The sequence below is a fragment of the Caldisphaera lagunensis DSM 15908 genome, assembly GCF_000317795.1.
GTDB lineage: Archaea > Thermoproteota > Thermoprotei_A > Sulfolobales > Acidilobaceae > Caldisphaera > Caldisphaera lagunensis.
Genome location: NC_019791.1, coordinates 288,358 through 346,028, shown reverse-complemented (window position 1 = coordinate 346,028; position 57,671 = coordinate 288,358). Strand labels below are relative to the sequence as shown.

Below are 57,671 nucleotides of genomic sequence, written 5' to 3'. Positions count from 1 at the left end.
AGGATACATTATAAATAAATTTATTTTGAAATATACAGGGCGTCCAATTTATAGGATGGAATTGGTAAAGGCCATAAGGAATATTTTAGATAATAAATCAGATAAGGAGGTGTTGGTTTATGGCGAGTGAAGCAAAATATAAAACTGATCTCTGGGTAGATTGGTGCCCAGCATGTGGTAACTTCGGTATATTGCTAGCATTACAGAAGGCTTTAGCAGAGCTTGAGTTACCACCTGAAAAAGTAGTTGATGTAAGTGGAATTGGATGCAGTGGAAAAACTTCACACTTTTTAAATGCTAATGGAGTTCATGGACTCCATGGAAGAGGCATACCATTTGCTGAAGGAATTAAAATTGCAAATCCAGAATTAACAGTTATTGTAAATGCTGGAGACGGAGATCTCTTAGGTATAGGTGCAGGTCATTTTGTTGCATTTGGGAGAAGGAATTTAGATATAAAGGTATTCCTTCATGATAATCAAGTATACGGTTTAACTAAAGGCCAGGCTTCTCCTACATTAAGAAAAGGAGAAAAAGTTAAGGCGATGCCAATTCCAAATATGCAAGATTGGGTTAATCCAATATCAATTGCTCTCGCAAGTGGATTTACTTTTGTTGCAAGAGGATACGCATTATGGATCGATGATCTAAAGGAATTAATGAAGGCAGCTATAAAACACAAGGGGGCGGCATTATTAGATATATTACAGCCATGTCCAACATATAATAATTTGTATACCCCAGATACTTATAAAGATAAGTTATATAAATTAGAAGCTGATAAAAGTTGGGATCCCATTGTTAAAGAAGGAACAAAAGAAGAAATAGAAGAAAAATTATCAAAGGCTTATATAAAGTCTCAGGAATGGGGAGATAAAATACCAGTTGGAATATTCTATGTTAATCCTTATGTAGAAACATATACAGACACAATTTCAAAGCTAAATCCATTATATGCAACGATACCGCCTGCTAAACAAAGTATAGCAAAAGATGATGGTACACCAATTATTGGTATAGATGATTTCAGGAAGGCATTTGATAATTATATAATAAAAGTTAAAAATAAGAAGTAAGGTTTTTATTTTTTCTATAATTATAATTTTTGGTGCTATAAAGTGAATACAGAAATCGAACTTTATTTTCATCCAACCTGTGCAACAAGTCATGAAATTATTATGAGTCTTTATGAAAAGGGGTACTTAGATAACATAAAACTTCATAATACTCTTGCACCTTTAGAAAACAATTTCATATGGAGTGTGCCATGGTTAATTGTGAATAAAGAGCCAGTAGGTACAGATCCAATAACTTCTGAAGAAATAATTGAAATAATTGAAAATAAGAAAATAGATATAAATGATCCAAAAGAATCATTTATGATGAGTATATTGCACAGCTCTTATGCTTCATCAATTTCAATTTTGCATAAAGATTTGCAGCCAGTTATTAATAATTCGTTCATTAAAGCATCAATTAGATATGGTTTTTCTAATATAGAATTAAATGAATTTAAAAGCCAAATTATAAAAATTAAAGAGAATTTATTTGAAGAATATAGAGATAAGATAAGAAGGGCATTAGCTGTTAGCTTTGTAAGAGAACTTTATTGGTCAAAATCTGGAAAAATAGATTATAATGAGATCGTAAATTATTCCAATGAAATCATCGTTGGTCTTTGGTTATTATCTAAGGCAAGCATAGGTAGAGTTGGTTTGATATCAAAGCCATATATTTATGGAGATATTGATATTAAAGAAATATCGGAATTTGTTTCTAAAAGGGGTAAGGGGTTACTAGAAAAGATAAAAGAAGAACAAGATGCTATATATAATGATAAAAAATATTGGGAAATAATTAAAAATTATTAAACTTAAGGCAGGGCTTTAGAAAACTTAAGTCCAATAGAATTTAACTCATTTATTACTTCATCAATAACGCTTGGATCAGGGGTTTCAACTATAACTTCTACCAAAGCCGTTCCTGGATCAATTAATGGTGTCATTCTATCATGTCTTATATCGATTACATTAAGCTTTGCAAGGGCAAATTTTTCCAATACCTTATCAAGCCAACCTGGCATATCAGGTATAATACCGGTTAATTTTATTATTCTACCACTTTTGGCCAATTCATAATTTAATATATTAGAAATTCTAGTCATATCTACATTTCCTCCACTTATTAATGCAACAACATTTTTGTTTTCTACATCTATTTTATTCTCTAAAATAGCTGCTAGGGAAGCAGCGCCAGCTCCTTCGGCAAGTGTTTTACCTCTTTCTAGAAGCATAAACATAGCTCTTGCTACTTCAGAGTCATTAACCTTTACTATATCGTCAACATATTCTTTAATGAATTCAAATGTATAATTTCCTGAACCTTTAACTATAAGTCCATCCATTAAACCAGGAGGGGCCTCTTTTAAATTAACTGGTTTTCCTTCTTTAATCCCTCTGGAATATTTAGCAATATAACTTGGTTCTACACCAATTATTTTAACTTTATTACCTAATTTTTTCTTTAATACTATAGCATTTCCTGATATTAGTCCACCACCTCCAATTGGTATAACAACTATATCAGGAATAACTGGAGATTGTTGAAGGATTTCATGGGCGATTGTTCCCTGGCCTGCAATAATTTTTAGATCATCATAGGCATGAATTAAGTTAAATCCTTTCTCTTTACTTAATTCTATTGCTTTAGACATAGCATCATCAAATGTCTTACCATGTAAAACTACTTCTGCTCCATAACCCTTAGTTGCATTTATCTTAGCTATTGGCGCCGTTTCTGGCATTACTATTGTAGATTTTGTTCTTTGTAAGGTTGCAGCCAATGCAACTCCTTGAGCATGATTTCCGGCGCTTGCTGCAACAACACCCTTAAATTTTTCATCACCTAATGACCATATTTTATAATATGCACCCCTTATTTTAAACGAGCCTGTTTTTTGTAGATTCTCAAGTTTTAAAAATATTTTACCTTTTGTCATTTCTGAAAATGTTCTGCTATAATCTAAAGGTGTAATATGAATAACATCTTTTAATATTTCTAAAGCTTTTAAGGAATCTAAGTAAACCTGTTCTGAATAATTCATTATTTTCACCTCTTATGTATTTGGAATTAAGAATATATAAGATTTATTAAAAAAATTATGTGGAATTAAATCGCAAATAACTGTTAAAACACTGAAACAAATATTAAACTTTTAAATTTTTTAAGAATTTTTAGGAACATCTCAACGTCTAATTCTTCAATTCCATCGAAGCTATACTGTCCGGTTATAAGAATTTCTACAAATCTTTTTTGCCATGTATCTCCTAAAACATTATACCATGATCTACCTTCTGAATCTTTATTATATCTTAATAAGATGGGTAATTTAATAAATTTCCAAAAATATTGGGGTACAATTTCAAGAACTGTTTTAATTTCCTCTTTATCAAATTCATGATATTCATTGCTCTCTAATAATACAGATGTTTTTCCATTATATACTTCAATTAAATTTAATGTTTCTTTAGGCCATAATTTTTGGGTTTCATTTATCTTATCTAAAATCTTTTTTTGTAAGGATTTAATGGATTTATCATTTGATTCCAAAATTAATTTACACCCTATGGTAAATACCATAGATCATTGCATGATCCTTATCGAATGGATCTAAATGAATTATATCCTTTATTTCGAATCCATTTCTAACCAATTCCTCTGTTTCCATTTTATATATTTCATTAGGTTCTTTTGTAACATCAATGCTCCTTGCTTTTATTGCTAGTAAAAGATATCCTCCATCTTTGAGGAAAAATTTTGCATTTCTTGATACAATTTGAGCCTGTTCTGGTTGAGCTACATCAGCATATAACCCATTTACTGTTTCTATCATATGGCGATAATTTTCTGGGAACCTCGCATCGGCAAGGATAGGAAATATATTCTTTCTATCATTAACTATTAAAAGTAAATCTCTAATAACTCTTGGAGAAAATTCTATTCCAAAAATTAAACCTTCATTTCCTATTATATCACTAATATGGCTAGCTGTTGTACCACTAGCAATTCCTAAATACAAAATTCTATCTTTTTCTTTAATTGGTAGTTCCTCAAGTCCTTTTAACAAAGCAGCAGCTAACTTGCTTCTATATGCATTCCATTCTCTGTATTCTACGTCATTATATTGATAGAGTTTTTCTCCATAAACCCTTTGACCCTTAACAAGGTTTTTTGTTGCAAGCTTGTACGTTCCATCCTCTTGCTCTATTATATATACATTCTTCCAATTCTCATGTTCTCTAATTTCCATTATTCATTACCTCCTATTTCTACCATGTTTATACTTTGAGGGTTTCCCTCTTCCTTGGGGTCTCTGAAAGCTTTGTTTCTGAGTTTCTTTTTTCTTTGGTGAAGCATATATTTTTTTGATTTCTTCTATCCTTTTTTCTAGTTCTTCTTTTAATTTATCCCCTATGAATCTTCCACTAAATGCATCTACCTTAGCAGCTATAGCTAGTTTTGCTGCTAGTGCCCTTGCAATTTTTCCTCTCTGCCATTTAGGACTTTTGTATATTTCAGGATATTGGAATATAATCCCATGTTTTGGAGGTCTGCCTCCTGTTTTTAATGCTCTGAAAAGGGCCTTTTCTGCACCTAAAACTTGTATAGTGCTTGCTGGCATTGTAGCTAATCTTTCAAGTCCTCCTGCTATACTTATTAGTCTAGCCCCCAATAAAGGACCAACAAGTTCCGTTATGTTAGGAGCCACTTCCTTCATAACGCTAGTAGCGTATTGATCCAAGTCCTTTCTCAAATTGTACATTTGATTTGTTATTTTAGCAAGAGTTAGCATAGCCTCTAGATCCTTATCTGAAACATCAGCACCTATACTTTTCTTTGCAGCCTCTTCTATTTTTTTGCTTTTACTTTCGCTTAATCCTAGATTCATTATGTTTTCCACTGTAAAATTACTCCTAGGGCCTAATTCACTTACTAACATTGAATATAGTTCATGGTCTTCAATCAAATCATTTAACTCAGGAAAATGGACGCTGTACCATTCTCTAAGCCTCGTTGCATATAAGTTAACACTCTTATCTAAATCATCGATAGCTCTAATTGCTTGAGCGACCAATAGATCACGTTTTTGTGCTGCGCCTCTTAGCATTCTTCTCGTAAATTCATATACTATATTGAAATACCAATTATAAAATTCCGGCTCATCCTTAGAGAACTCATAATTAACAGCTTTTTTTCCTATTTCATGTCTAAAGTTAATAGCTATAGGATTTGACTCTTCTACAATTGCTTTTATTCCCTTCTGGTTAATGTATTTAGCCTCACTTTCTGATTCTACAACGATCTCTTCTGGTTTTTTCTCAATAATTTTATCCAATAATTTTATAAATGTTTGAGATACATCACCTTTGTAAATTTTTATTATTTGTTCAATAGCCTCATCATAATTTTTTGGTAGGAACTCATATGCAACAATTTCACCTTTTTCATTTAATCCATAGCTACCATTGATTGTATCAACTATATAGATCTTCAAACTTTCATACCCCTATTTTCTTCACTATTATTTTTATTGGTTCATCCTAATAAATTCATAACCTACAACAAAATTATTAGACTAATCCCGCAATTTTCTTTTTATAATAAAAAATTTTTTAGAATTTTTGCTACATAAACGATATTTAGATGGCATAATATAAAATATATCCCTAAAGCTTTTAAATTTTTTAAGTTACAATAAACTGGGTGAAAAAATGCCTACACATGGATCAATGACTAAAGCAGGTAAAGTAAGAAAGGCTACTCCGAAGATTGAACCTAAAGGAAAGAAAAATTTATCTCCTAGGGTAAAAAATAGGAAAGAGTTTACAAAAAGAATAGAAAAAGCATCTAAACCTTCAAGCTAAATTTTATTACATCCCGGTGCTTGAATTGAAAATAAACGAGTTTTACTTTGGTTATTATGGAATGATAGCTGATAAACTCAAGGAAATAAATGCGGCTCCTGGAGATTATATATCTATAAAAAATGGAAATAAACAATTTAATGGAACTCTAATGCCAAAAAATGAATTTTCCAAAGAAGATATAATAGTTCTTAAGTTAGATAATGGTTATAACATTGGAGTAAAAATTAATGAAAAAAGCGAAATACAATTATTAAAAAAAGGCCAATTAACGACTCATGCTGGTGAACCAGTTAAACTAGTTGAAAAAGAAATAACACCTCCTGAAAATAAAAGGATTTTGGTTTTAGGAACTGGAGGGACGATAGCTAGTAGGGTGGATTATGAAACAGGAGCTGTAAAACCATATTTGGACCCTAATGAATTGGTAGCTGCGGTACCAGAAGTATTAAATTATACCAATATTGAGGCAGAAGAAATATTATCAATATTTAGCGAAGATATGAACCCTAAATATTGGGATTTAATAACATATAATATTTTTAAAAAATTTAATGATTATGATGGTTTGATAATAGCTCATGGAACTGATACCATGGCATACACCGCTTCAGCTGTTGCCTTCGTTTTTAATAAAGGATTGAAAGGTCCCATTGTATTTACAGGTTCCCAAAGAAGTAGTGATAGACCTAGCAGCGACTCTGCATTCAATATTATATCATCAGCAATTGTGGCATCTAAAGCCCCTTTCGGTGAAGTTTGCGTCGTAATGCACGGTGAAACGTCAGACTCTTATGCATTGGCTCATAGAGCAACGAAAGTTAGGAAAATGCATACAAGTAGGAGAGACGCATTTCAATCGATAAATGATATTCCATTAGCTAAAATTTATCCATTTGAAGGGAAATTAGAAATTATAAATAAATCATATAAAGAAAAAAAAGATATTAACCCAGAATTCGGATTTGACGATAGAGTAGCATTGATAAAATACTATCCAGGTATGAGCAATGATATAATAGATTTTTTAGTCGATAATAAGTATCATGGGATCGTTATAGAGGGGACTGGTTTTGGTCATATATCTAATAGACTTATTGATTCGTTGGAGAGAGCTTATGAATCAGAAATACCAGTTGTTATAACTAGTCAAACGTTGTTTGGTAGGGTCAATTTAAACGTATATAGTACTGGAAGAAAAATGCTTCAAGCAGGAGTTATTCCAGGAGAAGATATGCTACCTGAAACGGCATATGTAAAGCTTTCATGGGTTTTATCTAGAACAAGAAACATGAATGAAATTAAAAATTACATGTTAACTAACTTAGCAGGCGAAATTAACCTAAGGCATGAATTAAGATTATATCCAAGGTGGTATCATGGATGAACTTGATATAGACTATGAGAAAATTGGACTTAAGGTTGGCTTAGAAATTCATCAGCAGTTAAACACAGAAAAAAAGCTCTTTTGTAATTGTCCAACAAATTTAATTGATGAAACTGGAGATGAATTTAAAAGAAAATTGAGGCCCACAAGAAGTGAAACAGGAGAAGTTGATATAGCTGCTTTATTTGAATGGAGAAAGGGAAGAATTTATAAATATGAGGCACCTCATAATCATTATTGTTTAGTTGAGACAGATGAAGAACCACCACATGAAATTAATACAGAAGCAGTAATAATTGCTACTTCTTTAGCTTTGGCATTAAACTCTGATATAGTTGGAGAAGTACATACTATGAGAAAAATTGTTATTGATGGGAGTAATACATCAGGATTTCAAAGAACTGCAATTGTTGCAATGAATGGATCTATTGGGATTCATGGCAAAGAATATGGGATTGAAACTATAGCTGTTGAAGAGGATGCGGCAAGAAAAATATCTGAATCAGGTAAGGAAATAACGTATAGATTAGATAGGTTAGGTATACCATTAATAGAAATATCAACTTCTCCTGATATACATGATCCTCAAGAGGCTAGAGAGGTTGCATTGGCTATCGGAAGGCTTTTAAGATTAACTGGTAAGGTGAAAAGGGGTCTAGGAACTATTAGACAAGACTTAAATGTAAGTATTAAAGGTGGAGCAAAAACAGAGATAAAGGGAGTTCAAAAATTAGATTTAATAGAAAAAATTATTAAGTATGAGGCCTTACGCCAACTAAATCTACTAAATTTGAAGGATGAATTAATTAAAAGGAACTTAAATAAAGAAGATTTTAATAATGTAAACATTGTGGACTTAACAGAAATATTTTCTAATACAAAAAGTAAAATAATAAAGAATAAATTAAATGCAGGAGGTAAAGTATTTGGAATTAAGCTGAAAAACATGAAAGGTTTGATAGGATTTCAATTGACTCCCAATAGAAGGTTTGGGACAGAATTAGCAGATTATGCAAGGTTTTATGCAGGGATAGAGGGTCTTTTCCATAGCGATGAATTACCAAATTATGGAATAACTAATGAGGAAGTTGAAAAGATATATGAAATACTCAATGCAAACAAAGATGATGCGTTTATAATAATTGCTGATGAAGAAGAAAAAAGCAAGAAGGCAATAAGTGTCATATTAGAAAGAATTAAGCAGGCATTTGATGGAGTACCTGAAGAAACAAGGGGAGCTAATGAAGATGGTACAACTAAATACTTAAGACCTAGACCTGGAAAAGAAAGAATGTATCCTGAAACTGATATAAAACCATTGTATATAAATTCTTATATAATAAATGAAGCTGAAAAATTAAAGCCAGAACCTGTTGAAAAGAAATTAAAGACGTTTATGGAGAAATATAATTTTAGCAATGAATTAGCAGAAAAGGTTATTAATGATATAAATTTAGGTTTTATAGAAGAATTAATAAATAAATATGGGAATAAAGTGCAGCCAACATTTATAGCTTCTTTGTTTGTAAGTATACTTAAAGGTCTTAAGTCAAAAGGTATCGATGTTGATTTATTAGATGAAAATAAAATAGAAAGTATTATAAGGTTATTGGCTGAAGGAAAAATTGCAAAAGAGGGAATTGAAGATATAATTGACAGAGCGGTTAAGCAACAAGATAAAACTATTGAAGATATCGTTAATGAAATGGGAATTAAAAAGATTAGTGTTGAGGAGGCTATAAAAATTATAGACGAGATAATTGAATCTAATAAGGATATAATAGTATCAAAAAAAGAAAAAGCTATGAGCATTTTAATGGGAAGGGCTATGGATAAACTAAGAGGCAAAATCGATGGAAAGATTGTTTCTGAAATAATAAAAGAGAAATTAGAGAGTATTTTAAAAAATATATAAAATAATTTTAAAAATACATAACATATTTTAAACTCTGCTTATTTAAATTTAAAATAGAAGGGCCCGTAGCTCAGCTAGGTTAGAGCGGCGGACCAGTTTAATACTGGGTCGATGCTCCAGACCCGTAGGTCGGGGGTTCAAGTCCCCTCGGGCCCACCACATCTTCTGGTTTTTAATGATTTTGCATCTATACATCATTTATGTAATTCATATATTTTTAAAGAGGTTTTCTTTAATAGCTTTAAATTTTTATTGTTTTAATCTAAATAGGGATTTAAAATGGGAAGAACATATCCAAATAATCCTTTGGTAGGAGTTGGCACATTGTTAATAAGGGATAATAAAATATTGCTGATTAAAAGACTAAATGACCCTGAAAGGGGGAAGTGGGCAATTCCTGGAGGTCATGTAGAATTAGGTGAAAAATTGATGGATGCTGCGAAAAGAGAATTCCTTGAGGAAACAAATATAGATACCGAGCCATTAGGAGTTGTTAATGTTGATGAAATTATTACAAAACAAGAAAACAAAGTTTTATTCCATTATGTGTTAATAACAGTTTTAATGAAGGATAACGGAAAAACACCTAAAGCAGGGAGTGATGCTGAAGATGTAAAATTTGTAGATTTAAAAGATACAAAAAAATTGAATGATATTTCCATAACAACCCAAAGGTTGATTACTAAAATCCTAACAAATGAAGTAAACCTTGAAAGACCAATACCTGTTATTACTTCTAGTCCTTATTAATATGGATTCTCACAATGAGAAAAAAGCTCAGCTATGTAATATACTATCTTTCCATAATTTGATTCATTAACATTTATATAAAAATGATCTTTATCCATTGACACGACTGTATATGAACTATTCTCATCTTTAATAATAAGTAAAGGTATTCCTTTGTTTTGGTTTTTATTAATATTTAATTCCGACACAATGCCATTTAAAACAAGAAATGGACTTTTTGTTTCAAGGCTAATTAATAATCCTTTTATTGGTTCAAAATAATCGTTAGCATAGATAACTTCTTTTATTCTTTTGTCCTGAATTTTACATGCATCAATCCATTCGGATCCAAATATTTTCAAATAATTTATTGGTGGTTCTGAATCAACAACTATTGAACCAATGCCTAAAGCATATCTAATTTTCTTTACCTTATCAACAACAACAATTGATGGTTGTACTACAAAATATGAATTTTTATCTAAAATCCAATTAATAATTTTTTTTATTTCTTCATTTGTTAACTCAAATATTTGCGAAATATCAATAACATAATAGTCGTTATCAATTCTTGGCATCCTTATCCCCCAGAGTTAAGTTAATCCTAAGTCCCTAATTTGGTTAGAGAGATTTCATGCTTTCTTTTCATCCTAAAAGGCAAGGATTCCTCTAATTGGTTAGGAGTTACATCTCCTTTTATAATCTCTTTTAATTCCTCAGATATGATAACAGTAGTACCTTGTTTTTTTAGCTTCATTAGCACCTTGCATACCTATTTTTCTAGCAAAATTCTGCATTATATTTTTAGCTTTTTTATTTTTTATCTTATGAATTTTTATCTTTCCATCTCTTTCATATTTTTCTGCAATTCATAAATTAAGGACTTATAATGATGAATATCATCTAATCTAATTGCAATTTTATCATAATTTGATATCATCTTTTCCTAAAACAATATTATTTATGTTAATATCAATTACCATTATACTTTCTAGTTGTATATTATTTTTAAGAGAGTTACCTTCAAATTTGCTCTACCATCTCTTATTACTTTTAGATTTCTTTAAATCCAAATCTTTATAGAGATCAGGATTATTAGTGATAGCCTTCAATTTGTAATTCCCAAATATTCCATGTTAATACTTTTCGTATTAATAGTTCGACTTTCATCTTATTATTATATGATAGAATTTGCAATTTTATAATAAATTGTTATATAATACATTTATTAATATAATTTTCCGTTCATATTGTATGGTTTATATTTCAATTAATACTAGGTAAAGGATAGATGATAATAAAGCCATAAAAGAAACATTGCCCCACTCTATGTTTTTTGAAAAAGATAACTCTGTGCTTAAAGACTGACCTAAAGTTCTACCTATACCAACAGTTAATCCAAATAAACCCATATATTTTCCTCTATCACCGCTTTCAACCATTGCATTTGCTACAGCGTTATTTATTGGAGATACTATCATTTCTGCTATTGTTAATAAAACAATATCTAAGGCCAATTCAATAATTTTGTTAATAAATATTAAATTAAGATATGAAATGGAGTAAATGAACATACCTAAGGCTAAAGAATATTTATAGTTAAATTTTGCAAATTTTCTTCCGAAAAAATCTTGAAAGAAAACTACCATTAATCCATTTATGGTAAACATATATCCTGCAGTTGATATGGAAAAAATTTTTGATACATACAGTACAAAAGGTAGTCCTAGCTGGCCCATAATTATTGAAGTTAATGTTGATGGAATTAAAAATTTGCTGAATTTCTTAGATGGTTTGATTAATATTTTCCTAGATCCTTTAATATTAGGTATTTTAATAAGAAATGGAACAGCTATTATAGAGAATATGCTTGCTAATAAAATAATTTTATTAAAGCCGTATTTTTCATATAAAAAACCACCAATAGCAGGTCCAATAGCCCAACCTGCATTTGCTCCTATTCTTACCCTGCTGAAAGATTTCACAAGGCCTTTAAGATTGTCAGACGTGTCACCAACAGCTGTTGTATTAGCTGAACCATATGCATTATTAAAGAAGAACATAAATGCCACAAAAAGTGATAAATTAAACAAAGATAAAGCTAAAAATATAGATGCCATAATTGTAGATATAATCATTGCATTTCTTCTTCCAATAAAATCTGCAAGATAACCCCCAAATATGTATCCTAATGCAGTTGCTAATGTATATCCTAAATAATATAATCCAACAAGATAAATTGGTAATTTATAGTTTTGATTAAGCGCTAAACCAATATATGGGTTTATTATTGAAATGGAAAAGGTTCTTATGAAGCTTATTATTGTCAATTTATTTATATCTTCCAATGAACTCCCTAGAAAATTATAAGTGTATCAACATAAAATGTTTTTAATTTGTAATTATTTCTTACTTACTTTTATTCCTTTTGTCAATCTAGTACCTTTCCATTCATGAGCTCTACCAATAACTAATTTTGCTAAGGCAATCCACGATGTTATTCCATATATTGCAAGAATTATTGGCAAAGGTCTTATCGTTTTTCCAACTCTCTTATATATTGTATAATATGAGGCAAATCCAATTAAAAATTCTATGAAGAAGGCTATGATTGCATATTTTAATGCATATGGTGCCATAATAGGCCATAAAATTGTTGCATATTCTGCTATAGGCATCAAATAAATAGATAATAATGGCCAGCTTTTTCTTGGATGTCTAAGTACTTTAGGAACTAATAATAACATTCCTCTTACCCATCTTTCTTTTTGTGTTATTAGTTGAGAGTAATTTCTTACAGGTTCTGTATAAACTGGACTTTCTGAGATAACTTTTATTTTATATCCTGATGCTATCATCCTTATACTTAAGTCAAGATCTTCTGTTGCTGCTTTTTCTTCCCAACCGCCTAGTTTATTTAAAACATCTTTTTTGACGAAGTATCCTGAGCCCATAACCCATGAAATTCCAGATAATTTTTCCATTACTGGAGCTAGTAATTTGGTATAAAGGAACATCTCAGCCTCTTGTGCTCTTATATGAGCCCCTTTAAAGGTCTTTTTTGATTCTTTGTCTAGAATCACTTCTCTTGGCAATTGAATAGCATCTATATCTTGATTAACCAAATATGAAACTGCTGTTATAATAGCATTTTTTGTTAATATATCATCGGCATCTAAAACCCCAATTATTTCACCTTCAACACATTTTAGTGCTTCATTTAATGCTGAAGGCTTACCATTTCCTTTACCATATACGATCTTAGTTTTTATATCTCCCATAGACGAACTACAACAATTTTCTTTACAGTTTGATAAACCAACGATATCTAATGCCTTATCTATCGTATTATCATCCTTTTCCACTGCTAAAATAACTTCTATTTTATTATGAGGATATGTTTGTTCATTAATAGATTTTAAAGCCCTTTTTAATAAATCACCTTCTTTATAGGAAGGTAATATTATAGATACTAATGGATAATAACTTAATTTTTTCTTTAGATCATCAACATTATATTTATTTGTTGAGTTCATTGGAGATACAAATATAGCTAGTTCAACTGCTGCTAGTAGGCTTGCAATGGTACCAGTTGCTGCTATATATATCATGGCCCATTTTGGCAAATACGATTGGTATTCAACATTAATTACCTTTAGCAATGTTTGGATTTGGTTTAAATCAATATATTGTACTTGCATAATTTTCACGCTATACTATAAGTTGATATTACTACCTTATAAACTTAATAAAAAAATTATATAATAATTTTATAAAATAAAAAAATAAAAGTTTTTTATTATAATTATTTTATAAAATAAATTATCATTATATAATGATTTAGCAAATATTAATTTTTTAAACTAAATTTTTATAACTTTTTTTCTTTAATTATATAATGGATGTGATTCTTAATGCCAGCAGAATTAATTAAACATGATATATTAATTATAGGAAGTGGGATAGCAGGATTAAGGGCTGCTGCAGAAATAAAGAGAAAATATGGGGATAAATTAGATGTGGGTATTATTAGTAAAGTGCATTTAATGAGAAGTCATAGCATAGCTGCAGAAGGAGGAACTGCAGCCGTTTTATATCCTGAAGAAGGGGATAGCTTAGCATTACATGCATGGGATACAATAAAGGGTAGTGATTTCTTAGCAGATCAAGATGCAGTATGGACCTTTGTTAAACTTATGCCGGAAGAAATTCTTTTATTAGATCATTGGGGTATGCCTTGGAGTAGAAGAGAAGATGGTAGAATTGCTCAAAGACCATTTGGAGGACACTCGTATCCAAGAGCAACTATGTCTACAGATAAAGTAGGTCATAATGAGATGAGAACTTTATATAATAAATTGTTGCAATATGATAAATGGGAAAGATATGATGAATGGTTTGCAACAAACTTTGTTGTTGAAGATGGAGTTTATAAAGGGTTATATGCGATAAACATGAAAGATGGTAAATTGTATTTATTTAAGAGCAAAGCAGCAATAATTGCAACAGGAGGAGTAGGAAGGCTTTACGCCTTTACTACATATTCTCATACTGCAACTGGAGATGGCTTAGCTATGTCTTTTAGAGCAGGTGTGCCTGTAAAGGATCCTGAATTCGTTCAATTCCATCCAACAGGAATTGTCCCTCAAGGTATCTTGATTACAGAAGGTGCTAGAGGGGAAGGAGGTGTTTTATTAAACAATAAAGGAGAAAGGTTTATGTTAAGAAATGATTGTGCTCCAAAAATGAAAGAACTAGCACCAAGGGATGTTGTTAGCAGATGTATGGTAAAGGAGTATTTAGAAGGGAGAGCTTTTATAGATGAAGCCTCTGGAATGCCATATTTATTATTGGATTTAACTCATTTAGGTGAAGAAAAAATAAATGATAAATTACCATCTATAAGAGAAATAGCTATAAGATATGATGGTATTGATCCTGTTGAACAACCAATTCCTGTATTTCCTTCTGCACATTATCATATGGGTGGTATTAATGCAGATCCATATTATAGGGTTTTAGATGAGCATGGAAATTGGATTAGAGGTCTATTTACAGCTGGAGAGGCAAGTGCAGCATCAATACATGGTGCAAATAGATTGGGAAGCAATAGTACTGCAGAATGTTTAACAAGCGGTAGAATAACAGGGGAGCTTGCTGCTCAATATGCATTAAATTCAGATTTCCCAGATGGTCCAGATCCTAAGAGGACAAAACAAGAAGAGGACTGGGTATGGGGGTTGTTAAAGAGGGAAAGAGGGGAACCTTCATATGGAATAAAACATGAATTGCAAGAAACGATGTCTAAAGATTTCTATGTTTTTAGAGATGGTAAAGGTATGAAAGAAGGTCTATCAAAGATATTAGAATTAAGGAAGAGGTTTATTAATAATGCATACATTGAAGATAAGGGTTATATTTATAATACTGACTTAGTTGCTGCAATTGAAACAATGAACTTATTAGATAATGCGCTGATAGTGTCTAAATCAGCAATTAATAGAGAAGAAAGTAGGGGTGCTCATTTCAGAACAGATTTCCCGAAGAGAGATGATAACAATTGGCTTAAACATACATTAGTTATAAGAAATGGGAATGATGATGTCTCAATATTATATTGTCCTGTTACAATAAATACTTGGAAGCCCGTTGAAAGGAAATATTAAAATTTAATAAAATCATTTCATTTTAAAATTTATTCAACTCTTTTTTATTTCTTAAAAATAATTTATTGTCTTCTCGGTAAATACTTGTATATAGATAACGCAACATCCCTTCTTGATGAGCTCTTAACCCAAACTTTTCCAGTTCCGCTTAGGTTTACGAAAAATAGACCTTCATCACCGAAGAGCATAGTTTTTAGATTTCCAACTCTAGTTATTCCATAATTTAATCCTTCTTCAAATGCTAATAGATGTGCTGCTTCAACCTGTAACTCTTGATTGTTTAAATATAATTCATTTACTTGCCCAACAGCATGGAGAAATACTGATCCCTTTCCTTCTAATTTAGCTAAAAATATACCTTCTCCTCCAAATAATCCTGCTGTTAGGCTTCCAAGCTTTGATTCATATTTAACAGTATTTTCGCTTGCTAAGAATGATGTATGTTCTACAAGTATTCCTCTGTTTCCTAGATCTATTTTAACGACTTTACCTGCTAGAGGTGAAGATAATGCGATTTTACCAGGACCTATAGCTTCTAATAAGAAAAATGTTGTTCCGGTTATTTCTCTTTTTAATGCTGATAAAAATCCACCAACCATTTTAGCATTTAGTGTAACACTCTTATCTTTATATATTACGTGGCTACCGTCAACATATATTTCTTCACCGGGTTGCAAGTCTACTAAAAGATATTGAAACTCGCTACCTATAGTTTCATATTTCATTTATATTCCCATTTAAATATTATGATTTTAAAATTAAAAATACATATGAAATCAAAAATTATGATTTACCTCCTTTTACTGGGGGCAATAATGATATAAAATCTCCTTCATTTAATTTAATTTTATCTATATATTTTATATTTCTTCCATTAACTAAAATTAATGCCTGTCCCTTTTCTATGTCATTTTTTATATCAATTTTGAAATTTTCTTTTATTATATAGATTAATTTCTCCATATCTATGTAATTTGTATCTATCTCTATGGTAGCCTTATCAAATTTAGCCATCTGAGAATAAATACCCCCAAATAATATGTTTATCTTCATTTTATCCCCATAGAATAATAATCCTTGAAAATTTTTAAAGTTGTATTGATAAAGACTTCTATCCAAATTAGGATAATTTTTACTGTTCATTGCATCAATCAATTTACATGCTATTAAAATAATTATTTCTAAATTAAATTTATAAATTTAAATATAAATTATAAATTTTCAATATTTAATAGATACCTTAACTTTTTCAAAAAGAACTTGTTTGTCTTTTATTCCTAATCATTTGACTAATAAGCTAAAAATGTCACGATTAGACAATAGCTTGAATTTTTTTATCATCATCTAATATTTCAGATAGTTCTTTCAAAAATATCGCAGCACTTGCTCCATCTAGAACTCTATGATCAAAGGTTAGGCTCAGCCATGTTAAATAAGAAGGTATAACATTATTGTTTTCATCAAATTCTGGTCTTTTATATATTCTTCCTACCCCCAAAATACCAGTTTGAGGAGGATTAATTATAGGAGTAAATGAATCTATTCCAAACATGCCCAAATTTGTTAAAGTAAAGGTTCCTCCTTCTATATCTTCTAATGTAAGCTGCATGTTCTTTGCTTTATTGCTCAGTTCTCTTAATTCTTTTACTATTTGAACTAAATCCTTATTATTTGCATTTTTTATAACTGGAACCACCAATCCATAATTGGTAGCTACTGCAACGCCTAGATTTACAGTTGAAACTACCTTAATTTTGTTATCTTCAATAAAAGAATTTAGTAGTTTGTTTTCTTCATTTGTTAATAATTTTGCAACAATTTTTACCAAAATTTCTGTATATGTTGGTTTATATTCGCTGTCTTGAAGGCTTTCTCTAAATTTAACCAAACCATTTACCTTTGCTTCTCTCATAAGAGTTAATTGTGCTGAGTTTTGTAGGCTACTCATCATTCTTTCTGCTATAGTTTGCCTTATTGGATCAAATTCTATTATTTCTTTAATAGGTAGGCTGTTATTTTTTTCCATTTTTATTCACTCAACGATTAGCTTTTCTTTAATTTCTGCTCCAGAGTTTTTTACTGTAACATAAACAGGGCATGTATTCTTTGTCATTTCAAAAATTATGTTAGCATCTTCTTCTTTTAAGCCCTTGACTTTCATTAATATGTTTACAGAACGTAAACCTTTTCCCCATTCAAAATTTCCGTCTATTTCTGTTGATACTTCGGGAATAACATTTAACATGTTTTTTGCTATGGCTTTAAATGTGATTGTTTCACATGCAGCTAGGCTTGATACAAAAACTTCAAGAGGTGTTGGAAAACCTCTATCTTTATCATTTCTTTCCCCTACCTTAATGCTGAATTCAGGATTAGAAATAAAGACTATCATACCTTCAGAACTTTTACTTAAAATCTTTGCAGGAGGTAATGGAGGTAATTCACTCAAGTTTTCCACCTTTTCATTTAATAAATAAACGAGTTTATAAGTATTAAGCATATTTAATAAATAATGTATTTTTAATTATAAGCATTTATTAATATTAGATTGTATACATATAAAGAGGTGAGCAAATGGTAGAGCTAAATAGAGATGTAGCTTTGAAGATGTATAAGGATATGATTAAAATCAGATATTTTGAAGATACTATAAGAAAATATTATTATGAGGATAAACAACCATTATTTAATATTGCAGCCGGTCCAATACCAGGAGAAATGCATTTAGCAGCAGGGCAAGAGCCCGCAGCTGTTGGTTTGGCAATACATTTAAAAAATGATGATTTTGTAGCAGCTACTCATAGACCACATCACATAGCCATTGCAAAGGGTGTAGATTTGAAAAAAATGGCAGCAGAGATTTTCGGCAAGGAAACAGGTTTGGGTAAAGGCAAAGGAGGTCATATGCATTTGTTTGATAAAAATGCTAGCTTTGGCTGCAGCGGCATTGTTGGAGCAGCATTTCCTCAAGCAGTTGGTGCTGGATTAGCTTTTAAATATTTAAATAAAGATAACGTTGCAGTTGCTTATGGTGGTGATGGTGCAGCAAATCAAGGAACTTTTCATGAATCTTTGAATTTAGCAGCCCTTTGGAAGCTCCCTGTTATATTTGTAATTGAAGATAATAAATATGCAATAAGTGTTCCTAAGTCTAAATCAACAGCTATATCTAGGAATGCTGATAGAGCTGTATCATATGGAATTCCCGGAGTATTTATACCTGATAATGATGTGTTTGCAATGTTTGAAGCATCAAAAGAGGCCGTAGAGAGAGCTAGATCAGGTAAAGGGCCAACTCTAATAGAAATAGAGACTTATAGGCTTTATGGCCATTTTGAAGGAGATCCTGAAGTATATAGACCTAAAGATGAGGTAGAAAAGCTAAAACAGAAAGATCCTATAAATAGAATGAGAGAAGATTTAATGAAAAGAAAATGGCTTGATGAAGATTTAGATGGGACTATTAGAAGTGAAGCTCAAAAAGAGGTAGACGAGGCAATAAAGTTTGCTTTGGAAAGCCCATATCCTAAACCTGAAGAAGCTTTGGAAGATGTCTATGCATACACCCCAGAAATTAAGGAGCCTGAGGTTAAAGGGAACAGAAGGTTACCCATGTATTTGGCTATTTCTGAAGCAATTTCTCAAGAAATGGAAAGAGATAAAAGAGTTATTGTAATGGGTGAAGATGTTGGTGTTTATGGAGGGATATTTGGTGCAACATATGGTTTATATGATAAATTTGGTCCAGAAAGAGTTATTGATACTCCAATATCTGAGGCAGCTTTTATTGGAGGAGCTTTAGGTGCTGCAATGAGTGGACTAAGGCCAATTGTTGAATTAATGTTCGTTGATTTTCTTGGTGTAGCATTTGATCAAATGTTTAATCATATAGCTAAAGATCATTACATGAGTGGAGGAAATATTAACGTTCCATTAGTCCTTCAGACAGCTATTGGAGGAGGATATAATGATGCTGCTCAACATTCGCAAGTCTTATATGCTTTGTTTGCTCATGTTCCAGGATTTAAAGTAGTTGTTCCATCAAATTCTTTTGATGCAAAGGGGCTTATGATAAGTTCAATAAGAGATGAAAATCCTGTGGTTTATATGTTTCATAAAGGTTTAATGGGATTACCATGGATGCCTTATCCAGAAACTTCAATAGCAGAAGTACCTGAAGAAGAATATGAAGTCCCAATAGGTAAAGCTAAGATTGTTAGGAAAGGTAAAGACATAACTATTGTTTCCGCCGCTTTAACTGTTCATAGAGCATTAGAGGCTGCAAATAGCTTATCTAAAGATGGAATAGAAGCAGAAGTTATAGATCTTAGAACGATTAAACCCTTAGATAGGAAAACTATAATAGAAAGCGTTAAGGATACGAAGAATTTATTGGTTGTTGATGAAGATTACATGAGCTTTGGTCTAACTGGGGAAGTTATAGCATCAGTAGCAGAAGAATCTTTAACATATGTAAAATCATATAGAAGAATAGCGGTACCTGATGTACCTATACCATATAGTAGACCTCTTGAACAGTTTGTGCAGCCTTCAGCTAAGAAAATAATAGAGACTGTTCATAACATGTTAGGTAAATAAATTTAATATTTTAGAAATTATTTTTTATGTGGTGGTAGCGATGATAATACAAGTACCTAATTCATGGGATTTTAATAAATTTGGTTATGGTATTGTTGCAGACTGGTATAAAAAAGAAGGTGAAAGTGTAAAAGAAGGAGAAATTATATGCTTGATAATGGTATCAAAGGTTAGAGTTGAAGTTAAATCAAATCAAAGTGGAAAATTGGTAAAAATAATTGCTAATAAGGGTACCAAGGTTAAGCCTGGAGACGCTTTAGCAGAAATTGAGTGAATATAATGCCAGGACCAGTTGGAATTATAATAAATCCTAATTCAGGAACCGATGCTAGAAGGCTAACTTCTAATGCTCAATTTATGGATAGTATACAAAAACTCAGAATAATAAAAAGTGTAATTATGGGTTTAATATCAACAGGTATTAATGATATAGCTGTGATGCCGGATTATTTAGGTATAGCGTACAATTTGATAAGGGATTTGAAGATCGAAGGTGTAGATTTATCAATCATAGATATTGATCCTGAAGGAGATTTTAATGACACAAAAAATTCTATTAAGATTTTTAGAAAAGAAAATTCACCGTTGATAATACTGCTTGGTGGAGACGGGACTATTAGGGCAGCAGCTGAGGAGTCAATAGATATACCTTATCTTCCATTATCAACTGGAACGAATAATACAATTCCATATTTAGTTGAGGGCACTGTTGCAGGTTTAGCAGCAGGCTATTTTATTAATTATAACATTAAAGAAGGACTATGTAATTTAAATAAGATTGATATTTATATTAATAAAGAATTCAAATCAATAGCATTAGTCGATGTTTCTACAACTAACTATAAATATAAAGGGACAGGTATAATAGACTTATCAATGATAATAGATTCTGTAGTTATTTATGGGAAACCAACATCTATAGGTCTTGCTTCTATTGGTGGATTAATATACGATATGGGATGTAATTCTAGCAAATTTGTTTACATAAATTTCAATGGGAATAAATACAAAATTAAAGCAATTGCATCGCCTGGAGTTGTAAAAAATATAGATATAAATTATTATAAAATTGTTGATGTTGGAAATAAAATTTTAATGGAGAAATCGTTTTTTATAGAAGCTGATGGAGAAAGACTATATCCAGTAGATTATGAAGATGAGGTCATTTCCTATGTAAACCCAAACGGGCCAAAAATTTTAGATATAAATAAAATAATGGAATTTATTTCCAAGAATCAGTTATTTAAAGAAAGTCTATAGAAAAATTTATTTAATAGTAGTTTTTTATAAATTATGTGATACAAATGGAAAAAATAATGCTTTCAACAATGAGATTAAGTGATGATATGGTTTCGTTGCTTAAATCGAAAGAGATTAAACCAATACTTCCTGAAGAAAGGATTGCTAATAGAGAATGGATAGAAAAAAATATAGATAATGCTACATCCATTCTTTTAACTTTTATTAACTTTGATAAGGAATTAATAGATAAAGCAAAAAATTTAAAGGTAATAATTGCAACTAGCAGCGGCTATGATCATATAGATGTAGAATATGCAGAGAAAAAGGGGATATGTGTCGCTAATCAACCAGAAGCAATAGCTCATTCAGTTGCAGAGCATGCCATTGGAATGACAATTTCATTATTAAAAAAGATAGTTCAAGGAGATAGGTATGTATGGGATAGACAATGGAAAGAATTCCCTTATTTCTTAACTGGGAATTTGCTTAGGAATAAGGATGTTGCAGTAATTGGTATGGGAAGGATAGGGGTTTTAATATTGTCTTATTTGCGTAATTTTAAGATAGGTAAAATACTTTATTATTCTAGGAAAAGGAAGCCAGAAATTGAGATACTATTAAAGGCTGAACCTGCAAGCCTTGAAAGAATTTTTAAGCAATCAGATATAATTTATTTGACATTGCCATATAATAAAGAAACACAAAATTTAATTAACCAAGATTTGTTAATGAGCATGAAAAAAGGAAGCATTCTTATAAGTTTAGGTAGAGGAAAGGTATTAAAAACAGATGATATAGTTTCAACCCTTAATAAAAGGAATGACATAATGTTTGGACTTGACGTATTTGATTCAGAACCTTTACCGCCAGATTCACCTTTATTTAATAATAAATTCAGGGATAATTTATTATTAACCCCGCATATGTCAGGGCCTAGCAAAGAAACAAGCCATATTACTATATATATGGCATTAAAACAATTAATTCATTATTATGAAAAAGGAAGTGTTTGGAATCCTGTAAATAATGTATGCAAAGAGAGCCATGATATAGAAAACTATTGGGAATACTTATATTAGTCTTTAATAAAGGAATTAAATTTTAATAAATAATTAATCTTATATAGATTAAAAGAACAATTATACGTTATAACATAATGAAAGCAAAATCGTTTATAATGAGAAAGTCAACTTAAAAAAGAGGGTCTTTTAACTATATGGCAAAATCTTATTTTTTAATTTAAATGTATTGTAAAAATAAAAAATTTCCTAATAATATTAATCTTGTTTTGATATTAAACTAATTTCGTCTAAATATAAAAAGATAATTTTTGATGTTTGCTATTTTTATTTATGATATACAGTAAATTCTAGCATTTCACTAATAGTCGCATGATTTATTCAGCTTAAAAATAAATGATATAATTAAATTTTCTTAATCATTGTATGAATAAAAGATTTTCTATTAATATAAAAAGGATAATGACGGTTTAAGTTTGCGAATTTAGGCATATAATAGACATCAAAAATTTGTAAAATTTATGAATCATGAAACCTTTGTTATAGTTTGACAACAAGTAAAAATATAGAACATAATCCTTAAACTTTCGAAAATTTATCCTTTAATGGGGAGATATATGGAGACAGAAACAATTAAAGTAATATTAAACCATAGATCAATTAGGAAATTTAAGACTGGTGTTAGTATACCTGATGAAGATTTAAAGCTGATTATGGAATCAGCTCAAAGGGCTCCTACAGATGCATCATTGCATTTATGGTCTGCAATTAGGATAACAGATAGAGAAAAAAGAAAAGAAATAGCAGAATTAATAAGGCAAAAGCATGTAGAAGAAGCACAGGAATTCTTTATATTTTTGGCAGATTTATATAGGAATACTGCATTAATGAAACACTTAAAAATCAATAGGGCTAAAGATGATTTTGTCCCATTAATTTTTGCTGCAATAGATGCAGCTTTAGCAGCTGATAGAATGGCTATTGCTGCAGAATCTTTAGGATATGGTATTTGTTTTATTGGCGGCGTTCAAGATAATCCAAAAGAGATTATAGAAATTTTAGACCTTCCCGAAAGGACATATCCTCTATTTGGTTTGATAATAGGAATTCCTGACGAATCGCCTTCTTTAAGGAAAAGATTACCAATAAATTATCTAATCCATGAAAACAGGTATAATGATTATAGTGAAAAAGATCTGAATTTCTTATTAGATTATATGGCTGATATAGGTAAAAATGGTTTTCAAGGACTTTTAGCTAAATATATGAGTGATAAAGGGAAATTTAGCTTAAGGAATGAAGAATTTCTAAATATAATAAAGCAACTAGGATTTGACCTAGAATTAACTTCTAAATAAAATAAAACTTATATATTTAAAATTGTAGATATATTTTATAATAACATGGTGCAAACTAATGCAAGAATATCAAGGCAATTCAACAACTAGTTTAAGCAACTTCATTGGTCCAATTAAAAAAGGGAATGTAATATTAATTGTTGGTAATCCAGGAGCAGGTAAAACAATTATTGCATCAAAGCTTTCATTAGATGAAATAGTCAATAATGGAGGTTCAGTTTTATATTTAAATATGAGCGAAGTAAAAAAGGATTACTTTAAAAACTTAAAGATTTTAGGTGTTGATTTCGAAAAATTAGAAAATGAAAATAAATTTTATTATATAGAAGGAATAACATTAGTTAACAAGGATTCTGTATATGAATTGCTAAATCAAATATTATCTTATTCAGAAAAATATAATGTGAGTATGGTTGTTATAGACAGTGTTACGCCAATATTCCAGGCATTTGGGAACGAAGTTGAAGTAAGAGAATTAATACATAACTTCTTTTACAGGCTTTCAAAGTTAAGCAATAAAACATTAATATTAACAGAAGAAATTCCATATGGTGAAGAAAAGTTTGGATATGGAGTAGAAGAATTCATAGTTGATGTAATAATTCAATTAAAGGTATTAAATGTTAAAGGTAGAATTGTTAGGGTAATGGAAATTAAGAAGTTTAGGGGATCGGATATATCTATTGGTGATATACCTTTTCGGATTAAATCTGGAGAATTAATATCCTTGCTATATTTTAAAACTCATAATCAAAAATCATCTGATACAATATATAAAGTTGGTCTTGGTGACGCCACTTTTGCTTTTTATAAAGGAACACAAAATTTAATAATGGTAGATCCTAAAATTGATAGAGAAGGATTAATATTTTTAGGAATTTATGGTGCTTTGTTAGGAAATCCTTTTTTACAAAGTGGAAAAGAAAAAACAATTATAAGGGTTATATCTAGTGATATTGATAAGTTTAAGAAGAAACTAAATGAATGCTTAAATAGTATGTCATTAGGGAAGGATGTTATTGAAAACATAATGAATAACATCTATGTTTTAGGTATGGATTTGGATATATTTTCATTGAATGATTATTTTGATGTCATAAATGAGCAAGAAGAAAATATTAAACCAGCGATTATTATTGATTTAACTCTTGATTTAGCATATAATTTATTGGGAGATCAGCAACTTTTCAATATGCTTCAACTAAATTTAATAAATAAAAGATCATCCAATAGCATAACAGGACTTTATATTGTTAATGGAAAATACAAAGATATATATAGTTTTCCATTGGTTTCATTGTATGATAACATTGCGTATGTGAAACATTATAAAAATAGTGGAATTCTAGTTAAGCCAGTGAAGATGGAGTATAGACTTTTTACATTAGAAAGTTTTGTTATAAATAAAGAAATGGTAGGCAAATGTGAATTATAGTTATACATTTATTTTATAATTAAAAAATAAGAATATTATGAAAATCATATGAATATCAATGGCTTACGATCAAAGTTATAAGATAGGTTTATTATAAAAAAGATTAAGAAATCCTTAAACTCAACAATAAATTTCTGACATACCATTAAAACTACTTAATATTTTATCCCAAATAAACTTTTGAAAAGTAAATCATATAAGAAAACTTTTAAATTTTGTTTTATTTATTTTATAATTAGATGAGTTATAAATACTTAAAGACTATGATTTAGTGATATAAAATGCGTTTATGGTCTATTCATCCCAAATATTTAGATACAAAAGGTCTTCTTGCCCTTTGGAGAGAAGGTCTTCTTGCAAAAAGTGTATTAGAAGGAAAAACTAAAGGATATATAAATCATCCCCAGCTTGATAGGTTTAAAAAATCTGAAAACCCGATTGCATATATTAATGCTTATCTCTATGAAATTTATTTAGAAGCCCAAAGGAGAGGATATAATTTCAATAAAAATAAAGTAAAATCAGAAAAAATAGAAAAGAAATTATTAGTAACAAATAAACAAGTCGAATACGAATTTGATCACCTTCTAAAAAAACTTAAATCGAGAGATATAAACAAATATGAGGAAATAAAAGACATTAAAATGATTGAAGTTCATCCTATATTTCAAATTGTAGAAGGTGAAATAGAATCTTGGGAGAGAGTAAAGAAATAAAATAAAAGTTTTCATAATTATTGAGTTAAAAAAGAATAAATTAAAATGAGTAATTCTTGATAATGAATCAAATGCCGATATAGCATAAGAATAATTTAATATTAATTATTATAGGCTAATTATTTAATTGATTGAATTTTCATAATTCTTAATAACAAATATCTTAATTCTAATAAATTTGATTTAATAAGAATAGAAAACCTTTTTTATCTTTTGATATACTAATATTAAGGGATATATTTATGAGATTTGTTGATATGCATGAAGATTTTGGTTATTCTGTATCATTAGGAAAAGATTTGATTAATGGAAATTATCAATCAGATTTGACCCAATTAAAAAATTTTGATGATGTCATGATATTCTCTGTTGTCTTTCCTGCTATGGAGTCTATATTTGGATATTCGAAAATGTATTTTCAATCTCTCATAAATCAAGTTAAAATATATTATAGATTAGAAAAGGAAGGTATGGTAAAAATTATAAGAAATAAGGAAGATTTAAATAAAAAAGGTATAAAGTTTCTTATTAGCTTAGAAGGAACTGATGTGTTAAATGATCCTTATGATATACTTTTATTAAAAGAGCTTAACTTTAAATCCTTAGGTTTAACATGGAATTATGATACTAAATTCGCAGCATCTTGCATGTCTAAAAAAGATTATGGTTTAACAGGAGAAGGAGAAGAATTAGTAAAACTAGCCAATGATTTAGGCATAATAATAGATCTTGCTCACGCATCTAAGCAAACAGTTTTAGATGTTACGCAAATAACTAAGAAGCCAGTTATAGTTTCACATACTGCATATAGAAAAATGAAGGATCATCCAAGAAATGTAGATGATGAAGAAATAGAAGCAGTTATAAAAACTGGAGGAATAATTGGTGTTATGGCATGGTATAAAGTTTTACCAGAGAAGACCTTTGAGAGTTATCTTAAAGTTATTAATGAGCTAGGAGAAACCTTTGGTTGGGATCATATTGGCATAGGGACCGATTTTTTAGGTATTGAAGAGACAATCAATGGTTTTGAATCAATATCTCAAATAAATAAATTAAAAGAATATTTGGGAGAGAAGGCCGATAAGGTATTATGGGAAAATGCCTATAGGGTTATAAATGAAAACTTAAAAGATTAACATATTCTGACCTCCTCCCCGCCCTAAAGGGTGAGGATTCCACTGAGGTCTTAGGTGTTACTCTCCTTTATGGGAGCTACTCTATTATGATCAACAAAGAAAGATAAGGGCTTTTTCACTTCTTTTACCATTTTTCCTATTGCTTTTTTCATAATGTTTATTGCACCATTCAAGTCTGAATGTAGTTTATGTCCCATCTTGCATGTTATTATTCCTTGGGGCTTTCTCTCAACTTCAACATTATGAAAAGCACATACTCTAGAAGTGTTGTATTCAATGACCTTTAAAACCTTAATGCCATAATCTTGAGCTTTCAACAGTAAGGCTTTGAAAAGTTTAGAATAAGACCACATATTTGATGTGAACTTGTTACCCTTATCTTGTGCAAAGTCTTCATTAGATGAGATGTTAAATTCCTATATAAATGAATAAGTCTTCTGTATAATTTGCTTTTCTCAATTCTTGACTCTTCATAAGCATCAAACCCCCCAATGTTTCTCGCTTTATCAGCTAGGGATTGAGCCTCTGTTTTTTTGGAAATAGAAATAATCCTCCTTAGCTCTTGTAGAGAATCCAGGTACCATCATTAACTACAACACTAGCCAAAAACGTTTATACTCAAATCTATTGAAGCTACTTTGTTACCCTTTGGCTGATAAAGTTAAACCTCTTTCCTTTCCCCCTTCACTATATACTTGCTTTTCTTTCCAGTTCTTGCTTTTATAATGCCAACTTCAACTGGAATGTATGCATACCATCTTCCTCTCGTTTCGTCATAATGAATCTCCAGCCTACCTTGTTTTCCAAACCATCTCACTTTACCAGCAAACTGAATCTCTAAATTAAAGTCCTTTAACACTAGCTTGTAATTTTCTATATCTACGATGTATCAATCTTGTCTAACTACTAGGATTAATTTTCTCTTTCCTTCCTTTTTCCAATACCCTGGCAGTGAGGCTTTTATACCATCTTTCAGGAGGGAAAAATGATGACCATGCTTCGTTATTTTTCTGTATAACTGCTTGCGCGTTCGTTTTAAGTATGCTTTTATATTTTTTATAGTATTTATTCCACGTTTCTTTGAAATCTACCTTACCAAGAATTGTTGCCTCCTCTCATAATTGATCTCATTAAATAAAGAGGAAGATGCATCTGCACACCTTCTTAGTTTTCTTTCTTGTGAACCATTTGGTAGAAGACGAACTGATACAGTACGTGTAGTACCCACATCTAGTATTGTGAGAGTATTTCATCTCTCACTCCACATCTTAGTAGATTGACCAGACATGGATACCACAAATAAATTTTGAAAAGAAACTTAAAAAAACTTTACCCCTCCTTGAAAAGGCGAGGTTTGTTGTTCTTTCTATCAAAGTTTTTTAAATAAGATAATCATAATAAATTTAAAAGTAAGTAAGTAAATTATAACAGGATAAAAATAATTTAATAGGACAAATTCAAGGATATATATTGAATTAAGGTGTTTAAAAATTGGGGGAAGAAAAGATAGGGGTGAGCGAAAGCGAATATTATATTTTAAAGACTTTAAGCAATAAAAAAATAAAAGAATTTAACATTGAAGATGGGGAAAAAATACTTAACATAGATAAGAGCAAATTAGCAAGTATATTGAGATTACTTGAATCAAAAAAATTGTTAGAAATTATTGAAACTAATAAAAAAATATTAAGATTAACTGAAAAAGGCAAAAAGGCATTAGAGGAAGGATTACCAGAAGAAAAGCTAATAAAATTTTTAAAAGATAACAAATCCCTTGATATAAATTTTGTTAAAGAAAAGCTAGGAGAGGAAACAAATATAGCAATTGGGCAAGGAAAGAAACTGAAAATTATTGATTTAAATGATGGCAAGGTGACATTAAAAGTAGATTTTGATGATGCTATAAGAAAGGTTAATAGCATTGTAGATTCATTAAAAAACATGAGCTTTGATAAAAACTTGGAAAAAGAGTTCATATCTAGGGGGCTTATAAAGGAAGATTATATTAAGGAAGTTAAGGTTATAGTAAGAGAAGATGCAATAAATAAGGTTGAATTGTTAACGTCAAAGATTAGTCATGAATTATTGGCAAAAGGTTTATGGAAGGATTTAAAATTAAGAGAATATGATATAAGATCAGAACCCCCAATTGTGTATCCTGCTAGAAAACACTTTTTTGTTGAGTTCATAGAAGAATTAAAAGATATAATGAAAGAGTTAGGATTTAAAGAAGTACAAGGTCCATTAATAGAAATAGAGCTTTTCAATTTTGATATTTTATTTCAACCTCAAGATCATCCAGCAAGGGAAATCCATGATACGCTTTGGATTAAGGATCCAAGATATGCTGATTTAAATAACATGAAGGAGATTATAAATAGGGTATCAAGTGTACATGAACGTGGTTGGAAGTATAAGTTTAACCCAGAAATTTCATCTAGATATGTTTTAAGAAGCCAAACGACTTCAGTCTCTGCTAGGTTATTGATAAGTAAACCCAAGCCTCCAGTAAGGTTCTTTACAATAGGTAAAGTATATAGAAGCGATGTTATAGATGCATCTCATTTACCAGAATTTCATCAATTGGATGGAATAATGGGAGACTACGATTATAATTTTAGGGATCTATTAGGTATTTTGAAGGAGTTTGGAGATAGATTAGGAATAGAAATCAAGTTTAAGCCTGGTTATTTCCCTTTTACAGAACCAAGCGTTGAAGGATATGCTAAAATAAATGATAAATGGATTGAATTGTTTGGAGCGGGATTATTTAGGCCCGAAGTATTAGAGATGGCTAATATAGATTATAAAGTTGGTGCATGGGGAATGGGAGTAGAAAGGCTAATTATGGCGAGATTGGGTTTAAGCGATATAAGACTGTTATATGAAACAAACTATGATTTCTTAAGATCATTTAAGGCAAGGTGAAAACAATGCCAGTTTTAAAATTTAATCCAAATAGAATTTTAAAATTAACTGGATTAGACATGAATTCATTGAGGGAATTACTTTTTTCTTTAAAATGTGAAACTAACATAAATGAACAGAACCAACTCGAGGTTGAGATAAATCCTGACAGACCAGATATGTATATAGGTGAAGGTATAGCTAGAGCTGTAAAAGGGTTAAGTAATAAAGAAAAAGGATTTAAAAATTATTATATTGAAAATACTAGTTTTGAGTTAATAAACGAAGAACCAATTTCTAGGCCAATAATTTCAGCCGCAATATTATATAATGTAAAATTAGATGATGAATTTTTGATTGAACTTATTCAGTTTCAGGAAAAATTGCACGAAGGAATTGGGAGAAAAAGGAAAAAGGTCGCAATAGGGATTCACGATCTTAGCAAAATCCCTTCTAATAAGCTTATTTATAAAGATGTCCCAATAGATACTAAAATGATTCCTTTAAATTCAAACGATTATAAAACAATTGAAGAAGTATTAAAAGAAACAGAGCAAGGGATTAAATATGGAGATATTAGCCTTTTAAATAATAAGCATCCAGCAATAATTTCTGGAAATGAAATAATATCATTACCTCCAGTTATAAATTCTAACATAACTAGATTAGAAGAAAAAACTAAAGATCTTTTTATAGATGTCACTGGGACAGATTTTTACTATGTTAACAAAACAATGGATATCATTGTTTCTAATTTGGCAGAAAGAGATGATGTAAAGATAGGTAGGGTTAAAATTATAAATAAGAAAGAAACAAAAATTACTCCTTTAATGTCAAAAGAAGAAATCATAATCAATAAAAATTATGTAAACAATGTTTTAGGGGAGAAATTAAGTGAAAATGAAATAGCAGATCATTTATTAAGAATGAGATATAATGTTGAGATTAGTGAAGAAAAATTAAAGGTTATTATTCCCCCATTTAGGGCCGATATAATTAGTGAAGTCGATCTTATCGAAGATATAGCTATGTCTATAGGGTACAATAATATTATACCAAATAGACCTAAAATTATGCTTAAGGGATCGTTAATGGATGTAACAATGCTTAAGAGAAAAATAAGGGATATAATGATAGGCCTAGGTTTTACAGAAATTCAATCATTAACCTTGGTAAGCTTAAAAAATCTTGTAGATCTAAAAGAACGGAATTATATTGAAGTCTTAAACCCAGTTACAGCAGATTTCAATTCTTTAAGGCCTAATTTATTTATCTCAATAATTCAGGCTATGAAGAACAATGTTAAGTCTAGTAAACCAATTAAGATATTCGAAATAGGTAAAGTTGTTGAAAAAATAGATAATATTCCAATAGATAAGGAAAAGTTAGGCATAGCTATAATGGATGAGAGCCTATCTTATGAAAATATGCAATCTATTGTGTATGCTTTATTAAAACTATTGAATATTGAATTTAAAATAAATGAATCAACAAGCAAATACCTAATAAAAGGAAGATCTGCTGATATTATTGTAAACAACAAAATTATTGGATCTTTCGGAGAAGTGAGTCCATACATATTAGAGAAATTTAATTTAGATTATCCAATTGTTTATGCAGAGATAGAAATAGGGTGAATCTTTTGGAAATACAAGATATGAAGCCAAATTATACAATTCCAATAAAAAGGGTTGGTTTCAAAGGTTTATGGAAAAGAGCTTATATCGAATCTCCTTTAGGTGTTATGCCGATTGATTTAGAAATTAATGCTTATGTAGAAATACCTGAGGATAAAAAAGGTGCGCATTTATCTAGGAATGTAGAAGCATTGCCAGAAGATATGGAATTTCCAACAAAGGCGAAAAGTATAGAATATTATTTGGAAAAGATTCATAATTCACTATTAAGATTGCATTCATATGCAAAAACGGCAAGGGTAGAGGCTAAAACAAGATATGGGGTAGAAATTAAATTCAATGATTTATCAGAAATGGAGCCAGTAGATGTCTTAATAAGTGTAGATGGAGATTTAAATCATAAAAGATGGTCTATAACAGTAGGTTTATATGGAATGACTGCATGTCCAAGCGCACAATCAACAATTTCATCTATAATTAATTCTAACACAATATCTCCAAGCCATAGTCAAAAAGTATTACTTTATGGTACGATAGAAACTGAAGAAAATTATATAATAAGAATTGAAGATATTGCAAGATGTTTATCAAATGCCTTTTCTGCACCATCTTTTACATTGCTTAAGAGGATGCAAGAAGCGAATTTGGTTATAAGTGCTCATAAGAATCCAAAGTTTGTGGAAGATGTTGTTAGAGATGCTATTGGAGGTTTAAGATGTTTAACTGAATCATTACCAGAAAATACTGTAATAAAAGCGGAAGCAATTAGCTTAGAAAGCATACATCCCCATAATGTTTATGCATATTCTGAAGGAATTAAATCAAGTTTACCAGCTTTAAATTGTAAAAAATTGTGTAATAATTTATAAACTATAAATTTTTAAGTTTATTTTAAATTAATAATAGTTGAGAATGAGAACATGAGATTAGGTTTTTTAAGTAATGGAAAAATTGCTGCTCTTTATGATTCAAATTTTTATATAAAATCCATTTATTATCCATATCTTGGACAGCAATATAACCAATCTCTAAATGGATTGTTTAGAGTGGGAATTTGGATAGATGGAAATTTTGAATGGCTTGAATCTTGGGACAAAACAATAAGTATGGAAGGGTTAAGCGTAAGCGTTAAGGCAATAAAGGATGGAACAAACGTTGAAATAAGAGACGTTATATCCATGTCTCACCCAGCCATTATTAGAAAGGTTAAAATAAATGGAGATGGTTTATACAGGGTTATATTTTACAATGATTTTAGATTAAATGGAAATGATGTAGGTGATACAGCTCTTTATGATCCCTCAAGCGACTCGATTATACACTATAAACAAAATACTTGGTTTCTTGTTTCATCTTCACAACAATTATATGAATATACAACTGGGAGAAGAGATCAAGGCACAGTAATAAATGATTGTAATGATGGTATTTTATCAAAAAATCCAATTTCTCAAGGATCTGTAGATTCTGCGATATCAATTGCATCGAAGGACTTTTATGTATATATTATTGCGGGAAATAATTATAAGGATGTATTAAATAAACTGACAATAATTAAAAATGAAGCAAATAAGCATATGGAAAGAGATATAAGATATTGGAAAGATTTATCAGATGTTTTTGATAATAAGCTAGTAAAACAAAGCATAGCTATAATTATAGGTCATATAGGAAAAAGCGGAGAAATTCCTGCCTCATTGGACACAAGCATACTGAAATTTAACTTAGATACATATGCATACATATGGCCTAGAGACGCCTCTTTAACGGCAATATCTTTAGATATAGCAGGTTATTATTCTTTTACAAATAAATATTATGACTTGTTATTTAATAAATTATTTACAGATGAAGGTTACTTATATCAAAAATATAATGCTGATGGAACTTATGGGAGCACATGGCATCCATGGACTTCTAAAACTAAAAATTCTCTTAATATACAGGAAGATGAAACTTCAACATCTTTATATGCATATTATATCCATTTCATACAAAACAAGGATTTTGATTCTTTAAGAGATTATTATGAAACGATAGAAAATGGTGCGAACTTTTTATCAGAATTCATAGATGAAAAATTGAAGTTACCATTAATGTCTTATGATTTATGGGAAGAAAGATTAGGTGTTCATACCTATACCGTTTCATCGGTAATAGCCGGATTAAGATCTGCATCATTGCTTGCGAAGTATTTAGGCGATTGGAATAATGAAGAGAAATGGGGAAGAGTTTATAAGGATATGATTAAATCATTAAAAGAACATATGTTTGATAAAGAAAGGAAAGTATACTATAAGAGCATAATTATAGATAATGGCAAAATAATAGATTATGATAAAACAGTTGATTCAAGCATAATGGGTATAACAATTTTTGACGTATTAGATCCGAATGATGAAACAGTTATCTCAAGTATTGATAAGATAAAAGAAACCTTATGGGTAAACACAACAGGTGGTCTTGCTAGATACGAAAATGACTATTACCAAAGGTTGCAAGGAAACTATGAAAATATACCAGGAAACCCTTGGATTATTACTACAATGTGGTTAGCTCAATACTATGTTAAAATAAAGAAACTAGATGAGGCAAGAAAGTTAATTAAATGGGTAGAAGGCGTTTCAACGCCAACAGGATTATTGCCAGAACAGATTAGTCCTTTTGATGGTTCCCCAGTTTCAGTAACACCTTTGTTATGGAGTCATGCTGAGTTCCTAAAGACATATTTGTATTTAATAAATACTCAATAAGATGAGGAATTCTATGTTTACTTTATTTAAATTAAAAATTATCTACATTGTTAACCGGGGGGTTAACAATTAAAAATAGCATCTTTATTAGACCATATTATGATATTTTATTAAATTTTATTTTAAAATATTAGTTAGTTTTATCTCTATTATGTTAAATTCATTATCCTTAATTTTTATATCACATTTTAATTTATAAGAAATGATAAAGATATTGATTATATTAATTTTTATTAAAACTTAATTATCAATTTAACTTATAAACTTTTGCCTGCAATAATATTTTGGTGAAAATATTTGGAAATGAAATTGTCTGTAATTATTGCAATAGTCGTAGTAGCGGTAGCTATTTCTATAGGGGCTTACTATTATGGAATATATAAGCATGGTACCCCAACAACAAGTTTATCTTTATATCCAGGCTATGTAGATCCAAATGAAATAGGGAATATATTTGGAGGAAGCTGGAATGTGATAGGAAATGAATCAGGTTATATTTTAATAAATCATAATAATGACACTATTACAATTTCGTATGTTAATGGTACCATTACATCAAATCCTGCATCTAGTTATCCTAATATTTACAGCAATGCCTTTTATAATTATACACTCCTAGAGAGCTATACCCTTTATTCAGAAAAAAGCAATTCTAGCAATGTAATAGCAATTGAAGTTCTAGAAACAAATAATAATGGTATTCCATTTTTAAAACAAGATATTCAGGCTGTTGCAAGTCTATATTCTAATAATTTGACATATACAATGGGAAATATTAGCTATGTTCAAGTAGGTAATTCAATTCTTGCTATTTATAAAAATTATCTAATATTGTTAGGTTCAAATAATAACTATGGGAATAACATGTTAAAACTCTTGAATCAAACAATAGAAACTTTCAAATAATTTTTTAAAATCTATTGGCAATAATAATAATGGTGTAACAATTAGTGAAATGTTCACCTGAAATATTAAAATATGTAAATAATCAACAATGGAAACTAAATTGTGAATATATCGATAGTGAATGTTACGATATAAATGGATATGTTTTGGTTAATGAGAGAGGATGTAATGAAACATTATTTTCTGTTTTATTAAGTAGATCCTCTAACATCATTTTAGCTGAAGAAAACATGGAATTTTTGAATAATTTGTTAGATAATAAAATAAATCTATTCAATTTTTCATGTAAAAATAATATCGGTAAAGTTATAAATGTAAAGCCTATAACTTATGGAAATAGATCTGCTATTTATGAAATATTTAATGAATATAATGACAAGTTTTTATTAAAAATAAACAAGAGATTAGAAGATGATAATATTGAAGATATAATATTGAAGTATTTGACCGATGTGGGATATGTTAACATTCCTAAGTATTATTGTTCAATAAAGTATAATAACTATTATTATGGATTGATTACTGAATATATTGAGGGAGAACCTGCTGCAACATATTATGTAAATTCAGCTATTAGATATATTAAAAAAATTAAAAACATGGATATAATAGGTAATAACATTGCAAAGAGCTTGGCAAATTTACATAATTATTTAAAGGAATGTAAGGATGATTTTTGCAAGAGTGAAGTAGTGAATGAAAAAATAATAGAAAAATGGATTAATAGAATAGAATGGAGAGAAAAATGGATTAGATCCAATTTAGATATTTTGCATCAAGACGAAAAAAGTTTTGCGTTAGAGTCTTTGGATTCAATAGAAGAACTTCTATCTTTAATAAAACCAGACTTAAAGGCTTTAATTGGAAGACAATTAATGAGAATCCATGGTGATTTACATTTATATCAAATAATAGTCTCAAATAATAATGTTTATTTCACAGATTTTGAAGGTGAGCCATATAAATATCCGGCCAATAAACTAGAAAAGGAAATGCCTGAAAGGGATTTAGCAGCATTATTTAGAAGTATAGACTATACTGCTGTAATGGCATTACAGCTATTACATGGAACAAGTATTGGGGAATCATTAGATTTAATAAATGATGATATTTTAAATTGGGAATACATCTCATCTAAGGAAATTTTATCACAATATTTAAATAATATATCTAATCCAATAAAGGAGAACTTTACACAGATTGAGATTTCGTTACCATTTTGGTTATTAGAAAGAGCAAGTTATGAAATTGTTTATGAAATGATTGCAAGAACAGGATACCACTTAATACCAATGAGTTATATTATAAGAATGAAGGAAGGGAAGGAAAAATTATTCAAGATTTAACTAATTTTAATTTTACATTAATTTAAAGCTTAGGATGAATAATTTGTTTGACAATATTTTTATAAGTAATTGTTTCCCATATCAGATGATAACTGGAATTTTTATTATCTTCACTCTTCTAAAGCCTTGAAATCATAATTCATTCTATGTTATAACCTATTATAAAGCTAGATCTTAATCGTTTATACTTTAAGTATATAAAAATTTTTTCTCATTTAATATATGGGGAAAGTTTTGAAAATCGAACTAAAAGATTCAAAAATATTTATTGATGAAAAAGAGTGTTGTAAAATTAACATAGAGGAAAAGGAAATTAATGTTATTGGTAACCCGGAATATAATTTTGTTATAAAGCTAGGGTTTAGAGGATATAAAATATATCAAGATAATATTTTAGTTGGCAAAGGAAAAGGTTTAATTCTTTCCTATAAATCTGAAACTCTTAAGCCTGATAAAAAATCTGAATTATTAACACTAGACTTAATGTATGGTAATGATATTGTTATTTTAGATAAATATAATTCTTCTGTTGGTACTCTAAGATTAGATAATGGTAAATTGATAGCAAATTTTGATTTTCATTATTTAACCTTTGGAATAATTTATTTGTCTTATTTATTCGGGGCAATGAATAATACAATTAATGCAATGCCTAAAAATAATTTTGAAAAACCTTTATTATCTATTAGAACTAGCAAATCTTATATGAAAATTTCATTATTATTATTTGCAATATTATTTATAATTGTGGTTTTCATATCATATTTTTCCATAATATTAGCTTACATAGTTGCATTGTTTTTATTAATGGTTCCTTTAATATCAAGGGTCTTCTCTGCTAATAATTTTATTAACTTTTATAATGATCATCTTGAAATTATCAATGATCTTTCAAATAGGAAATTGATAATATATTATTCAGATATAAATGAAATAAAAAATTATAAAAAAGGATTTTTGATTTACTTAAGTAACCCTATCTTGGAAAAGAAAGAAATATTTATACAATACAATCCTAAAATTAATAATATGCCTTTATCAGAATTTCTTCGTAAAAAAATTAACAAATAATTCAATTTTTCCTTTATTTAATTCTGACCGATATCTTGCCTATGATATCATTATTTTCTATAATTTTGTGTCCTTCTTTTACATATTCTAAATTAACCGTTTTTGATATATAAGGTTCTATTTCTCCATTTTCCACATATTTTATTGCATTTTTAAGTTCTAGCTTTGATGAATTATGGGTTCCATAAATCTCTAGATGCTTTAAATAGAACTTTTGCCAATTTATTGCAAATGTGTTACCACCAAGAAATCCAAATATCACTATTTTTCCATTAGTTTTTGTCACATCTAATGAAGTCTGTAATGTTGGATTAATAATATAATCAACAACAATATCAACACCATTTTTATTTGTTAATTCTAAAACTCTGTTTTTTACATCTTCTTCAGTACTTACAATAACATAATCTGCACCTATCGATTTCAGTATTTTTGCTTTCTCAACACTTCTTGTAGTAGCTATAGTCTTTGCTCCAAATAATTTTGCAATTTTAATTGAGAACATGCCAACCCCTCCAGAAGCACCATGAATTAATACGAAATCATCTTTCTTAATCTTTCCTATTGTTACTAATGATGTCCAAGCAATTGATAATGATAAAGGGGAGACACCTAGCTTTTCTCCATCACCCTTAACCTTAATTAAGGTTTTTGAAGGAACTTTAATTAATTCTGCATGTGCTCCATTTATATGAAATCCAATCATCTTCCATTGGTTACACATGTTTTCTTTTCCTTGTAAGCAAAAATCGCAATGGCCGCAGCCATATACAGTATTAGCTATAACAAAATCTCCAGGACTTATGTCAGAATTGTCATCAATATCTATAACCTTCCCATATAAATCTACTCCGGGTATGTGAGGAAGTGGAATATTTATTCCAGGATAACCTTTTCTTATCAATGTATCCATTCTGTTTATTGATGAATATTCCACTTTAATTAATGCTTCTCCTCTATTTATTTTAGGATCTTCAAATTCTCCATATTTTAAAACATCGATATCTCCATGGGAATTGAAATATATTGCTCTCATTTTCAACTCCTAATTTATACACTATTAAGTGGTTAAAATTCTTATCTCATTTCTTCATCAATACAGATCCATTAATGAACATGTATTTTAGATGAGTTAGGTAAGGATTAGGTATCTTTAGATCCTCTAGATTTCTTATTACTTTATCTACATTATACTTTATTCTTTTTAAAATTATGTTTTTTGTTTCAGTATCAATGATAGCATAAGCTGCTCTATAATCATTATCTCTTGGTTCTCCTGCACTACCAGGATTTATTATAATGCTATTATTAATTTTCTTCATAAATTGATAATGAGTATGGCCAATTAGATAAATATCATAAGCTAATTTTGGGGTTTTATTTTCATCACTTTTTAATCTTAATTCTTTATATAACATTTTAGTTATGTTATCATCACTAAGCCAAGGATAAAGGTATCCATATAAAGGATTCGATGGGGATCCATGAGTTAATAATCCTTTACCAAACCCATCTATATCAATTTCAAGTTTAATCTTAAAATTTTTAAGATAATCTATTTGAGACCTATTCACCATCTTTTTTGTATAATTCTCTCTAAAATAAACACTGATCCAATGCGTTGCTTCGCCACACATGCAGTCAATATTATAAATTAATGCATTATCATGGTTTCCTAAAACTGATTTAGCTCCAAGTTCTTTTAATTTATCTATTACTTCTGCAGGTTTTGGTCCATAATCAACTGCATCTCCTAAAAATAATACTTCATCGAAATTTTCATTTTTTACTATTTCATTAAAAGGTTCTATGTTTCCATGTATATCGCTTATTAATAATATTTTCATTCTATTATCAAGTTATGGTTATTTGATTATGATTAATAAATTTTCATATAGATTTTGGTTATAGTTATTATATTATTTAATTTAATATTATTTTAATATTTCAGCAATAAGTTAGATTGTAACAATTATCCTTTTTTCTTTTTATAACAATAGAATTACTCTTCATTAGATAAAATTAAAGCTTATAATATTAAAAAGATTAATTTGAATAGGTGAAAATTAAGTGGAATGGGATGAAGAAAGACTTAAAATTTTAAAGGAATTAAGATCCAAAGGTATAAATCCATATCCACAAAAATTTGAATTTACTCATACTATAGCTCAAGTCATAGAAGAAGCAAATAAATCAAATAAAAAAACACATGAACCTTTCTTATTTAACATATCTACAGTAGGCAGGGTAGGCAATGTTAGAAGGCATGGAAAAGCTTCATTTATTGATATTTTTGATGAAGGAGAAAAATTGCAGTTATATGCAAGAGTTAACGAATTAGGAGAAGAAAGATATAACGAATTTATTCATATTATTGGGAGGGGGGATATAATAGGAGTTAAAGGGGATTTATTTTATACAATGAAGGGTGAACTAACATTAAGAATAAAGGATTATACATTATTATCAAAAGCGTTAATTGAACCCCCAGATTGGTCAAAATTAACCCCAGAATTTAGGTATGCACATAGGTATGTGGATTTCTTATATAATAGTGATGCAAGAGAATTAATGTTAAAAAGATTTAACATTATTCAACAAATAAGATCTTATTTATATAAACAAGGATTTATGGAAGTTGAAACACCTGTATTACAGCCTGTTTACGGAGGGGCATTAGCAAAACCATTTAAATCTCATGTAAATGCATTAAATGAAGATTGGTATTTGAGAATATCATTAGAACTTTATTTAAAAAGATACATAGTTGGAGGCTTTAATAAGGTATTTGAAATAGGCAAAGTATTTAGAAATGAGGATATAGATGTTACGCATAACCCAGAATATACGCTAATGGAACTTTATTGGGCGTATGCAGACTATAAAGACATAATGAATCTAACAGAAAATCTTATTAGGGAAGTTGCTAGAAGTGTTTTGAAAGAACCAAAAATCAAAAAGGTAATAAATGGCAAAGAATATGAAATAGATTTAGATAAACCATTTAATAAAGTCACTATGTATGATGCATTGTCAAATGCTATTGGTAAAAATATAGAGACTGTAAGCGATGATGAACTTAAAAGAATGTTGGATGAAATAGGTCAAAAACCAAGAGGTAATTTATACATAAGGGGATTTATGATAGAAAAACTATTTGATAAATTGGTTGCAGATAATATTATAGAACCAACATTTATACTCGATTATCCAATTGAAACGACACCATTGTGCAAGCCTCATAGAAGTAAACCTGGTTTAGTTGAGAGATTCGAATTATATGCAGTTGGAATGGAATTGGCCAATGCATATACAGAGCTTAATGATCCAGTTTTACAAGATGAATTATTCAAAAAGGAAATGGAAATGATGAAAAGAGGTGATGAAGAAGCGCATCCATATGACTTTGATTTTGTAAGAGCCTTAAGCTATGGCATGCCTCCCACAGGAGGAGTTGGGATTGGAATAGATAGACTCGTTATGCTATTAACTGGAGTTTATAGCATTAAAGAGATAATACCATATCCAATGATAAGTTATAAGTTAATAGAGGAATAATTATTTAATTTTTAATAATAATAGCAAAACTAATCCAATTAATGTGGAAGAAAATAAATAGATTCCACTAATAAATATACCTTTTATTAATATAAGAGAAAATACAATGCCTCCTAATAATCCGGCTATTGCCTTTCCTGTATACAATATACCATTATTTGAGGTTGAGTATTTAGCCCCAAAAACATCTCCTATCAGTGAAAAATAAAGAGGAATTAAAGCACCATCAAATAACCCAATTATTATAGCTGAAATAAATATTTGATTTATTGATAACAAAATACTGCCGATAATGACTAAAATAATTGATATCATTAAAGTCATATATCTTCCTAGCTTATCTGATATTAATCCTATTATAGGTCTTCCCACTCCACTCATAAATGCAAAAGCACTTATAAGAACGGCTAGCAATTCAATATTTTCCTCTCTAGAAATAAAAGACAACGCGCTTGACATAGACAATAAAGGTACTACAGAGAAAATATATGAAAAATAGATTAACCACCACTTCCTAGTAGTAATAACGATACTTGGCTTTAAGCCAGAAATACCCTTAGTGGGATATTCTGAAAAATAAAGAAGTATTGGTAAAACGATTAGTTCACTCAAGCCTATTATTAATGAAGGTTCTCTAAAAGATTTTGATGATATTATGAAAGGGTTAGCAATTGTTGCACCTAAACCAAATCCAAAAGAAACTAATCCGGTTGCAAACCCTCTTTTTTCTTGGTACCATTTAACTGCTAAGTTTGATGCTATCATATATAATATGCCTTCACCAGAGCTTCCCAAAGACCAAAACAAATAAAATGAAATCAAGTTTTTGCTTAGATATATACCTAAAAAACCCAATGATGACAAAATTGAGGAAAATATACCTATAAGCTTTGGACCTTTTATATCAGCTATGTAGCCGCCTATTACTTGAGAGATAGTTGAAAATATTGTAAACAATGTAAATGCAAATGCTATTTGATCAATGCTGGCATTTAATCCTTTTGCTAATAAGGGAGATAATGCATTCCATGAATATTGATACAATGAATTGAAGCACATTACTATTATTCCAATTGTTAAAAATAGACTCTTTTTCAAATCTCTCACACCTTACTATTATAAGCAAGCAAATAGAAAATTAAAAGCAAAATTGGAATTGGCAATGTAAATAAAAATAATTTGCTTATATTAAAGTAAGTAATAATTGTTAAAGCAATTAATGGCGATAGAAATTCTCCAGCTCCAGAAGATGTAGAAAAAATCATATTACCGATAACAACATTATTTTTATCTAAAGAGTTAAACGCCTTATACAAAAAGGAAGGATATAAAACTGAATGCGGTATTGAAAATAATAAAAGTCCAGTAATATTTAATATTAAATTATTTGTATTTAAAAAAATAAATATCAATGGAAGTATAGCAATTGCTAATATTTCCATTTTAATTAAACCCTTTTCGTTGATTTTTATTAATGCAAATCTTATTAATGATGATAAAATAAATAATAAAAAAAGGGAAATCATTACTAAATTTGGCTTTAAACCTATTGTTTTTGTTTCATATATTCCCCAGTATGAAATTATTAAGGGCAATATTAGAGAATAAATGAAATTAAAGGTTAAATATTTTAAAAATTTTTTGTTTTGGATTATTGAAAATAAATTATTTATTTTAAATTTTATATTAATATCTATAGGATTATATTTATTTTTAAGAGTAAAAATCAATGGACTTACTAATAAAAGAATTGTAGAAATAAATATGAACTTAAATGATAAATATGTTAAGATTATTGATGAAAATAAAGTGCCAAGTATAAGACCCATTGATAAGGCAAACGAGTAAAGACCGATACCTTCAAACTTATTGTTTGCCTGGTGCATTGAAGGCGCTAGTAATATGGATATTGAGCCTAGTCCTACCCCTATTAATATTATTGAGATGTATATTTGAAAATAATTATTATTAAAAACTAAAAATAAGAATCCTAGAGATGTTAATGAAAAGCTTATTATTAGAAAATTATGTATTTTTTTAAAATATATTGAAAATAAGGATCCTACTCCATTGGATATCCATAACAATGCTATCGCTATAGAAATAAGTTTTGATGATGCTATGAATGAATTAATATATAAAGGAATTACAGATTGAGCTATTATAGAAGAAAATCTTACAATTGATGTTGATAAGAACAAAAAGCCTATGTTATTCCTTCTCATAAAGTTAAAACCCTGATATTACATTTTCATAAACCTTAATCAATTCATTTCCTATTATTACCGGATCATGTCTTTCTTTAATAGCTTGTACGCTGTTTTCTGAAAAAGATTTTCTAATATTCTCATTGGTAATTAAAACAGAAATATATTTTTCATATTCCTCTTCATAGTTGCCAACAAATCCGTTATTTCCATGAGTAATTGTCTCATTTATAGAATTTATGTTAGATGACACAACAGGTATTCCATACGACATTGATTCTAATATTGTCAGAGCATAAGCATCGTATCTAGTGGGTAAAAATGTTATATCAGATAGTGGCATTATTTTGTTATAAAGTTCATCATCGCTCAGTTTTTCATAGTGATAAATATTTTTATGGTTATTAACAATTTTCTTTATATTCCCAGGTATAGGACCTACATAAAACAGATTTATATTATCAAATTCCTTTGCAAGCTTTAAAAATACTTTTAATGCTATATCTCCCCCCTTTCTAATGAAATCTCTTCCTATAAACAATATGTTAATATCTCTATGATTAATCCTTTTTTCTGAATTTATTTGCATTGGTGGAGGTATTACAACAACTTTTGATGAATCAACTCCATCTTTAATAAAGCCTTTTCTTGCCCATTCGGACCATGTTATAATAGCTCTGCAAGGTGATGAATTTAAATAATATGTTAGGAAATCGAGAGCTACGTTATACGTAAATCCCTTACCTCCATAATATTGATCTAAAAATTGGCTCGGACTCTCATCATTTTCATGAACCCATGGTTTTGAATATAAATAAAAGTTCCAGAAGAATGAATGGATTATTTTCTCATCTTTAGGGATAGGTTGAGATATACCCTTTAAAATTAATCGCGATAAGGTAGCAATCATAGTATCTTTATTATATTCATATTGGGATGCTTTTTTAAATGGTGGAATAATATCATAAAATATTGTATATTCTATGTTATTTGGATGAAACTTATATCTAAGATATGGGCCTCTTCTTAATCTATTTGTTCTACCATCTATTTCTGATACTAACATTACTTTCATCATATATCGCCTAATGAAACCTCTATTGAAGGTGCAAAGTACTTCAAAATTTCTGACCTGCTTAATACTTTCATATATTGCTCTGGCATTGGGAAAATTGAAGATTTCATATCTTTGAGATTTTTCCATTTTACTGTAGGATAAATAAGATCTTTAGCATATTCAGCTCTATATTTATATTTTATCACAGTTTCAAATATTTCTCTTATTACATCTTTTATATTCTTCTTTCTGTAAAATCCCAAAGATGGTAATATTTTATGTTCTACAGCATAAAAATGATCTTCAGCCTCGACTCTTGGATTTTCTATTGTCCTTATCTTTGGTTTTATTCCAAACTCATTAGCTATTTCAATGACTTTTTCTGCAAGTTCTGTTGTATTATATATTTCATCCAATTGATTGACAACTCTGTATTGCCCTTCTTTAGGTGGGTTTTCTAACAATAAAGTTAATGCGTTTATGCTATCATATAATGATAAAAATCCTCTAGTTTGCTTCCCTTTTCCATATAAAAGTAATTCATTCAATACAACTGCTTGAACAACATATTTGTTAATAACAGTACCCCATGTAGAATCAAAATCAAATCTTGTCTCCAACGCCTCATTAACTATTTCATCAGTTCTTGTTCCATAAACTACACCTTGCATTACATCTGTTGCCCTAATTCCATGTAGCTTATTGGATAAAATCAAGTTATATGTGTCAAAAATTTTTGTTAAATGATAATAGCTTTGGCCCATTCTTGGAAACATCACTTTGGTTTTTCTGTTTTTATATTCTATTTCTATATCTCCTTCAGTTATTTCAATATTAGGAGTTCCATATTCTCCCATCGAACCCATCTTGAGTAAATGAGCTCCTGGGGTATGCCTTATCATAGAGAACATTATGTTTAAGTTTGCAACTACGTTATTAACTTCAGTATATAATACATGTTCTTGATCAATCATACTAAATGGTGCACTTCTCTGCTGAGCTAGATGTACGACAGCCTCAGGCTTATATTTTGAAATTAAGTGATCAACTTGTTCAGGATCCCTTGCATCTACAGGCTCAAAAATTAAATTATCTTTACCAAAAGTTTCTTCATAAGCCTTCAGTCTTTCTGACATAGATTTTATGGGTGTTAATGAATCAGATTTAACTGATTTTACTAATGCTCTAGTAGAAAAATTATCAGCTAATATTATTGGTATATCATACTTTACTCCTAAATGTAATGCTAATGGCCATCCTATATAACCATCAGCCCCAAATATTATTATTGGTCCTTTCATTATTTTGCTCCCAGAATAGTTGTTAAATATATCAAATTTATACTAGTCAGTACAGGTAGTATAGACAAAGCGTCTATCCTAATCCTGTTATCCATAATAGTTTTTATTGATAATAAAAAGTTTATAAATTATATAATAAATTATTAAGAGTTAAAAACGAATTATTTGTAAAATTCTTTGTAATTTTCTTTAGAGCATTTAATATTCACTTTTATAATTTTATTTTAATTCAAACCTAAATAAGATTAATAGGTCTTTAAAAGTAGACTTCTAAAATTATTACAAAGTTTTAAAAACACTGGTTGTATAAGTGAAAATGATTTTAGGTGAACTCAATGGAGAGAAAAAGAATAAACATAATATATACAGCTAAAGAAACCTATGATGGAGCTGGAGTTAAATTAAAAAGGGTATTTGGAGGAATGAGATCTGTAACATATACTGATCCTTTTCTTCTTTTGGATAATTTTGGATCGTCTAATCCAGAGGATTATATCATGGGTTTTCCTTGGCACCCTCATAGGGGTATAGAAACTGTAACATATATGCTTAATGGAACTGTGGAGCATGAAGATAGTGAAGGTAATAGGGGCATAATAAGACCCGGAGAAATACAATGGATGACTGCTGGAAGTGGAATATTTCATCAAGAAATGCCAAAACCCTTTGAAGATAGAATTTCATTGCTTAAAGATAATACTGTATCAGGTTTTCAATTATGGATTAACTTACCGGCTAGTTTAAAAATGACAAGACCTGCGTATAGAAGCATAAAACCAGATTCAATTCCTTCAGTAGACTTGGATGAAGGTGGCAAGGTTAAAGTTATTGCAGGTAAGTATAAGAATTATGAAGGTGCATTAAATTATGGGGGGCTAAAGGCATCAAACTATATTGAGCCAATATATATGGATGTTAATTTAGAACCTGAAGCTTCGTTTTCCTATAGTGTAAAGCCTGGATTCAAAGCAATAATTTACCCATTTGTAGGATATGGGTTATTAAATGGAATGAGAATAGATAGCTATAGAGCATATGTACTTTCAGAAGAAGGGGAACAGATTGATGTAAAAGCTGGTGATATGGGGGTTAGGTTTTTGTTATTAGCAGGGAAACCAATAAAGGAAAGAGTAGCTTGGTATGGACCAATAGTAATGAACACGCAAGAACAATTGGAACAGGCATTTTTGGAATTATCTAATGGAACATTCATAAAACATAGAGAACCAGAATTCTTATGATCATATATTATAATACTAATAAGAACTTTTATTAAGAGAAATTGTTGTATTTTGAGCCAACTTTTCCAAAGATATTATGTAATGCACAAACTCTTTCATCTTTAAAGGAAGATTCTCTTAGGATTCATTGGATTTAGATTTACTTTTTTTATTCTTTTTACTTCATAAATAAATACTATCTTTATATTTATTTTACAATTATTCTTCAGTATTTAATCGTGAAAAAACTATAACTAAAGGTCACATCATTTAGACGTTTGGGAATTTAGAGATTAAGACCAAATCCTCTCAAGAATGACTCGATTTTTTTTAATTCTTTAACAAATTCTTTCCCTTTATTAGTTAAAACATAATATCTGCTATCATTATCTACTATTTCATTAATGATTTCCTTTTGTTTTAGCTCATCAATATATTTTAATAATCTATCATATGGAATATTCGCATTATACATAATTCTAGTTAATCTTGCTTTTTCTTCTTTTTCTATCGTTTCTAAGATATCTAAGTATATTTTAACTCTTGATCTATTTTTCTTCTGTTCTACCAATATGACCACTCCTTATTAAAAATATTAATAATGATAGGAATCCAAGAAATTGTATAATATTTGCTATGAAATAATCATCTATTGAAAACATTAATGAAGAAAGTAAATAAGTTATATGAGAGATCAACATTAATGAAAACGCTATTAATACTAGTAATGAAAACGTATTCTTATTCTTCATATGGACCAAATATCCAGTAAAAACGATTAAACTTAGCAGAAAAATAATGATTATTTGAGATGCATCAAATATATATGCACCCAATAAAAAATATTCCCTTTTTTTAGTAAATATTATTGAAATTAAAGCCTCTCCAGAATTCCAATAAGCTTTTTTGGAATAGCCAACACTTATTATTATGTAAGCTATAACCTGTAATATTAGATACATAACAGATGATATATAAATTGTTTTTATATTTTCAGAAAACCTAGCTATATTAAATGAAAGTAAAATCATTAGAGATCCTTGTATAACTAAACCTAGGCCTAACAATATAAAACCGAAACTTATATAGTTTAAAAGTGATTCTTCTATAATTTTGCTATACTTGAAAGAAACATAACTAACTGATAGTGCAACAATACCACTAATTAGATACAAAATGGCATTTATGTTTAGGTATATTATTTGATTGCCCAAACCTGCCTGAGGTATCAATTTTTCTCCTACCTATAATTAGAATATAGAATTATTAAAATTTAATTTGAAAGTTTTCCTTTATATATCTATTAATATTTATGAAAATAGTTGTTATTTGTGAGTCAAAAATCCAACTAATGGATCAATGCTATCAATTATTATAAATCCGAACCTCAAAAATTGAAGTCTGGCATTTTTATTGTAATTGATTATATAATTTTCTACTACCCCATTGTAGTCTTTGAATTGAAGTCCTTCTGGTTCCCTAATTAGCATTTTTTTAGAATCTTTAGCTAAAACCCAATGAATTATTTGTAACTTTTCTTTTCTAGCATCTTGTATATCCTTGCTCACGAATTTTAATACACCATCTTTATGTTCATAGTTTCCTAATTCCATAAGTCTAAACCTTTTCAATTTTAAATCATTTTCATCAATGTATACTTCATCACCATTGCATACCTTTATTATTCTATATTTTTCCGGTTTATCTGGATGCAATGGAATTTTGGCTTCAATACATGAAGGCTGCTCAACAGTTATTTTTACTGGATTAGCGACAAACATAAGTCTATCAGCCATGGGGTCCAGCTTCTTCCTATTTACGGAAGCTAAATTTGTCCAACTTAATTTTGCATCTCCTATTTTTATTCCAACTTCTAATATAACTTCTTTTATTGATTCTGGTAGGATCCCCCTTCTTCTTAACCCTGAAATTGTCCCAAATCTTGGATCATCATATCCTAAGAAATTTCCTGGATTTTCTGACATGATTTTTCTTATATAACTTTTGCTCATTATAAAGCCTTCTAGCTTTAATCTTCCAAAGTGAATGTAGTTAGGCATATTCCAATTCATGCATTTATATACATATTCTTGTTTCATTGTGTTAAGCTCATGTTCTTTACCCCTTAATACATGAGTTATACCCAATAAATGATCATCAACGCTAACTGCAAAGTTATATGTTGGCCATAATACATATTTATCTCCTACAATTGGATGTGGATGAGATGATGTATCTATTATTCTGAATGCTATCCAATCTCTTATACTTGGGTTTGGATGATTAACATCTGTTTTAATTCTTAATACTGCTTCTCCTTCCTTGTAATAATTTCCTAGCATTTTTTCAAATTCTTCCATATTTTCTTCTGGACTTGATTTTCTATTTGGAGGTGCGATACCATTAGAAAGTAACTTTTTACCTTCATCCCCAGATTTATCTACATATGCACAACCTTTTTTTATCATCTCCTTTGCTACTTCATAAAAAATATCAAGTCTTTTGCTTTGTATGTATTCTTCATCAGGTTTTACTCCTAGCCATTTTAGGTCCTCCCTTATTAAATCATACGCCTCCTTTATTGGAGTTTTTGTTCTAGGGTCTGTATCTTCAAATCTTAATATCATTTTCCCATTATACATTTTTGCATATTCATAACTTAATATTGCCGGTCTTGCATTACCAATATGGATAACGAAATCAGGATTTGGTGCAAACCTTGTTACAACTTTTCCAATTTCAGCATTAGGTAAAGGCGGTAATGTTTTTTCTTCTATTTTCTCTTTCTTTTTAGATTCTATCTTTAATCCTAAGGATTCTATTTCTTTCTTCTGTTCTTCTAAGCTCATCTTGTTAACTTTTTCTATATACAGGCTAACCAATTTTGATATTTCTTTTGCTTTTTGTCTTAAATCGCTTCTTTCCCCTAATATCATTGACATAACGCTATTCGTTTGTGCCTTACCATTATGTTCAATTGCATTTAGTAAAGTATATTTCCAAACTAAACTTTCTAACTCCTCGCTCAATTTTTGCTTCCCCTATTTATCTCTATTAATTGAAAATTCTGCAAGTTCTTTAAGCGCTTTAAAAGATTCTTCATCTTTTATAATACCAAGAGTTTCAATAGAATTAAGTTTTTCTAAGGCATTATTGTAATAATTTTTCGCTAATTCTTCTGCATATTTTAAGGAGCCTGATTCCTTTATTATATCTGCTGCCTCCTTTATTTCTTCATCGCTTTGATTTCCAGTAAAAAGCTTCATGAAAAATTCCTTCCATTCTTTCTTTCTACTTGTTGCATATAATACTAAAATGGTTTTCTTACCCCTTCTTAGATCATTATAAACTGGTTTTCCTGTTTTTTCTGGATCCCCAAAAACTCCCAATATATCATCTTTTATTTGAAATGCTAAACCAGTAAATCTACCATATTCCCCAAGAAGCTCGATTATCTCATCATTAGAGTTAGATGCAATACCGCCTAATTTTGAAGATGCTTCTATAAGTGCACCTGTTTTAAGGTATATCATTTTAAGATAATCTTTTTCATCAACATCCCATGTTTTTTCGAAAAGGATATCATATCCTTGTCCTTCAGCAATTTTCTTAGAGCCTTCTGCTATAACTTCCACAGCTCTTGATACTTCCTTTTCATTCGCACCTGATTTAATAGCCAAATATGGTGTCAAGAATGCATATGAAAACATAAGATCTCCTGCTAATAGGGCCCAATTAATTCCATATACTTTATGAACAGTAGGTATTCCTCTTCTAAAATCATCGTTATCCATTATATCATCATGGACTAGACTGAAATTATGTAAAATCTCTACAGCAGATGCGTAATATACTGCCTTTGCTTCGCTTGTTGCACCTCCAAGAGCTTTTGAGGATGCAAGGGTTATCATTGGTCTTAATCTTTTTCCTCCTGCCTTTATGAGATGCATTGCAGCTTTATAAAGAAGTTCAGGCTCTCCTTTAAGTATATCTGAAATATATGAATCTATTAGTAGTAAGTATTTTTCACTTATTTTATTAAGCGTTTCATAAGACATAGTCTTTCATCCTCCATAACTTTGTGTATAGTCTCTTATTCAAATATTCATTTGGTTCTATCCCTCTCATTAATAGCTCGTCTTTTAACCTTCCCCAAATTGTTAATGGGGTCTTCCATAAAGAATAAACATTTTCTCCTCCAGATAAAAATATAGAAGTTTTAATTTGATATATTACATTTTTAATGTAATTTTCAATCCCTTTTTCTCCTTCAATTTTTAATATTTTTAATATGGGAAATGCCATTCCAGCTACATCTGCTCCCAATGAAATTGCTTTTGCAGCATCTAATCCATCCCTAATACCTCCACTTCCTATTATATAGGAATCAATTGCGCTTATTCTTGTCTCAATTATTGATAAGGCTGTTGGATTTCCCCAGAAATCAGCTAATTTTCCAGGCTCTTTTAAAGCAAACCCATGTTTCTTTCTAGATCTAATGCTTTCAGTTTTTATCCAATTAGTTCCTCCAAGGCCTGCTGTATCAAAACATTTAATTCCTATGGATCTTAATTCTCTAACTATTCCTTTATTTAATCCATTTCCAACTTCTTTTATTATTATTGGCACATTTAGTTGATCGTTTATTTCCTCTATTTTCGATATAAGATTAGAAAAATCTGTATCGCCCTCATCTTGATATGCTTCTTGTCCAGGATTTATATGAATTGCAATAGCATTTGCTTTAATCATTTCTATTGCTTTTACAAATTCTTTTATTCCATACCCCTTGTTAAGTTGTGCAACACCAATATTTGCAATAAGGAATGCATTTGGGGCATTTTCTCTGACTATGCTAAAGGAATGAGTTAAATTAGAATTTTCAATAGCTGCTCTTTGACTTCCTACACCCATTGCGATATTAAATTTATTTACAATTTTTGATATTGCATCATTTATTTTTTCTGCATCCGGATGACCCCCAGTTATTCCAGTAATAACTAATGGTGCACTTAATGTATATCCGCAAAAATCCTTGCTAAGATCTATATGATTTAAATCATGTTCTGGTAGTGGGTTATGGATAAGTCTGACATATTCTAATAATGTAGATTCTCTAGATTGTACATTTTCATTAACTACTATATCAATATGCTCCAATTTCCTTTCTGTTGTGCTCAAAATTTATCCCTTCTTGTTTCTCTAAGATGTTTATACATTTATTATTTTTACTTTTATTATAACCTATATAAATTTCTTTAGTTTAAAAATTCTTTATGAAATATGGATTAAAACTTAGAATTTATTAACTCATAATTTTATTAAATATAATTGAAGGAAGCAATATGGTAACGTTAAATTACTATAAAGGACTAATAGTTTCAGATACATATAATCCACAAATGAGATATGATGAAAGAATTAAGAAGTATGTAGCATTAGCTTATAAATATAAAGAAATTAATGATTATTATAAAGACTCTGGAATAAATATAAAAGACCATGTACTTCAACCTTTACCCTTTCCCATAATTAATGATAAAATAAAACTTAGAACATATCAAGAAAAAGCATTAGAATCTTGGCTAAAGACAAAAAGGGGTATAATAGTCCTACCAACAGGATCTGGTAAAACGCATGTTGCATTAAAGGCAATATCTCATTTAAAACAATCTACATTAATAATGGTACCTACAATTGATCTACTAGATCAATGGTACAAATCTATTGTAAAGGAATTAGGTACAACACCTGGTAGAATTGGTGGGGGTTATGATGATATAAATGGAATCACGATATCTACCTATGATAGCGCATATTCCAGGATTGATTCCTTGGGCAATAAGTTTTCATTTTTAATTTTTGATGAAGTACATCATTTACCTTCTGAAGGATATATGGAAATAGCTCAGCTTACACCAGCACCATATAGACTCGGATTAACAGCAACGCCTGAGAGAGAAGATGGTAGGCACGTTATGTTATTGGATTTAGTTGGGCCAATTGTCTATAGGATTAATACAGAAACCTTATCAGGTAAATACCTTTCTGAATATGATATTGAAAGAATTTATGTTAACCTAAAACCTGATGAGGAATTAAAATACAAAGAAATGAGATCTAAAATGAAGGATATACTTAATAGATTAAATATAGAATTAAGAGATCTTAATGATTTCAAAAGATTTTTATATTATGCATCAAGAAATAAACAGGCGAGAGAAGCACTTCATTTATGGTATGAATCTAATAACATAGCTATAAACTCAAATTCTAAAATTGAGAAACTAAAAGAATTACTTAAAGAATACAAAGAAGATAAAATAATTATCTTTACAAGGGATACTAATATGGCTTATAGGATTTCTAAGGAATTTTTAATTCCAGTTGTAACTTATAAAACGCCTAAAGATGAGAGAAAGGAAATACTTGATAACTTTAGGAATAATAAATACAAAGTAATAGTAGCATCAAATATATTTGATGAAGGTGTAGATATACCAGATGCAAATTTAGCAATAATAGTTGGGGGATATGGAACAAGAAGACAGTTTATACAAAGATTAGGAAGAATTCTTAGAATGAAAGAAGGTAAAAGGGCAAAATTGGTTGAAATTGTGACAAAAGGTACATCAGACTATAGCCTTAGCTTGAGGAGAAGGAAAGATGTTTAGCACTGATTTATTAAGAGTTAAATATAGAAAAGATAAGGTATACCTTAATTATTTATCAGAAGAAAACTATGATCTAGTAGAAGAAATAATGTCAGTTATTAAAGAAAACATTTTAGTAGGTGAATTTAATGAAGAAATAAAGTACTTGAAAAAAGCTTATGATCCTAAATTGGTAGAAGGAATAGCAACTTTATTATTAAGGAAAAGTGTTATAGAAAGCAAATCTCCTATAGATCCTAAAATTATTAGATCCAGAATATTTTCATATGGACCTATAATTGATGAAAAAGAAAAAATGAAGGTATTAGATAAAATTAAACAAGATTTAGGAGTAGATCCTATGAAATATATTTTTTCTGATCTAGAAGAGGAAATGGTAATAAAAAGTGTGCCAAAAATTGATCTAGAAGATTTGATAAGGGAGTATAATTTTGAATTACTTCAGACAGCATTGATGAAAACATTAAAAGTTAATGTTTATATAAGCAACAAATGGAAAGAATTATTGTTTAATGCAAAGAAACTAGGTCTTATGTATAATGCTTATAGCGATCCATTTAATGTTGAAATTTATGGACCAGCATCCTTGCTTAGGCTTACAGAAAGATATGGCAGATCAATATCAATGTTATTGCCTATCATAATATCTAATAAAAATTGGAGGATTAAAGGCGAATTTGTTGGTAAATATAATAGGGTTTATTTGTTGGAGGCAAATAGTAATGATGCTCTCTTCCCATTAAATCAGCAGCAAAACATCTCATTTGATAGCAGTATAGAAAAAGATTTCTATTCTAAAATGAAAGTAGTTGCTAGCGATTGGGAAATAATAAGAGAACCAGAACCTTTAATAGCTAGTAATTCTGTTTTTATACCAGATTTTCTGTTAGTTAAAAATAATGTTAAAATATACGTTGAAATAGTTGGCTTTTGGACGAAGGAATATTTGAGAAGAAAATCAGAAAAAGTAAAAGAAATCAAATTGCCATTGATCTTAATAGTTGATGAATCTTTGGGTTATGAGGATTTCAAAAATGAAAATGTAATAAAATTCAAAAAGTCAATAAATATAGCGAGCGTTTATTATTTAATAAATAAAATATATGATAATTTAATAAAAACAAATTCTATAAAATATGATTATAATATAGAATTAAAAGAAGATATAGTAACGTTTGATGAAATATCCAAAAAATTTAATATTCCAAAGGAAAAAATAAGGGAAGAAGGTTTTAACATTAAAGGATATACAAAATTAAAGAAGATATTTATTAAAAATGATTTTTTGCAAAACTTAAAGGATAAAGACTTTAATAATCTTAAATTATCTCAATTGATAAATCAATATGGGGATTGGATTTTAGATGTATTAGATTTTTTTGGATATCAAATTAAATGGATAAATATTACAGATGCTATAGTTAAAAAGGTTTAATGATTGTGGTTCTGTTTTATACTATCAACGATCTCAGCATATAAAAATCCTATAATAATCCAACCCATAAATAAGTTTTCAACTATTTTGTTTACTGTAGCCATTGAATATAATAACACTATTAATGAAAATAGAATTGCGGATATGCCAATTATTAAATCTGTTGTTTTATTTATTATGAAATTAAAAATTTTTTCTATAGCATAAGTTCCAATAATTTTCGCTCTGTTTTTAAGGTCTCTTATGGATGAAAGAACTAAAGAAAAATTAGCAGATAAATGAACAAAAACGTTTGAAAGACCAGCGATGGCTCCAAACTCTAAAAACAAATAAAATGGATTCTTTATTGTAATTAAACCTAGGAATGATATTGCTCCATATATTATAGCTGTCAATATAGATGCCATTATTGGTTCATTACCTCTTAACCATGTAAACACGCTAGGGAGCATTTCCTTTTGCGCCATTGCATAAACAGTTCTTGAAGTTCCAAGCATGAAAGATAAAGAGGCTAAAATTCCGTCGCTTATAGCCGCATAAATCATAAAAATTAATGCAATTATTCCAAAGTTTTCTTTTAAAAGATTTAATATAGGGACGGAACTAGTAATAATGCTTGAAAGCTGAGAAGTGTATAGACCAGCATCAATTAAGCCATATATCGCAAAACCTGTAACTAATCCTCCTACAATAATTACCAGCAAAGCAGCTCTTCCTATATCTTTATGGTTAATTGATTCCTCGGAAAGAGGTGTAATAGAACCATAACCGGTTGGAATTCCAATTGCAAACAATATAGCCAAGGCTATTTTATTTATAGAAGGAACCTTTTGGATTGGATTGTAAAAATGAAAATGAGCCAAGTAAATACCAATTATAGAAATTAATGCAATAAACGCAATTTCTATTATACCAGAAAATTCTGCATATTTTGCAGATGGTTTAGTTCCCATGATTAAGAATGTAATAGCTGGAATAAAAACAATTAAAGCTGAAATTAATGGATTTAAATTAAATACATAATGTAATAGAAAGCTCGCACCAACAATATATGCAGAGCCGTAAAAGGCTGAATAAAATATGTACATCCAACCGGTTTCCAAACCTAACCTTCTGGTAAGGCTATACATTGCGTAAATATAATAACCACCTGCTTCTTGATATTTTTTCGATAATTTATATACGACTAATCCATTTATTAAAACTAGCAAGGCCCCTAAAATTATAATTAATGGTGAAAATAGAAATGAGTATATTATAACACCGGTTGCATATGTTAACAATGAAAGAAAAGGAGCTTGTCCTCCTAATGATAAGAAAAAGAGATCCCTAAATGAAAGTTTTCTCTTTAAAGTTGTAGTTCTTCTTAGTCTTAGATAATTAGCTATTGAGTCTGTTTCTGCTGGCTTTGGATCGCTTTCGTCTAACATTAATTTTTGCACCAATCTCTTCAGCAAATAATAGAAAGTTGGTTAAAATGGTTTTTATCTTTTAGATAATAAAACGCTTATATTTATTTAAAAGCTAAAATTTCTTCTAAGTAGAATTAGAAATCTGATAGTTAACTATCCTATTTAATGCATCCTCGCTTCCTTTCTTGAAATGATTTACTTCCCAAAAAGACAGAAACTTATATATTCCATTAAATTTAATATCCCATTCATTTATTAATTTTCCTTTATCAATTTTTAATATTGATTTACCCTTAAAAGGGCCATCCAAATAGTAAGAGATTACTTCTTTATTTTTTTCATTTAATTCATATTTTACTCTTGCTTTGGATGGAAATACAAATTCTACTATAGCCTCTATAGTATTATTGTCTTGATGTATTATATTAATGCTTTTATGCCCATGCCAATATTTAGGTATGCTTTTAATATCAGCAATTAATTTCCATAACTCGTTTGAATCTTTATTAAATTCCTTTTCTAATCTAAAATATACCATTTTTCCTCATCTTTTAATTGATTATCATTAGTTTATATTTATTCGTATTAACAAATAATTTTAATCATATAGCTTTAAATTCTTAATATTAATAGATAATCATAGAATGCTTAATTACCAAAATTTCGGCGATTGGGTGTAAATCGTGAAAAAAATCGCAGATTTGCCATATTTCGAAAAATGGTTTATTTATGGATTAATAATAGGTATTTCTATTGGTCTAATAGATCTCTCACTATATTATTTAAACGTTTATGTTATAGAAAAAATGATAATGGAAGATATTATAGGAATCCAAATCCCTCATCCAGACAAATTTATCTATTTTAATTATTTTTTATCATTAAAAAGATTAATATTTGTTCCAATTATTGTTGGTATTTCGGCTCTTATATCAGTTTTAGTATCAATTGCAATGAAAACAAAGGAAGTAGGAAGCGATATAGCTATAAAAGCATTTCATAATGGGAACAAAATTAAGCCAATAGAGATACCTGCATCAATTATATCATCATCAATA

Annotated in this window: 56 protein-coding genes and 1 tRNA gene (2 of these 57 only partly in view); 29 read left to right on the top strand and 28 right to left on the bottom strand. The window is 29.3% G+C overall.

Annotated elements, in window-relative coordinates; translation table 11 throughout:
- The 3 genes in view from CALAG_RS01590 to CALAG_RS01580 are tightly spaced (at most 42 nt apart) and all read left to right on the top strand, a layout consistent with a single transcriptional unit that may run on beyond the window.
- Positions 1–130 carry the 3' end of a 2-oxoacid:ferredoxin oxidoreductase subunit alpha gene (locus CALAG_RS01590; RefSeq protein ID WP_015232002.1) on the top strand. 1,793 nt of this gene lie to the left of the window's left edge, so the window shows 130 of its 1,923 coding nt (coding positions 1,794–1,923); the start codon falls outside the window, past its left edge; the stop codon is at positions 128–130.
- On the top strand, positions 120–1,076 hold the full coding sequence (locus CALAG_RS01585) for a 2-oxoacid:ferredoxin oxidoreductase subunit beta (RefSeq protein ID WP_015232001.1): 957 nt from the start codon (positions 120–122) through the stop codon (positions 1,074–1,076). Before CALAG_RS01590 ends, CALAG_RS01585 begins: the two co-directional genes overlap by 11 nt.
- Positions 1,077–1,118: 42 nt before the next feature.
- Positions 1,119–1,871, top strand: a complete 753-nt coding sequence (locus tag CALAG_RS01580) for a thioredoxin/glutaredoxin (RefSeq protein ID WP_015232000.1) — start codon at positions 1,119–1,121, stop codon at positions 1,869–1,871.
- Between the two features lie 2 nt (positions 1,872–1,873).
- On the opposite strand, the gene ilvA is transcribed toward CALAG_RS01580, so the two are convergent.
- The 4 genes from ilvA to CALAG_RS01560 form a co-directional block, all read right to left on the bottom strand.
- Positions 1,874–3,103, bottom strand: coding sequence for a threonine ammonia-lyase (ilvA, locus tag CALAG_RS01575; protein ID WP_015231999.1), 1,230 nt, complete (start codon positions 3,101–3,103; stop codon positions 1,874–1,876).
- Positions 3,104–3,186: 83 nt separating this feature from the next.
- A complete protein-coding gene (locus tag CALAG_RS01570; RefSeq protein WP_048816669.1) occupies positions 3,187–3,609 on the bottom strand; it encodes a DUF61 family protein in 423 nt (140 codons plus the stop codon).
- A gap of 7 nt (positions 3,610–3,616) precedes the next feature.
- Entirely contained in the window at positions 3,617–4,309 is a 693-nt protein-coding gene (locus CALAG_RS01565; RefSeq protein ID WP_015231997.1) for a fibrillarin-like rRNA/tRNA 2'-O-methyltransferase, read from the bottom strand.
- Positions 4,310–4,315: 6 nt separating this feature from the next.
- Complete coding sequence (locus tag CALAG_RS01560; RefSeq protein WP_015231996.1) at positions 4,316–5,554, bottom strand: rRNA biogenesis protein; 1,239 nt, start codon at positions 5,552–5,554, stop codon at positions 4,316–4,318.
- Between the two features lie 217 nt (positions 5,555–5,771).
- Here CALAG_RS01560 and CALAG_RS01555 point away from each other — a divergent pair, with 217 nt between their 5' ends.
- The 5 genes from CALAG_RS01555 to CALAG_RS01535 all read left to right on the top strand — a co-directional run bounded on the left by CALAG_RS01555 (position 5,772) and on the right by CALAG_RS01535 (position 9,976).
- The gene (locus CALAG_RS01555) at positions 5,772–5,924 is read left to right on the top strand and encodes a 30S ribosomal protein S30e (RefSeq protein ID WP_015231995.1); all 153 of its coding nucleotides are present in this window, start codon (positions 5,772–5,774) and stop codon (positions 5,922–5,924) included.
- Between the two features lie 16 nt (positions 5,925–5,940).
- On the top strand, positions 5,941–7,311 hold the full coding sequence (gatD, locus tag CALAG_RS01550; RefSeq protein ID WP_015231994.1) for a Glu-tRNA(Gln) amidotransferase subunit GatD: 1,371 nt from the start codon (positions 5,941–5,943) through the stop codon (positions 7,309–7,311).
- On the top strand, positions 7,304–9,226 hold the full coding sequence (gene gatE, locus CALAG_RS01545) for a Glu-tRNA(Gln) amidotransferase subunit GatE (protein ID WP_015231993.1): 1,923 nt from the start codon (positions 7,304–7,306) through the stop codon (positions 9,224–9,226). The genes gatD and gatE overlap by 8 nt, the downstream gene beginning before the upstream one ends.
- 59 nt (positions 9,227–9,285) lie before the next feature.
- A tRNA-Trp gene (locus tag CALAG_RS01540) sits at positions 9,286–9,385 on the top strand.
- Positions 9,386–9,505: 120 nt separating this feature from the next.
- On the top strand, positions 9,506–9,976 hold the full coding sequence (locus CALAG_RS01535) for an NUDIX hydrolase (RefSeq protein WP_015231992.1): 471 nt from the start codon (positions 9,506–9,508) through the stop codon (positions 9,974–9,976).
- Here the strand turns inward: CALAG_RS01535 and CALAG_RS01530 are convergent.
- From CALAG_RS01530 to CALAG_RS01520, 4 genes are all read right to left on the bottom strand, one after another.
- The gene (locus CALAG_RS01530; protein ID WP_015231991.1) at positions 9,973–10,533 is read right to left on the bottom strand and encodes a hypothetical protein; all 561 of its coding nucleotides are present in this window, start codon (positions 10,531–10,533) and stop codon (positions 9,973–9,975) included. The two genes, CALAG_RS01535 and CALAG_RS01530, sit on opposite strands and share 4 nt — an antisense overlap.
- A gap of 26 nt (positions 10,534–10,559) precedes the next feature.
- The gene (locus CALAG_RS07900) at positions 10,560–10,712 is read right to left on the bottom strand and encodes a hypothetical protein (protein WP_157463147.1); all 153 of its coding nucleotides are present in this window, start codon (positions 10,710–10,712) and stop codon (positions 10,560–10,562) included.
- A gap of 502 nt (positions 10,713–11,214) precedes the next feature.
- Positions 11,215–12,303, bottom strand: coding sequence for an MFS transporter (locus CALAG_RS01525; protein ID WP_015231990.1), 1,089 nt, complete (start codon positions 12,301–12,303; stop codon positions 11,215–11,217).
- Between the two features lie 54 nt (positions 12,304–12,357).
- Positions 12,358–13,656 (bottom strand): glycosyltransferase family 2 protein, encoded by a 1,299-nt coding sequence (locus tag CALAG_RS01520; RefSeq protein ID WP_048816668.1) that lies wholly within the window; start codon positions 13,654–13,656, stop codon positions 12,358–12,360.
- A 213-nt stretch (positions 13,657–13,869) separates the two neighbouring features.
- On the opposite strand from CALAG_RS01520, the gene CALAG_RS01515 reads away from it, so the two are divergent.
- Positions 13,870–15,621 (top strand): succinate dehydrogenase/fumarate reductase flavoprotein subunit, encoded by a 1,752-nt coding sequence (locus CALAG_RS01515; RefSeq protein WP_015231988.1) that lies wholly within the window; start codon positions 13,870–13,872, stop codon positions 15,619–15,621.
- A gap of 62 nt (positions 15,622–15,683) precedes the next feature.
- Here the strand turns inward: CALAG_RS01515 and CALAG_RS01510 are convergent, their stop codons facing one another.
- The 4 genes from CALAG_RS01510 to CALAG_RS01495 form a co-directional block, all read right to left on the bottom strand.
- Entirely contained in the window at positions 15,684–16,346 is a 663-nt protein-coding gene (locus tag CALAG_RS01510) for a TIGR00266 family protein (RefSeq protein ID WP_015231987.1), read from the bottom strand.
- A gap of 58 nt (positions 16,347–16,404) precedes the next feature.
- A complete protein-coding gene (locus CALAG_RS01505; protein ID WP_048816667.1) occupies positions 16,405–16,674 on the bottom strand; it encodes a MoaD/ThiS family protein in 270 nt (89 codons plus the stop codon).
- A gap of 259 nt (positions 16,675–16,933) precedes the next feature.
- A complete protein-coding gene (locus CALAG_RS01500; protein ID WP_015231985.1) occupies positions 16,934–17,647 on the bottom strand; it encodes a dihydrolipoamide acetyltransferase family protein in 714 nt (237 codons plus the stop codon).
- Between the two features lie 6 nt (positions 17,648–17,653).
- Complete coding sequence (locus CALAG_RS01495; RefSeq protein ID WP_048816666.1) at positions 17,654–18,070, bottom strand: OsmC family protein; 417 nt, start codon at positions 18,068–18,070, stop codon at positions 17,654–17,656.
- Positions 18,071–18,195: 125 nt separating this feature from the next.
- On the opposite strand from CALAG_RS01495, the gene CALAG_RS01490 reads away from it, so the two are divergent.
- The 8 genes from CALAG_RS01490 (at position 18,196) to CALAG_RS01455 (ending at position 27,129) form a co-directional block, all read left to right on the top strand.
- Positions 18,196–20,220 (top strand): alpha-ketoacid dehydrogenase subunit alpha/beta, encoded by a 2,025-nt coding sequence (locus tag CALAG_RS01490; protein ID WP_015231983.1) that lies wholly within the window; start codon positions 18,196–18,198, stop codon positions 20,218–20,220.
- A 40-nt stretch (positions 20,221–20,260) separates the two neighbouring features.
- The gene (locus CALAG_RS01485; protein WP_015231982.1) at positions 20,261–20,494 is read left to right on the top strand and encodes a lipoyl domain-containing protein; all 234 of its coding nucleotides are present in this window, start codon (positions 20,261–20,263) and stop codon (positions 20,492–20,494) included.
- Between the two features lie 5 nt (positions 20,495–20,499).
- On the top strand, positions 20,500–21,480 hold the full coding sequence (locus CALAG_RS01480; protein ID WP_048816665.1) for an NAD(+)/NADH kinase: 981 nt from the start codon (positions 20,500–20,502) through the stop codon (positions 21,478–21,480).
- Between the two features lie 44 nt (positions 21,481–21,524).
- Entirely contained in the window at positions 21,525–22,541 is a 1,017-nt protein-coding gene (locus tag CALAG_RS01475) for a 2-hydroxyacid dehydrogenase (RefSeq protein ID WP_048816664.1), read from the top strand.
- Between the two features lie 557 nt (positions 22,542–23,098).
- Positions 23,099–23,839, top strand: coding sequence for a nitroreductase family protein (locus CALAG_RS01470; protein ID WP_015231979.1), 741 nt, complete (start codon positions 23,099–23,101; stop codon positions 23,837–23,839).
- Between the two features lie 58 nt (positions 23,840–23,897).
- Positions 23,898–25,274 carry an RAD55 family ATPase gene (locus tag CALAG_RS01465; RefSeq protein ID WP_015231978.1) on the top strand — a complete coding sequence of 459 codons (1,377 nt, stop codon included), beginning with the start codon at positions 23,898–23,900 and terminating at the stop codon, positions 25,272–25,274.
- A gap of 281 nt (positions 25,275–25,555) precedes the next feature.
- A complete protein-coding gene (locus CALAG_RS01460) occupies positions 25,556–25,990 on the top strand; it encodes a pyrimidine dimer DNA glycosylase/endonuclease V (protein WP_015231977.1) in 435 nt (144 codons plus the stop codon).
- Positions 25,991–26,232: 242 nt separating this feature from the next.
- Positions 26,233–27,129: a dipeptidase gene (locus CALAG_RS01455; protein WP_015231976.1), complete on the top strand. Its 897-nt coding sequence runs from the start codon at positions 26,233–26,235 to the stop codon at positions 27,127–27,129.
- Positions 27,130–27,179: 50 nt separating this feature from the next.
- On the opposite strand, the gene CALAG_RS08005 is transcribed toward CALAG_RS01455, so the two are convergent.
- The 3 genes from CALAG_RS08005 to CALAG_RS07895 all read right to left on the bottom strand — a co-directional run bounded on the left by CALAG_RS08005 (position 27,180) and on the right by CALAG_RS07895 (position 28,357).
- Positions 27,180–27,446, bottom strand: coding sequence for a zinc ribbon domain-containing protein (locus CALAG_RS08005; RefSeq protein WP_216475976.1), 267 nt, complete (start codon positions 27,444–27,446; stop codon positions 27,180–27,182).
- Between the two features lie 344 nt (positions 27,447–27,790).
- Positions 27,791–27,946, bottom strand: coding sequence for a hypothetical protein (locus tag CALAG_RS08000; protein WP_216475975.1), 156 nt, complete (start codon positions 27,944–27,946; stop codon positions 27,791–27,793).
- Between the two features lie 270 nt (positions 27,947–28,216).
- Entirely contained in the window at positions 28,217–28,357 is a 141-nt protein-coding gene (locus CALAG_RS07895) for a helix-turn-helix domain-containing protein (RefSeq protein WP_157463146.1), read from the bottom strand.
- A gap of 263 nt (positions 28,358–28,620) precedes the next feature.
- Here CALAG_RS07895 and pheS point away from each other — a divergent pair, with 263 nt between their 5' ends.
- The 7 genes from pheS (at position 28,621) to CALAG_RS01415 (ending at position 37,749) form a co-directional block, all read left to right on the top strand.
- Positions 28,621–30,057 carry a phenylalanine--tRNA ligase subunit alpha gene (gene pheS / locus CALAG_RS01445; RefSeq protein WP_015231975.1) on the top strand — a complete coding sequence of 479 codons (1,437 nt, stop codon included), beginning with the start codon at positions 28,621–28,623 and terminating at the stop codon, positions 30,055–30,057.
- 5 nt (positions 30,058–30,062) lie between these two features.
- Positions 30,063–31,673, top strand: coding sequence for a phenylalanine--tRNA ligase subunit beta (gene pheT, locus CALAG_RS01440; RefSeq protein ID WP_015231974.1), 1,611 nt, complete (start codon positions 30,063–30,065; stop codon positions 31,671–31,673).
- A 5-nt stretch (positions 31,674–31,678) separates the two neighbouring features.
- Positions 31,679–32,542, top strand: a complete 864-nt coding sequence (locus tag CALAG_RS01435; protein WP_048816663.1) for a GTP cyclohydrolase I FolE2 — start codon at positions 31,679–31,681, stop codon at positions 32,540–32,542.
- A 51-nt stretch (positions 32,543–32,593) separates the two neighbouring features.
- Positions 32,594–34,426: a glycoside hydrolase family 15 protein gene (locus tag CALAG_RS01430; RefSeq protein ID WP_015231972.1), complete on the top strand. Its 1,833-nt coding sequence runs from the start codon at positions 32,594–32,596 to the stop codon at positions 34,424–34,426.
- Between the two features lie 297 nt (positions 34,427–34,723).
- Complete coding sequence (locus tag CALAG_RS01425; RefSeq protein WP_048816661.1) at positions 34,724–35,332, top strand: hypothetical protein; 609 nt, start codon at positions 34,724–34,726, stop codon at positions 35,330–35,332.
- 44 nt (positions 35,333–35,376) lie between these two features.
- Positions 35,377–36,678, top strand: a complete 1,302-nt coding sequence (locus CALAG_RS01420) for a hypothetical protein (protein WP_015231970.1) — start codon at positions 35,377–35,379, stop codon at positions 36,676–36,678.
- 234 nt (positions 36,679–36,912) lie between these two features.
- Positions 36,913–37,749: a hypothetical protein gene (locus CALAG_RS01415; RefSeq protein WP_015231969.1), complete on the top strand. Its 837-nt coding sequence runs from the start codon at positions 36,913–36,915 to the stop codon at positions 37,747–37,749.
- Positions 37,750–37,762: 13 nt separating this feature from the next.
- Here the strand turns inward: CALAG_RS01415 and CALAG_RS01410 are convergent, their stop codons facing one another.
- Together CALAG_RS01410 and CALAG_RS01405 are read right to left on the bottom strand one after the other, a co-directional pair.
- Positions 37,763–38,785 carry a zinc-binding dehydrogenase gene (locus CALAG_RS01410; protein WP_015231968.1) on the bottom strand — a complete coding sequence of 341 codons (1,023 nt, stop codon included), beginning with the start codon at positions 38,783–38,785 and terminating at the stop codon, positions 37,763–37,765.
- Positions 38,786–38,831: 46 nt separating this feature from the next.
- On the bottom strand, positions 38,832–39,596 hold the full coding sequence (locus tag CALAG_RS01405) for a metallophosphoesterase family protein (RefSeq protein WP_015231967.1): 765 nt from the start codon (positions 39,594–39,596) through the stop codon (positions 38,832–38,834).
- Positions 39,597–39,819: 223 nt separating this feature from the next.
- Between CALAG_RS01405 and lysS the strand changes: the two genes are divergently transcribed.
- Positions 39,820–41,307, top strand: a complete 1,488-nt coding sequence (gene lysS, locus CALAG_RS01400) for a lysine--tRNA ligase (RefSeq protein ID WP_015231966.1) — start codon at positions 39,820–39,822, stop codon at positions 41,305–41,307.
- Here the strand turns inward: lysS and CALAG_RS01395 are convergent, their stop codons facing one another.
- Genes CALAG_RS01395 through CALAG_RS01380 form a run of 4 tightly spaced genes read right to left on the bottom strand, consistent with a single transcriptional unit; the run spans position 41,308 to position 45,872 of the window.
- On the bottom strand, positions 41,308–42,405 hold the full coding sequence (locus tag CALAG_RS01395) for an MFS transporter (RefSeq protein ID WP_048816660.1): 1,098 nt from the start codon (positions 42,403–42,405) through the stop codon (positions 41,308–41,310).
- Between the two features lie 5 nt (positions 42,406–42,410).
- Positions 42,411–43,532 carry an MFS transporter gene (locus CALAG_RS01390; protein WP_015231964.1) on the bottom strand — a complete coding sequence of 374 codons (1,122 nt, stop codon included), beginning with the start codon at positions 43,530–43,532 and terminating at the stop codon, positions 42,411–42,413.
- Between the two features lie 4 nt (positions 43,533–43,536).
- A complete protein-coding gene (locus CALAG_RS01385) occupies positions 43,537–44,589 on the bottom strand; it encodes a glycosyltransferase family 4 protein (RefSeq protein ID WP_048816659.1) in 1,053 nt (350 codons plus the stop codon).
- The gene (locus CALAG_RS01380; protein ID WP_015231962.1) at positions 44,589–45,872 is read right to left on the bottom strand and encodes an NAD-dependent epimerase/dehydratase family protein; all 1,284 of its coding nucleotides are present in this window, start codon (positions 45,870–45,872) and stop codon (positions 44,589–44,591) included. Before CALAG_RS01380 ends, CALAG_RS01385 begins: the two co-directional genes overlap by 1 nt.
- A 335-nt stretch (positions 45,873–46,207) precedes the next feature.
- On the opposite strand from CALAG_RS01380, the gene CALAG_RS01375 reads away from it, so the two are divergent.
- Positions 46,208–47,113 carry a pirin family protein gene (locus CALAG_RS01375; RefSeq protein WP_015231961.1) on the top strand — a complete coding sequence of 302 codons (906 nt, stop codon included), beginning with the start codon at positions 46,208–46,210 and terminating at the stop codon, positions 47,111–47,113.
- Between the two features lie 265 nt (positions 47,114–47,378).
- Here the strand turns inward: CALAG_RS01375 and sso10a are convergent, their stop codons facing one another.
- The 5 genes from sso10a to fni all read right to left on the bottom strand — a co-directional run bounded on the left by sso10a (position 47,379) and on the right by fni (position 52,273).
- Positions 47,379–47,663 (bottom strand): Sso10a family chromatin protein, encoded by a 285-nt coding sequence (gene sso10a, locus CALAG_RS01370; protein ID WP_015231960.1) that lies wholly within the window; start codon positions 47,661–47,663, stop codon positions 47,379–47,381.
- Positions 47,641–48,324 (bottom strand): hypothetical protein, encoded by a 684-nt coding sequence (locus CALAG_RS01365; protein WP_015231959.1) that lies wholly within the window; start codon positions 48,322–48,324, stop codon positions 47,641–47,643. Before CALAG_RS01365 ends, sso10a begins: the two co-directional genes overlap by 23 nt.
- 93 nt (positions 48,325–48,417) lie before the next feature.
- Positions 48,418–50,121, bottom strand: coding sequence for a glutamate--tRNA ligase (locus CALAG_RS01360; protein ID WP_015231958.1), 1,704 nt, complete (start codon positions 50,119–50,121; stop codon positions 48,418–48,420).
- A gap of 12 nt (positions 50,122–50,133) precedes the next feature.
- Complete coding sequence (locus CALAG_RS01355) at positions 50,134–51,150, bottom strand: polyprenyl synthetase family protein (RefSeq protein WP_015231957.1); 1,017 nt, start codon at positions 51,148–51,150, stop codon at positions 50,134–50,136.
- A complete protein-coding gene (gene fni, locus CALAG_RS01350) occupies positions 51,140–52,273 on the bottom strand; it encodes a type 2 isopentenyl-diphosphate Delta-isomerase (protein WP_015231956.1) in 1,134 nt (377 codons plus the stop codon). The genes CALAG_RS01355 and fni overlap by 11 nt, the downstream gene beginning before the upstream one ends.
- Before the next feature lie 164 nt (positions 52,274–52,437).
- On the opposite strand from fni, the gene CALAG_RS01345 reads away from it, so the two are divergent.
- Both CALAG_RS01345 and bax1 read left to right on the top strand, forming a co-directional pair.
- A complete protein-coding gene (locus CALAG_RS01345; RefSeq protein WP_015231955.1) occupies positions 52,438–53,766 on the top strand; it encodes a DEAD/DEAH box helicase in 1,329 nt (442 codons plus the stop codon).
- A complete protein-coding gene (gene bax1, locus CALAG_RS01340; RefSeq protein WP_015231954.1) occupies positions 53,759–55,201 on the top strand; it encodes an endonuclease Bax1 in 1,443 nt (480 codons plus the stop codon). The genes CALAG_RS01345 and bax1 overlap by 8 nt, the downstream gene beginning before the upstream one ends.
- Here the strand turns inward: bax1 and CALAG_RS01335 are convergent.
- Together CALAG_RS01335 and CALAG_RS01330 are read right to left on the bottom strand one after the other, a co-directional pair.
- Complete coding sequence (locus CALAG_RS01335) at positions 55,198–56,631, bottom strand: APC family permease (RefSeq protein WP_157463143.1); 1,434 nt, start codon at positions 56,629–56,631, stop codon at positions 55,198–55,200. The genes bax1 and CALAG_RS01335 overlap by 4 nt on opposite strands.
- 106 nt (positions 56,632–56,737) lie before the next feature.
- Entirely contained in the window at positions 56,738–57,151 is a 414-nt protein-coding gene (locus tag CALAG_RS01330) for a hypothetical protein (protein ID WP_015231952.1), read from the bottom strand.
- Positions 57,152–57,296: 145 nt separating this feature from the next.
- On the opposite strand from CALAG_RS01330, the gene CALAG_RS01325 reads away from it, so the two are divergent.
- Positions 57,297–57,671: the start of a chloride channel protein gene (locus CALAG_RS01325; RefSeq protein ID WP_015231951.1), read on the top strand. The gene runs 1,362 nt beyond the window's last position; 375 of the gene's 1,737 nt are visible here — the first part of the coding sequence; the start codon lies at positions 57,297–57,299; the stop codon falls past the right edge of the window.

Bases quoted from the DNA above. Each gene is read 5' to 3' on its own strand.
- CALAG_RS01510 (WP_015231987.1), bottom strand. From the start codon at position 16,346: ATGAAATATGAAACTATAGGTAGCGAGTTTCAATATCTTTTAGTAGAC.
- CALAG_RS01475 (WP_048816664.1), top strand. From the start codon at position 21,525: ATGGAAAAAATAATGCTTTCAACAATGAGATTAAGTGATGATATGGTT.
- CALAG_RS01480 (WP_048816665.1), top strand. From the start codon at position 20,500: ATGCCAGGACCAGTTGGAATTATAATAAATCCTAATTCAGGAACCGAT.
- bax1 (WP_015231954.1), top strand. From the start codon at position 53,759: ATGTTTAGCACTGATTTATTAAGAGTTAAATATAGAAAAGATAAGGTA.
- CALAG_RS01485 (WP_015231982.1), top strand. From the start codon at position 20,261: ATGATAATACAAGTACCTAATTCATGGGATTTTAATAAATTTGGTTAT.
- CALAG_RS01515 (WP_015231988.1), top strand. From the start codon at position 13,870: ATGCCAGCAGAATTAATTAAACATGATATATTAATTATAGGAAGTGGG.
- CALAG_RS01585 (WP_015232001.1), top strand. From the start codon at position 120: ATGGCGAGTGAAGCAAAATATAAAACTGATCTCTGGGTAGATTGGTGC.
- CALAG_RS01565 (WP_015231997.1), bottom strand. From the start codon at position 4,309: ATGGAAATTAGAGAACATGAGAATTGGAAGAATGTATATATAATAGAG.
- pheT (WP_015231974.1), top strand. From the start codon at position 30,063: ATGCCAGTTTTAAAATTTAATCCAAATAGAATTTTAAAATTAACTGGA.
- CALAG_RS01375 (WP_015231961.1), top strand. From the start codon at position 46,208: ATGGAGAGAAAAAGAATAAACATAATATATACAGCTAAAGAAACCTAT.
- CALAG_RS01405 (WP_015231967.1), bottom strand. From the start codon at position 39,596: ATGAAAATATTATTAATAAGCGATATACATGGAAACATAGAACCTTTT.
- CALAG_RS07900 (WP_157463147.1), bottom strand. From the start codon at position 10,712: ATGAAGCTAAAAAAACAAGGTACTACTGTTATCATATCTGAGGAATTA.
- CALAG_RS01390 (WP_015231964.1), bottom strand. From the start codon at position 43,532: ATGAGAAGGAATAACATAGGCTTTTTGTTCTTATCAACATCAATTGTA.
- CALAG_RS01505 (WP_048816667.1), bottom strand. From the start codon at position 16,674: ATGAAGATAAACATATTATTTGGGGGTATTTATTCTCAGATGGCTAAA.
- CALAG_RS01520 (WP_048816668.1), bottom strand. From the start codon at position 13,656: ATGCAAGTACAATATATTGATTTAAACCAAATCCAAACATTGCTAAAG.
- CALAG_RS01355 (WP_015231957.1), bottom strand. From the start codon at position 51,150: ATGTCTTATGAAACGCTTAATAAAATAAGTGAAAAATACTTACTACTA.
- CALAG_RS01470 (WP_015231979.1), top strand. From the start codon at position 23,099: ATGGAGACAGAAACAATTAAAGTAATATTAAACCATAGATCAATTAGG.
- CALAG_RS01380 (WP_015231962.1), bottom strand. From the start codon at position 45,872: ATGAAAGGACCAATAATAATATTTGGGGCTGATGGTTATATAGGATGG.
- gatE (WP_015231993.1), top strand. From the start codon at position 7,304: ATGGATGAACTTGATATAGACTATGAGAAAATTGGACTTAAGGTTGGC.
- CALAG_RS01410 (WP_015231968.1), bottom strand. From the start codon at position 38,785: ATGAGAGCAATATATTTCAATTCCCATGGAGATATCGATGTTTTAAAA.
- CALAG_RS01555 (WP_015231995.1), top strand. From the start codon at position 5,772: ATGCCTACACATGGATCAATGACTAAAGCAGGTAAAGTAAGAAAGGCT.
- CALAG_RS01455 (WP_015231976.1), top strand. From the start codon at position 26,233: ATGAGATTTGTTGATATGCATGAAGATTTTGGTTATTCTGTATCATTA.
- CALAG_RS01385 (WP_048816659.1), bottom strand. From the start codon at position 44,589: ATGAAAGTAATGTTAGTATCAGAAATAGATGGTAGAACAAATAGATTA.
- CALAG_RS01490 (WP_015231983.1), top strand. From the start codon at position 18,196: ATGGTAGAGCTAAATAGAGATGTAGCTTTGAAGATGTATAAGGATATG.
- CALAG_RS01500 (WP_015231985.1), bottom strand. From the start codon at position 17,647: ATGGAAAAAAATAACAGCCTACCTATTAAAGAAATAATAGAATTTGAT.
- CALAG_RS01460 (WP_015231977.1), top strand. From the start codon at position 25,556: ATGCGTTTATGGTCTATTCATCCCAAATATTTAGATACAAAAGGTCTT.
- CALAG_RS01335 (WP_157463143.1), bottom strand. From the start codon at position 56,631: ATGTTAGACGAAAGCGATCCAAAGCCAGCAGAAACAGACTCAATAGCT.
- ilvA (WP_015231999.1), bottom strand. From the start codon at position 3,103: ATGAATTATTCAGAACAGGTTTACTTAGATTCCTTAAAAGCTTTAGAA.
- CALAG_RS01430 (WP_015231972.1), top strand. From the start codon at position 32,594: ATGAGATTAGGTTTTTTAAGTAATGGAAAAATTGCTGCTCTTTATGAT.
- CALAG_RS01530 (WP_015231991.1), bottom strand. From the start codon at position 10,533: ATGCCAAGAATTGATAACGACTATTATGTTATTGATATTTCGCAAATA.
- CALAG_RS01330 (WP_015231952.1), bottom strand. From the start codon at position 57,151: ATGGTATATTTTAGATTAGAAAAGGAATTTAATAAAGATTCAAACGAG.
- CALAG_RS01345 (WP_015231955.1), top strand. From the start codon at position 52,438: ATGGTAACGTTAAATTACTATAAAGGACTAATAGTTTCAGATACATAT.
- CALAG_RS01465 (WP_015231978.1), top strand. From the start codon at position 23,898: ATGCAAGAATATCAAGGCAATTCAACAACTAGTTTAAGCAACTTCATT.
- CALAG_RS01535 (WP_015231992.1), top strand. From the start codon at position 9,506: ATGGGAAGAACATATCCAAATAATCCTTTGGTAGGAGTTGGCACATTG.